The following is a 57,671-nucleotide window of genomic DNA, read 5'->3' as shown; positions in this document are numbered from 1 at the left end:
TGCATGGGGATGCCCAGGCGGCGCGCGGCGGCCTGCGCTTCCTTCAGCAGTTCGGGCGTACACGTATCCACCTGCGAGGGGCACAGCATGGCGCTCAGACGGCCGCTTGGATGATCGATGGCGCTATTCACTACGTCCAGCGCAGCTTCGAAAGATTTAACGGCGCTGGCCTCGTCCCAGGTGTATTCCACCGAGTGGCCGTCGGTGGTGCGCCATGCTGCGGAACGGAACATCGGGCCCAGCACGCCACGGATTCCGGTGCCGGCCACGACGTCGGCCCAACCTGGGCGCGGCAGCGACATGTCCACGAACGTGGTCACGCCCGACAGCAGCATTTCCGATATGGCGACCTGGTTGGAATATTGCGCGGTCTCGATGCCCATGCGGAAGACGGGCATGTACTCGTACAACGAGCTCTGGCCCAGCTTGTCGCTGCCCAACTCTTCGAGCAGGCCGCGGTTGCCGGGTTCCGACGACGGATGCGTATGCACGTTGACCAGACCCGGCATCGCCATCAGGCCATGGCCCGCGACGACGTTATCCGCCGGCCCGGCGTACCCGGTGCCCGCGTGGATGACGGTGTTGCCGCGCATCACCAGATCGGCGTTTTCGATGTAGACGTGCGAACCCAGTTCGGCATCCCACGCGACGAGCGTGGACAGGTTCTTGAAGTGGGTAATGCGGGCTTGATTGGTGTCGCTCACGGCAGGCTCTCAGTACAGCTTGAAGATGGGGAACGATGAAGAGGCGAAGCAGCCCCTGCGGCGCGGCACCGGCCGCGCCGCAGGGTCGTCGTTTACTTGAACGCGATGTCCAGACCCTTGTAGGCCGCAGCTCCGAAGATGCCATGCGCCTTCATCGGCTTCATGCGGGGGCCGCCCACGAGGTACATCGAGTCGTGATACAGCGGAATCCACGCAGCGCCGTCCGAGATCTTCGTCAATGCCTTGGACACGATGGCGTCGCCCGCGGCTGGGTCCAGCGCCTCGCTGCCTTCGGCCAGCCACTTGTCGGTCTCGGGGTCTTTCCAGTTCATGCGGTTGGGCGTGGGCACGCTGTTGGACAGGAAGTAGCTGTTCAGCGCTTCGCCCGTGCTCATGTAGCCAAAGCTCATGCTGAATTCATCAAATTCCTGCGTGGCCAGCTTGCCCCAGGCGGAGGTCGAATCGAACAGCTGCACGCGCAGGTCCACGCCCACTTTCTTCATGTCGCCTTGCACGGCTTCCATGATGTCTTTCCAGTAGCCGGTGATGCCGTAGTGCAGCAGCGACAACTTCTGGCCGTCTTTGTAGCGGTAGCCGTCAGGCCCCTTCTTCCAGCCGGCTTCGTCCAGCAGCTTGTTGGCCGCAGCCGGGTCGTAGCGGTAGGCGTCATTGCTGCCGGCGGGCGTTTTAGTAGCCAGCATGCTGGTCGCCGGTTGCGCTTCGCCGAAGGTGATGGCTTCGGTCAGCGCCTGGCGGTTGATCGCCAGATTGATGGCGCGGCGCACATTCACGTCGGTCAGCATGGGCTTGTCGATCTTGAAGCCCAGGAAGAACGTCCAGTAGAACGGGTCGGCGCGGCTCACGAACAGGCGCTTGTCGGCCTTCAGGTCTTTGATGGCCCATTGCGGCAGATAGCGCGACAAGTCGGCTTGCCCGCTTTGCAACGCCGTCAGGCGGGTGCTTTCTTCGGGCACGATCTTCCAGATGATCTTGTCGACCTTGGGCGTCGGGTCTTTGTAGATCGACGGGCCCCAGTTGTAGCCGGCATGCTTGGTCAGCACGACTTCGTTGCGCGGCGACCAGCTCTGGAAGCAATACGGGCCCGTGCCGTCAAAGGCTTTCACGCCGTAGTCCGGGCCCAGTTCCTTGACCTGATCGATGTTGATGACCGAGTGCATGTAGTGCGCCATCTGCTGCAAGAGCTCGTTGTAGGGCTTCTTCAGCTTGTAGACGACGGTGACGTCATCGGGCGCGGTGATGCTGTCGACGGGGCCGGCGCGCCAGCGCTCCAGGCCTTTGGTTTCCGGGTTCAGCCAACGCTCGTAGCTGGCCACCACGTCTTTGGCGGTCATCTTCTTGCCGCTGCAAAACGTCACGTTGTCGCGCAGCGCAAAGGTGTAGGTCAGGCCATCGGGCGACACCGTCCAGCTCTTGGCCAGCGCCGGCACCGGCGTCTTCATGTCGTAGTCCAGGCCGACCATGGTGTCGGCGGCCATGAACAGCACTTCAGCCGCGCCGCGCGCGGTGGTGCGATGCGGGTCGTATTTGTCGGTGTCCAGCTCGCGCAGGATCAGCACCGTCTTGTCAGTTTGGGCGACGGCGTGCGTCGGTGCGGCGAGCAGGCAGGTCAGCGCCAAGGGCGCAACGGCCAGGCCTTTGATGAACGTCATGGTGGTGGATTCCCCGTTGTGGTGTGTTGTGGCGTGATGTGGTTCTGGCGCGGATCAAAAGCACGGATCAAAAGCGCAACTTTGGGTCGAGCGCATCGCGCAAGCTGTCGCCCAGCAAGTTGAAGGCCAGCACGATGAAGAAGATCGTCATCGTGGGAATGGTGGAGATGTGCGGGAAGATCTGCAGAAACTTGCGGCCATCGGCGGCCATGCTGCCCAGCTCGGCAAACGGCGGCTGCGGACCCAGTCCCAGAAATGACAGCACCGAACCCAGCAGAATCGTGTGGCCCAGTTGCAGCGTCGCGTAGATCATCAGCATGGACGAGCAGTTCGGCAGCAGGTAGCGCGTGATCAGGTAGAAGTTGCCAAAGCCCATGGCATGGCCGGCTTCCATGTATTCCTGCTTCATCACCACCATGGCGGAGCCGCGTGCAATGCGCGCCATGCCTGGAATGGCCGACACGCCCAACGCCAGCACCATCGCCACGGTGCCAGGCCCCAGCAGCGCCGACAGGCTCAGGCCGAAGAGAATGGCGGGAAACGACAGCAGCACGTCCACGACGCGCATGATCACGCCTTCCAGCGGCCGGTAGTACGCCGCCAGGATGCCCAGGATGGCGCCGATACCCGACCCGCCAATCACCGCCAGCACGCTCAGCAGCAAGGTGGCGCGGATGCCGTAGATGATGCGCGACAGGATGTCGCGGCCCTGCACATCGGTGCCCAGCAGATACGTGATGCCGTCGGACGACACCCAGCCCGGCAGCTTGCGCGCGATGGACATGTTGGTGGAGTACGGATCATGCGGCGCAAGCCACGGCGCGAACAGCGCAGTCAGCAAGATGGCGATGACCGCCAGCAGCGATAGCAGCAGAATCGGATCGCGGCGCAGCCGGGCGCCGATGCGCGCCAGCGGCGTGGCCATGGCCTGGGGCGGCAAGGCGCCCATCGAAGAAGTCGAACCTGCGCTCATGATTTGTGTCCTCGCGGGTCCAGGTAGCCGTAAAGCAGATCCACGATCAGGTTGATGATGATGAAGCCCAGCGCCGTGACCAGAATCGCGCCTTGCGCCAGCGGAAAGTCGCCAGCGAAGATGGCGCCCACCGCCATGCGGCCCACGCCGGGCCAGGAATAGATCTGTTCGGTCACCACCGCGCCGCCCAGCAGGTTGCCCACTTGCAGGCCCACCAGCGTCACGATCGGCAGCAGCGCGTTGCGCAACGCATGGCGCAGCACCACGCGGGACTCGCCCGCCCCCTTGGCGCGCGCCGTGCGCACGTAATCACCGCTCAGCGTTTCGATCACGGCAGTGCGCGTGATGCGCGCAACCGGCCCGATCAGCACCGAGCCCAGCGTCAGCGCGGGTAACGCAATGGATTCCAGCCCGGCCAGCGTCCACAATGGGCCGTTGCGGCCGATGTAAGGCAGGATGCCAGCCCCGCCCACGTGCTGCACCAGCAGCAGGCCCACCCAGAACACAGGCAGCGACACGCCTACCACCGACAAGGTCATGACGAATCGATCGATCAACTTGCCGCGGCGATACGCCGCCAGCGTGCCCAGCAGGATCGCCAGCGGTATCGACCAGATCACGCTGGCCAGCATCAATTCAACGGTGGCCCCGATGGTGCTGCCGATTTCATCGATGACGGGTACGTTCGAAATCATCGAGCGGCCCAGGTCCAGATGCACCAGACGCCACATATAGCCGGTCAGCTGCACGGCGAGCGGCTTGTCCAGACCAAGCTCCTGGCGCACCTGCGCCAGTTCGTCGGCGGACGCGGTCGGGCCGGCGATAACGGCGGCGGGGTCGGCGGGCGCCACTTGCAGCAGCACGAAGCACACCACGATCACGCCCAGCAGCACGGGCAGGGAAATGTACAGACGGTTAAGCAGTTGCCGGATCATGCGACGCGAACTCCGGTCGCGGAATTCGGCCCGCCGTTGCAGCAGCCCGGCAGGGACTGTGCGGCGGCAGGGTGAACGGATCTCGGCATAAAGCAACCTCTCTTGGTGCGCCCCGGGGGCTTACGGTGGTCGAAGAATGCCAGTGCGCCCGAGCCGCGTGGACCCAGGGAAATCCACTATGAAGCGAATGGCGCACATCGCCGCTTCCGCATCGCAAACCCTTGATCTGCAATGTATTTATGCGCATTCGGAGCACCGCACAAAAGGGCATCCGATAACGGGGCGTTATGACGCCTGCGCAAAGATTGATAGCCGCGAACGGCCTGCCAGGGACCCGCCCGGGGACGCGCTGCTAGACTGCCTGCGGCCCTTTGATTGATTGACCCCTTTCAGGCAGTGATCCCATGCGCTTTATCGACACTGAACAGACCCGCAACGCGCTGTCCTTTGACGCCGTCATTCCCGCCTTGCGGGACGCGTTTCGCGACGGCGCCACCGTGCCGCCCCGCCACGTCCACGCCATCCAGTCCGGCACGGCGCATGGCACCACGCTGATCATGCCCGCATGGAGCGACCGCGGTTATTTCGGCGTGAAGATCATCAACATCTTTCCCGAGAACACGCATCAGGGCTTGCCGGGCCTGCACGCCACCTACAACCTGTACAGCGCCACCACCGGCGTGCCCATTGCCCAAGTCGACGGCGACATCGTCACCGTTTACCGCACGGCGGGCGCGGCGGCATTGGGCGCGGACTATCTGGCAAGACAGGATGCCCGCACGTTGTTGATCGTGGGGTCGGGCCGCATCGCGGGGCTGGTCGCGCAAGCCATGCGCACCGTGCGCCCGATTGAACGTGTGCTGGTGTGGAACGTGCGCGCAGCCGGCGCCGACGCGCTGGCGGCGAGCCTGCGCGAACAAGGCTTTGACGCCAACGCCACGACCGACCTGGAAGCCGCCGCGCGCCAGGCCGACATCATCAGCTGCGCCACGCTGTCCACCGTGCCGCTGATCCAGGGCGCGTGGCTGCGCCCCGGCGTACACCTGGATTTGATCGGCAGCTTCAAACCCGAAATGCGCGAAACTGACCCCGCCTGCTTTGACGGCACGACGGTGTACGTGGACACGGATGAAGCGCCGACCAAGTCCGGCGATCTGCTGTCCGCTTTCGATGCGGGCGTGCTGACGCTAGACGCGATTCAAGGAGATTTGCATCAGTTGACGACGGGACAACGTCCGGGCCGGCAACGTGATGACGAGATTACGGTGTTCAAGGCCGTGGGCAGCGCGCTGGAGGATTTGACGCTGGCGACGTTGGTGTATGAGGCGGTGAGCGACGCGGCTTGAGGGGAGACGCGCAGGTGAAGCGCGGGAGATGCATGGGTCAAATGCGATTTCTGTCCGGCTCGGCCAATTCCACCGGCAGATGCTCGCGCATGATTTCGATAAAGCGGCGTAGCCGCGCCGGCTGAAAGCGCGACGGCGCATACACCAGGAACACGGGCAAAGCGTCTGCGCGCCACTCGGGCGCCAGATGCACCAAGCGGCCCGCAGCCAAATCGTCCTGCATCGCCCAGGCCGATCCCAAGGCCACGCCCAGCCCCAGCACGGCCGACTTGCGCAACGCATGCAGCCCATCGGTGGATAAGCGCGGCTGAATGCCGAAGCGTTCCGTCGCTCCCGTCGTGCAATGCGTCAGGCTGACTTCGGTGCGATAGAACGTACGCAGCGCCAGCCACGGCAAGCGCGCCAGCTCGGCAGGTTCTTGCGGCACGGGCGCGCCCTGCAACAGATCGGGCGACGCGATCACGATGCGCGGCACCTCGCCCAACTTCACGGCAATGACTGACGGGTCCGTCACCGCGCCCACCCGAATCGCGCAATCCACGTTCTCGGCAATCAGGTCGGGCATGCGGTCATGCAGCAGCCATTCCACGCGCATGTTCGGATACTGCTTCAGATATCGCGCCAGCGGCTCCACGAATTGGTCCTGGCCGAACGCATGCGGGGCCACCACGCGCAACGTGCCGATGGGTTCATCGCCCGCGCCACGCACCTCGCTTTCAAAGGACTGCCACGTTGCGATCAGTTCCTTGGCGCGTTCGTAGCAGCGCTGCCCATCTTCGGTCAGGCGGATGGCATGCGTGGACCGTTGCAACAAGCGCACCCCAAAGGTGCGCTCCAACAATTGCAATCGGCGGCTGACGGTCGGCTGCGTGCCGCCCATCTGCGCGGCGGCGGCTGACAGGCTGCCGGCCTCGACGATACGCACGAAAGTTTCGATCAGCAGCATGCGGTCGGTGCCGGCTGCGGCGGTCAGGGCAGAGGTGGTCATACGCCTATCGTATAACGGATGTACCCCTAGGTTGGCTACCAAAACGCGGGCCGGAAGCCCAGAATTTGCCCCGTACTCGATCCCTCGGATAGCCCATCATGTCTTCCCAAACCTCTGCCTCCCATCCAGCCAGCACGCTATCCAGCGGCCTGGTTTTCCTGCTTGCCGTCGGCGCGGGCCTGTCGGTTGCGTCCCTGTATTACAGCCAGCCCATGCTGGGCGTGCTGGGCGTGGACATCCACGCCAGCGCTGAAACGCTGGGCTGGATTCCCACGCTGACGCAGCTGGGCTATGCCTTCGGCATCCTGATGCTGGCGCCGCTGGGTGACCGCCATGACCGCAAGCACATCATCCTGATCAAGGCCGCCGTGCTGAGCCTGGCGCTGCTGGCCGCCGCCGTGTCGCCGTCCATCGGCGTGCTGCTGGCGGCAAGTTTCGTCGTCGGCCTGTCGGCGACGCTGGCGCAAGACATCGTGCCCGCCGCCGCCCATCTGGCGCCCGTTGAACAACGCGGCAAGATCGTCGGCACGGTCATGACCGGCCTGCTGCTGGGCATTCTGCTGTCACGCGTGGTCAGCGGTTTTGTCGCCGAGCAATTTGGCTGGCGCGCCATGTTCGTGGCGGCCGCCGTCACCATCGTGGCGTTGGGCGCGGCGTTGTGGCGTGGCCTGCCGCGCTTCGTGCCGACCGCACAGTTGTCTTACGCGGCCTTGCTCGCGTCGCTTGCCACCCTGTGGCGCCAACACCCCGGCCTGCGCCGCGCCGCCACGGCGCAGGGCTTGCTGTCGCTGGGCTTCAGCGCGTTCTGGTCGACGTTGGCGGTGATGCTGCATGGCGCACCGTTTCACTTGGGTGCAGGCGCGGCGGGCGCGTTCGGTCTGGCGGGTGCAGCCGGCGCACTGGCCGCGCCGCTGGCTGGCCGCGTCGCCGACACCCGCGGCCCGCTGGCCGTGGCCAGCCTGGGCGCGGGGCTGACGATGGTGTCGTTTGCCGCGATGATCTTCCTGCCGATCCTGTCGCCGCATGCCGCGCTGTGGTTGATTGCGGGCAGCGCCATCGGCTTTGACCTGGGCATCCAGACCTCGCTGATCGCGCATCAGAGCATCGTCTACGGCATCGACCCCGCCGCGCGCAGCCGTCTTAACGCCATCCTGATGACGGGCGTGTTCATCGGCATGGCGGCAGGGGGTGCATTGGGCAGCCTGGCGCTGGCGCACTGGGGCTGGACGGGCGTCACCGTGGTAGCGGCAGGCGCGGCGGCCTTGGCGCTGGGCATGCGCGTATGGCCGGGCGCGCGCCGCAGCGTGGCGCTTACTCCGGCGCGTTGATCTCGTCGGCCGTGATGATCTCGGCCACCAGCACCACGCCGGGCCCGTCCAGGTAATACTCTTCCTGGGCGGGCGCGCGCAACTTCATATAGGCGTTCTCGCCGATCTGCATCGTATGCCCGGCGGCCAGCTCAGCGCCGCTGTCGCGCATGTAGCCCAGGATATTGTTGAAGATGTCCGAGTAGTACTCGCCTTCGTGGTGGCCCTGGGCCAGCGCGGCGAAGTCGGGCAGGCCGAATTGGTCTGCGCCATAGGTGCGCATCCACACGCCTTCCACGCCTTCGACTTCGTACTTCACGAAGCCGCAATACAGCATCGTCAACGGCAGCGTGCGCAAGAGGTCCAGGCTTTCTTCACCCAGCGATTCGCCATCGAACACGCCCGCCGGCAGCGACGTATGCGCGTGTTCGTTCATCACCGCCATCGCCTTGAAGCTCGTCAGCGCGCCTGCTACCGCGGCCAGCGCCACGTATTGCTCCAGCACGTCTTCTTCAAAGCCCGCGTAGTACAGGATGAGATGGCTGGCGTGCGCGCGAATTTCTTCCTTCACCGTGGCCGGGTAATGCGCCGGCGCCACGCACATTTCCAGCGCGTCCTTGGGATAGGGCGCGTTGAAACCCACCAGCCGCACCACATGCTTGCCCCAGCCGACCAGGCCCAGGAACTCCGGCATGTCCGGCGCAACTTCTGCGCGCGCATCGCTCATCGACGGGTGATAGCCGCGCAGGGCAGCCGCCAGCGTGTCTTCGGTCACGGCCAAGGGCGCAGCGAACAACACTTGCAGGCTCAGCGGGTTCTCGATGGCGGGGTTGGCCACCAGCGCACGTGCGTCGGCGGATTCTTCCTTGCGGCCAAAGAAGCGGGAAAAGATGCTCATGGGGTGTCTGGGGCGGTAAGAATAAAAACGGGGGCAGTATACGTTTGCCCTTTTCGCCCGAGACGCCCTTGTCTCCATTGGACACATCTCTCACCGTGGGGGTTATTCGGCGAATCCGTCCGGCCCCACGGCCTGCACCACGTAATCAATGAACGACTTGATGCGCGACGATATCGCCGTGTTGCGGTAATACACCGCATTGATCGGTTGCCTGACATCCTGCGTCTGCTTGACCAGCAGTTGCTGCAACGTGCCCGCCTTGCGGTCGCCACGCGTCATGAAATCCGACAGGCACACAACGCCGCCATCGTTTAACGCCAGCTGCCGCAAGGTTTCACCGCTGAAGGCGCGCACGGCGGGTTTCACATGCAGGGCCTGCCCATCGGCCTCCAGCAGCGGCCATTCATTCAGCGATTCCAGCTGCGAAAAACCCAGCAGCGTATGCGACGCCAGATCGGCCACGCGCTTCGGCGTGCCATGCGCCGCCAGATAGCCGGGGCTGGCCAGCACGCGCACGCGGCTGTGGCCCAACAGCACCGCATGCAGCGAAGAATCCTTCAGCCGTCCGATGCGTATCGCCAGATCCGTGCGGCGCTCAAGCAAGTCAATGTTGCCCTCGTTGCTGTTGAGCTCCAGCTCCACCTGCGGATAGCGCTTGCGGTAACCGGGCACCAGCGGCGCAATCACATGCAGCATGAAGGGCGACGCCGCATCCACACGCAGCAGGCCCGCCGGCTGATTGCGGCGCACGTTCATGAGTTCTTCGGTTTCTTCCACCGACGCGATGATGCGCCGCACCTGCTCCAGATAGGTCTTGCCTTCTTCGGTGAGCTCAAGCCGGCGTGTGGTGCGGCGCATCAGCGTCGTCTGCAGCTTCTCTTCCAGCCGGCTCATCGTGCGGCTGGTGGCGGAAATGGTCTGCCCCAGCACGTCGGCGGCAGCGGTGATGGACCCGCTGTCCACGACCGCAATAAAGACCTGCATTTCGTCGAGAGTGGTTTTCATATTTGACGTTATATCAAAAGTCTTTCGCCCATACCGGGCTTTTTCATCAAGTATCTCGCGGGCACACTAGCGTCATTCCCAGGCCGAAAGCGCCTGGACCCCCGAATCTTCTCCGGAGTTTTACATGAGCATTCCCGCATTTGGCGTTGGCACGTTTCGCTTGCAAGGCCAGGTCGTCATCGACTCGGTGCGCAACGCGCTGGACGTCGGCTACCGCGCGATCGACACCGCGCAAATCTACGAGAACGAGGCCGAAGTGGGCCAGGCCATCGCCGAGTCCGGCGTGGCGCGCGAAGACCTGTTCATCACCACCAAGATCTGGGTGCCGAACTATTCACAGGCCAAGCTTGCCGCGAGCCTGCGCGACAGCCTGACGAAACTGCGTACCGACTACGTCGACCTGACGCTCATCCATTGGCCCGCGCCCGGCAACGGCGTATCCGTCGACGAATTCATGACCGCGTTGGCCGACGCCAAGTCGCAAGGCCTGACCCGCCAGATCGGTATCTCGAACTTCCCCATCGCTGAAACCCGCGCCGCCATCGCCGCCGTGGGCCGCGACGCCATTGCCACCAACCAGATCGAACTCAGCCCCTATCTGCAGAACGCCGCGTTGACCGCGTTTCTGAAGGAACAAGGCATCCATGTAACGTCCTACATGACGCTCGCCTACGGCAAGGTGCTGAAAGACCCCGTCATCCAGCAGATCGCCAGCCGCCACAACGCCACGCCTGCGCAAGTGGCGCTGGCCTGGGCCTTGCAATTGGGGTATTCGGTGATCCCGTCGTCGACCAAGCGCGACAACCTGGCCAGCAATCTGCTCGCGCAGCAACTGCGGCTAACGAGCGAAGACATGGCGCAGATCGCTGCGCTGGAAAGGAACGGCCGCGAAGTCAGCCCGGACGGGTTGGCGGCGGTTTGGGATTAAGGGGCGCGGCCGCCGCGCGCCCCGGCCAAGCGTTTATCGGGGCTCTCCCGCATGATCGCCACAAACGCGTCGATCAACGGATTCGGATTATCCGGATGGCGGGCGGCGGCCAGTTCTGCGCGAAACGCGCCCGGCCCGCGAATACCGACGTAAGCCAGGATGTCCATGCGCATCCGCGCAAGCGAGGCCGGCACCACCGCGGCGCCAAAGCCCGCTTCGACCAAGGTCAGGATCGTGGGAATCATGCTTTCCTGCACGATGTTGGCGGGCTTGCCCGCCGCTTCGATCATTTGCCGCAACACCTGGCTGAAGTAACGCGAGCGGTCGCGTGCATAACCCACCAGCGGCAACTCCAGCACCTGCGCCATCGTTACCCAGCGCTTGGCCGCCAGCGGGTGATCGTTGCGCAATGCCAGCACCATCGGCTCGGCATACAGCGGCACCGGCGCCAGGTCGGCATCGGCGAAAGGCGGACGCAGTAACGCCAGGTCCAGCCGGCGCTGATGCAGCGCATCGGGCATGTCGCTGGAGTTCATTTCTTGCAAATCCAGCATCACGCCGGGATAGCGCTGGCGGAATGCAAACAGCGCTTGCGGCACGTTTGAGTACGCCGCACTCGGCGTCAAGCCAATGGTCAACTGGCCCGCATCGCCCCGCGCCGCCTGGCGCACATAGCGTAGCGTGGCCTCGTGTTCCACCGCCATCTTCTGGATGCGGCGTTGCAGTTCAGCGCCCGCCGACGTCAGCCTGACCGACCGGGTCGTGCGCTCAAGCAGCTGCACGCCCAATGCCTCTTCCAGCTTGCGCACGCTTTGGCTCAATGGCGGCTGGCTCAGGTGCAGCCGCTGCGCGGCGCGGCCAAAATGCAGCTCTTCGGCCACCACGGCAAAGACCTGAAGCAATCGGCTGTCGATCAGCATTTATTTTCCTGAAGAATCAATAACAAGAGAATAAGGTATTAGACAACCTAATCGCCGCTTCCTACTATGCGCTGACAAATCAACAGCAGGGGAATTCCCCTGACCATCAGGGGAGTGCCATGGGTACGACAACCGCAACCATCAAACTGCTGGCCGGCGCCTTTGCCGCCAGCCTGTCGCTGGCCTCGGCCAGCGCCCACGCGCAAGCCGCGTATCCCACGCAGGCAATCAAATTCATCGTGCCTTACGCCGCAGGCGGCAGTTCGGACACGCGCTCGCGCCAGTTGGCCCAGAAGCTGAGCGACTCACTCGGCGTACCCGTCGTGGTGGACAACAAGCCGGGCGCAAGCGGCAACATCGGCACCGGGCAAATCGCCACCGCCAAGCCCGACGGCTACACCATCGGCCTGGGCAACTTCGCGCCGCTGGCCGTCAACAAGGCGCTCTACACCATGCCTTTCGATCCGGCACGGGACCTGGCGCCCATCGCCCTGATTGAACGGGGGCCGATGGCGCTGGGCGTGAACGACAAGTCGCCCTACGCCAATCCGGCCGCGCTGATTGATGACGCCAAGCGCAATCCGGAAAAGCTGAACTACGCCTCTACCGGCGCGGGCAGCGCTTCGCACCTGAGCACCGAATTGTTCAAGGAGCAGGCCGGCATGAACGCCACCCACGTGCCGTACCGAGGCGGCGCGCCCGCGGTCAATGACTTGATCGCCGGCAATGTGGACTTCTACATCGAACTGCCCAGCCTGTTCCTACCGCATGCCACCGGCGCCACGCCGCGCATCAAGATGCTTGCCGTTGCGGCCGACAAGCGCGTGCCGGGCCTGCCCGATGTGCCGACGTTCAAGGAACTGGGCTTGCCAAACATGGTGGTATCGAACTGGTTCGGCGTGGTTGCGCCTGCCGGCACGCCGCCTGATGTGATCAAGACGCTGAACGAACACATCAACCGCGCGCTGCAAGACAAGCAGTACCGTGACGTCGTCGAATCACAAGGGGGTGAAGTTGCAGGCGGTACGCCCGAACAGTTCAGCGCCTTCATCGCCAGCGAAAGCGAGCGCTGGACGCAACTGATCCGCCACAAGCAGATCCAGGTTCAATGATGCGGAAAGCGCACGCCGCATGGTCTCGCAGCACGGAGCGGGACGACGCCATCCAAGCCTGGGCATGGCTGGCCGAGCCCAACGATGCGGCGCCCGCCACGGGTGCGCTGGCGGGCGTGGGATTCGGCGTCAAGGATGTGATTGACGTGGCCGGTATGCCCACCCGTTGCGGCTCGCCCGCCACGTCTTCCGACCCCGCGCGGTGGGACGCCAGCTGCGTCGCGCAGCTGCGCGCAGCCGGTGCGGTTCCCATCGGCAAGACGGTCACGGCGGAATTCGCGTACGTGTCACCCGGGCCCACCCGCAACCCTCACCGGGCCTCGCACACGCCCGGCGGCTCATCCAGCGGTTCGGCGGCCGCCGTCGCCGCTGGTATGGTCGATATCGCCTTGGGCACACAAACCGGCGGGTCCATGATCCGTCCGGCGGCGTTCTGCGGCGTGGTGGGCTTCAAGCCCACCTTCGGCCGCGTGCACCGGCAAGGGATGACGGTGCTGTGCGATTCGCTCGACACCATCGGCTGGTTCAGCCGCACGGTGGCGCAGTCTCAAACCGTGGCGTCGGTGTTGCTGCCTCAGGACGCGCCGCGGGTTGCGACCACGCGCGCGGCGCTGAGTGTTCCCTCGCTCGCGCCGCTGATTGTTCCCACGCGCGCGCCGCGCGTTGCCGTGCTCGTTTGTGACGGCATCGGAACGCTGGAATCCGCATCGCGGCAAGCGCTGGAAGACGAGGCAACGCGCTTGCGTCAGCAGGGCGCTACCCTCTTCACGCCCGGATACGACGCCGACCTGAAAGAACTTTTGCACTTGCACTCGCGAATCATGCACGCCGAACTGGCGCGCGCCATGCTGCCGGTTGCACACAGCCCGCAGGCGGACCAGTTATCGCCCGCTTTGCGGGATGCGGTGACGCTGGGCTTGGCGATTCCTTACGCGGAGTACGTGCAATGCCAGCAGACGCGCGACCGCCTGGCGCGGGAATGGCTGGAACGCTTTGCCGACGTCGACGTCATCCTCACGCCCAGCGCGCCCGGCCCCGCGCCCGAAGGCTTGCAGTCGACAGGGTCGTCGGTGTTCAACCGCGTCTGGTCGCTGCTGGGCTGGCCTGCGCTGCACGTGCCTACGGGCAAGACCGCCAGCGGCCTGCCCGTCGGCGTGCAATGGGTCGCACGCCCGGATCAGGATCACGCGTTGCTGGCATGGGCGGCAGACCGGCAAGCATTGCCGGCGCCAGCACCCTGATCGAAGCCACGCGCGGCTTGGATCAGCATCGCTTCGCTGCCCGCCGCGCCTAGCAGCTCCAAGCCGACCGGAATGCCGCCTGGCGTAAACCCGATCGGCACACTCAACGCCGGCAAGCCGGTTACGGCGGCCAGCAAGCCATTGCCGCCGCGTTGCGGCTCGCCCAATAGCACGGGCGCGCCGCGCACGCTGGGGTAGGCCAACATGTCCAGTGACCCCGATGCCAGCGCCGCCAAGACGTCCGCGCGAATCGCGTGCGCACGGTCAAGCGCGGCTTGACGTGCGCTGCCGTCCGCATCGCGCACGGCATTGCGCTCGCGCAAAATCGCCATGACTTCCGGGTGCGGATACGCGCCGTCCAGGATGTCGTCCAGGCTGCGCACCGGCAACCCGGCATCGCGCAGACAGTCTGCAAGCGCATCGCGGAACTCGTAGCCGGTGACATTCGCGGCCGCCAGCCGCGCATCATCCAACGCCATCGGCACGGGCTGAACGTGCGCGCCGTTCGCCTGCATGCGCGTCAAGGCGGCGCGCACGTGATCAGACACGTCGCACTCTTGCTCCGCGCCGCCGTAAAGCGCATCAAGCATGCCGATGCGCCACGGCGAACCGGCCCGAGGCGCGCTCGCCGTTCCCGCATCCGGCCCCGCCATCACTGACCACAAGACCGCCAGATCATCCGCGCACCGCGCCATCGGCCCTACGGTATCCAGCGTAGGCGACAGCGGCACCACGCCTGCGGTGCAGCAACGGCCCGCCGTCGGACGCAAGCCCCACACTTGGTTGAATGCGGCCGGGATGCGGATGGAACCGCTGGTGTCGCTGCCAATCGCCACCGCCGCAAAGCTTGAGGCCACCGCTACCGCGCTGCCGCCGCTGGACCCGCCCGGCACGCGCGCCGCGTCATACGCGTTGCGCGTCCGGCCAGACAAGGACGACACATTGGTGATGCCGCAAGCCAGCTCGTGCAGCGTGGTCTTGCCCAGCACGATGGCGCCGGCGTTACGCAAGCGCTGCACGACGTCCGCATCGTGCTCAGGCCGCCGTTGCGCCAAGGCCCGCGAGCCAGCGGTGGCGGGCATGCCCACGACGTCGATGTTGTCTTTGATCAGAACAGGAATGCCGTGCAGCGGGCCACGCCGCTGCCCCGCGCGCCGCTCTGCGTCGCGCAATGCGGCTTCGTCCGCGGCGTGCGGATTGATCGCCAGCACGGCATTGAGCGCAGGCCCGTGCGGGTCATAAGCGGCGATGCGCGCCAGATAGGCGCGCACCAGATCGGCCGCAGTCAAGCTGCCCGCCGCCATCGCCGCTTGCAACGCGGCGACTGGCTGCGCGAACACCGCGTCGCCATCGGGCAATGGCCCCGCCAGCAAGCCCGGCCGGTTCATCGGAAATGGCACGCCACCCATTGCTGACCCGTGGCCGATGCAACGGGCCGTTCGGTCAGCGCGGGCTGCGTCTCGCGGCAGATGGGCTGCGCCAGCGGGCAGCGCGTATGAAAGCGGCAACCGCTGGGCGGGTTCGCAGGGCTGGGCGGATCGCCTTGCAGCAGCTTTCGCTGCGCGGGCTTGTGCGGGTTGGGCACGGGCACGGCAGACAGCAGGATCTCGGTATAGGGATGCCGCGGCTGCGAGAACAGCGTATCGCGGTCAGCCACTTCAACAATGCGGCCCAGATACATCACGGCCACGCGGTGGCTGATGTGGCGCACCACGGCCAGGTCGTGCGCAACGAAGAGATAGGCGATGCCCATCTCTTGCTGCAAGTCCATCAGCAAGTTGATCACCTGCGCCTGCACCGACACATCCAACGCCGATACCGGTTCATCGCACACGATCAGCTTGGGCCGCAGCGCCAGCGCCCGCGCAATGCCCAGCCGCTGCCGCTGCCCGCCCGAAAATTCGTGCGGAAACTTCTTCATGGCTTCCGGACGCAGCCCGACCTTGCCGAACAGCCAGGCCAGCTCGTCCACGCGCGCACGGCCACCCGGCATCGGATAGTTGCGCAGCGGCTCACCCACGATATCGCCCGCGGTCATGCGCGGGTTCAACGACGCGTAGGGGTCTTGGAAAATGATCTGCATGTCGCGCCGCCGGTTGCGCATCTGCTCCGGCGTCAGCGCCAGGATCTCTTCGCCTTCCAGTTTGACCGAGCCGGATGTCGGCTGAATCAGCCGCAAGACGGATTTGCCGGTGGTCGTCTTGCCGCAGCCGGACTCACCAACCAGCGCCAGCGTTTCGCCTCGCGCCACATTGAACGACACGCCATCCACCGCCTGGATGACCTTGCGGCGCGGCTTGAACCAGCCGCCCGCGCCGGGGTAGTGCATCTTCAAGTCGCGGACTTCTAGCAAAGGCGAAGCCGGCGCCGGTTGTTGCGTCAGGGCGCTCATGCTTGCACTCCATTCAGGGCGGCAGGGTTGGCAGGGGACGACAGGGCTTGCAGAGCAGGCTGCGCCAGCACGCGCGCCACCTCATGGCAGGCCACCACATGATCCGCGCCGTGCGACGACAGCTCGGGCGCTTCGATCCGGCAGCGCTCGGTGGCGTAGGTGCAACGCGGCGCGAAACTACAGCCTTTGCCCAACTCGCTGGGCGCAGGCACCATGCCGGGAATCTCCGCCAGGCGCTGCGTGGACGCATTCATCGACGGCATCGACCCCATCAGCGCGCGTGTGTAGGGATGCAACGGCGTGTCGAACAATTCCGTCACCGAGGCTTCCTCGACCTTGCGCCCTGCGTACATCACCGCAACCCGGTCGCAGCATTCCGCCACCACGCCCAGGTCGTGCGTGATCAGCACGATGCCCATGCCCAGCGTCTTCTGCAAGTTGCGCAGCAGGTCGATGATCTGCGCCTGAATCGTCACATCCAGCGCGGTCGTGGGTTCATCCGCAATCAGCACTTCGGGGTTGCAGGCCAGCGCCAGCGCAATCATTACCCGTTGCCGCATGCCGCCCGACAACTGATACGGGTACTCATGCACCCGGCGTTCCGGCTCGGCGATCTGCACCAGGCGCAGCATCTCTTCGGCGCGCCGGTACGCGTCGCGGCGGCCCAGCTTCTGGTGCACCATCACCGTCTCGGCGATCTGCCGCCCCACGGTCAGCACCGGGTTCAGCGACGTCATCGGTTCCTGGAAGATCATCGAGATGCGGTTGCCTCGAATCTGGCGCATCTGCTTTTCCGTGAGGCTGAGCAGGTCGGTGCCGCGATAACGGATCTGTCCGCCGGCAAAGCGGCCCGGCGGCGTCGGCACCAGACGCAGAATCGACAGCGCCGTCACGCTCTTGCCGCAGCCGGACTCACCGACCACGCCTAGCGTGCGGCCGGCCTGGACTTGATACGACACACCGTCAACCGACCGGACGGTGCCGGAAACGGTATCGAAGTACGTGCGCAGATTATCAACTTCAAGCAGCACGTCGCCAGGGGCGACGGCGGTGGCGGGGGATAGGGCCATGGCGTCCTCCTAGCGTTGGTTGGTCAGGCGCGGGTCCAGCGCATCGCGCAGGCCGTCACCCATCAGGTTGATCGCCAGCACGGTGATGGCCAGCAGAATGCCCGGGTACAGGATGGTGTAGAACGCCACGGCCACATAGTTGCGCGCGTCGGCCATCATGTTGCCCCAGCTGGGCACCTGCGCCGGCACGCCGACGCCCAGGAACGACAAGACCGCTTCGGTCAGCACGGCGGTGGCCGCGATGAACGTGGCCTGCACCACCAGCGGCGTCACCATGTTCGGCAACACATGCCGGCGCAGGATCACCGGCAGACGCGTGCCGATGGCGTGCGCCGCTTCCACGTACAGCTGTTCGCGCAGCGTCAGCGCCAGCGAACGCACCAGCCGCACCACACGCGGCACCTGCGGAATCGCAATGGCGATGATCACCGTCGTAAGGCTGGCGCGTATCACCGCCATCAAGGCGATGGCCAGCAGGATGTCGGGGATGGCCATCATGCCGTCCATGATGCGCATGATGATGGCGTCGGCCCAGCGCACAAAGCCGGCCAAGAGCCCCAGCACCACGCCCAACAGCGTGGCCACCAGCGCCACCACAATCGCCACCACAAGCGACACGCGCCCGCCCCACACGACGCGGCTGAACACATCGCGGCCCATCGCGTCGGTGCCGAAATAGTGCTGCGCCGACGGCGGCTTCAAGCGCTGCAAGGGGTTGATCGTAATGGGGTTGTGCGTGGCGATCCACGGCGCGGCAATCGACAGGCCCGCCACGATCAGCAGCAGCACCAAGCCAATGATCAGCGTCGGATGCTTGCGCACCCAGCGCCAGCGCCGGCCGCTGGCCGTCAAGGCCTCGTGCAGCAGAATGGGCGCTGCGGGCGCGGGGGCCGCAGCGTTGGAAAGGGAATTATCAGACATGGTGTTCTCCCGCGGCGGGTCAATAGCGGATACGCGGATCGAACAGCCGGTAGCTGAGGTCGATCAACAGATTGATCAGCACGTAGGCGCCGGCCGAAATCAGCAGCACGCTCTGGATCACCGGATAGTCATGATGCTGAACGGCGTCGATCACCAGCCGGCCAATACCCGGAATGGCGAACACGGTTTCGGTCACGACCACGCCGCCAATCAGCAGCGCGATGCCCACGCCCACCGTTGTCGCAATGGGAATGGCGGCATTGCGCAACGCGTGCTCCAGCACCGGCAGCACCGCCAGGCCTTTGGCGCGCGCGGTGCGGATGTAGTCTTCGTGCAGCACTTCAACGACCGTCGCCCGCGTCATGCGGGTGATGAGCGCGATGTACACCAATGCCAGATTGATGCACGGCAAGGTCAGGTTGCGCAGCCACGGCCCGATGCCTTGGGACAAACTGACGTAGCCCTGCACCGGCAGCCACTGCAACTTGACGGCAAAGCCGTAGATCAGCAGGTAGCCCACCAGAAACACCGGCAACGAAAACGCCAGCACCGCGAACAGCATGACCAGGCGGTCGATCCAGGTGCCGGCGCGGTAGGCCGCCAGCACGCCCAGCGGCACCGCCACCAGAATCGACACCAGCATCGTGATGGCGGCAATCGACAACGTGGGTTCCACCCGCTGCGACAACAGCTGCGTCACCGGCACCTGAGTGAAGATGGAGGTGCCAAGATCGCCCTGCATCAGTTTGGCCGCCCACAGGCCAAACTGGCGCCACAGTGGCTCGTCCAGGCCCAGCGCCGTGTGCAGCTTGGCGATGTCCTCGGCAGTGGCGAAGTCGCCGGCAATCAACGCCGCCGGGTCGCCGGGCGACAGGTGGATGAGCAGGAACACGATCACTGCCACCACCGCCATGACAGGCACGATGGCCAGCACGCGCCGAATGATGTAACCCATAGTTGTCTCGCGTATCGGTAACGGCGGCGGACTACTTGTCCAGCACCCAAAGGTTCGGCAAGCTCCAGATCTTGTCCGCGTGCTTCAGGCTGTTATGCGCGGCGAAAGCGCGCGAATACTGGCCGATGGAAATCACGGGGAAGACTTCGTAGACGCGTTCCTGGAACTGATCCAGCACGCGCTTGCGCTCGTCCGAACTGGTGGCGGAAATCCACCGCTCGCGCAGCTCATCCAGCTTCTTGTCGCACGGCCAGCCCGGCAGGCTGTTGCCGCACACCGCGCCCAGATACGTGTTGCTGATGGGCGAGTCCACGTTGAACTCGGAGGCCGCCGACAGGAAGATGTTCCAGCCGCCCTTGTCCAGCGTTTCTTTGCGGGCGCGGCGGGCGGTCAGCGTGGCCCAGTCCATCGACTGAATGTCCAGGTTGACGCCGATGTCCTGCAAGGCCTGAATGGCGACCAGCGTGGCGGAATTCAGATAGGCCAGATCGGTCGGCAACAGAATCGCCAGCTTCTCGCCCTTGTAGCCCGCTTCGGCCAGCAGCTTCTTGGCCAGCGCCGGGTCGGGTTTGGCGTAAGGCGCCGCGCCGGCCGTGCTGTCGTTGGGGCCGCCGCAGATGAAGACCGTGGCGCAGTACTTCATGCGCAAGTCGTCCGGGTAGCCCATGGCGGCCGTGAACTTGTCTTGATCCACCAGATGCGCAATGGCTTGGCGCGCCTTCGGGTTGTCAAACGGCGGCATGGATTGGTTCAGGATGATGTAGCCCTGAGCGCGTTCCAACACGCCGATCTTCACGTTCTTGTTGGCGCGCAATGCGTCGATGTAATCGGCGGGCGCCTGCTCGATCATGTCGACTTCGCCGTTGGTCAGTGCGGCCGTTGCGCTGTTGGAGTCGGGCAGCACGCGCCATTCCACGCGGCCAATGTGCGGCGTCTTGTCGCCTGCGAGTCCGTCTGCGGGCGCCTTGGGGCCGATGTAGTGCGGGTTCTTTTCGAACACGATCTTGCTGCCCGGCACCCATTCATCGCGCTTGAACACGTAAGGGCCAGAGCCCACCACTTCGGTCAACGGGCGGGTCGCCGGCTGCGACGCCAGGCGCTTGGGCAGGATGAACGCGGGGTAGCTGGACACCTTCGCCAAGCCGTCCAGCACCATGTCGAAGGGCTGGGTCAGTGTCAGCTTGAAACGCGTGTCGTCCAGCGCTTCCCATTTGCCGCCAGCGCGCGTGATGGCCTGCCCGATGTTGTCGCGGGCCGACCAGCGTTCCAGCGACGCAATGACATCCGCCGTGGTCAGCGGCTGACCATCGCTGAATTTCAAGCCAGGCAGAAGCGTGAACGTCCACGTCTTCTTGTCGTCGCTGGCCTCGTACTTCTCAACCATCTGCGGCTGCGGCTTGCTGTGCGTATCCATCGCGAACAGCGTGTCGTAGACCATGTAGCCGAAGTTGCGCGTGATGTAGGCGGTGGTGAAGGTGGGGTCCAGCACCTTCAGATCGGCGTGTGGCACGATGCGCAACGTCTTGGGCGACGTATTGGCTTGCGCGTGCGCGGTCGCCGCACCCAGGGTGCAGGCCAGCGCCAGCGTCGTCGTCGAGAACAGGCAAAGCAGGCGGTTTTTCATCGCACTAGGCTCCCATCAAATTGGTGGATTCGCCGGCGGCTTCGCGCCGGCAGGATCTTAAAGCGGCCACTTCGGCAGCCGGATGTTGCGATACGTCAGCGTCTTCCAATCCGGCGTCGCAACGCCTTTGCCGCCCACATAGATGATGTGGCGCGCCACTTTGGAGAACGACGCGTGGAAGTGCTGCGCCGACTTGACCACGATGATCTTCTTGGCCGCCAGATCGCATTCCAGCTGCGTGAAAAGATCCATATTGATGGCCTGGTTGCGCACGGAAGTCAGCACGATCTGGATGCCCTGCGCCTCGACCAGCACGCAGTCGCCCATCGGCGCGGGCGCGCCAGACAGGCCGGTCATCACCATTTCGGGCTGCACGGCAAGCACCGTGCAACGCAGGTCGACGGGGTCACCCGATAGCGGGCCGACCTTGCCGCCGATGCGCAGGGCCAGCTCGGCGCCCACGCCCGCATCGAACGCGATGCGCGCGGCAACCGGGTCCCACATGGGCCCCAGCGCCGCATTCGTGATGCCGCGCTCAAGCATGCGGCGCAACACGAAGGTGGCGTCGCCCGGCGCGCCGCTGCCCGGGTTATCGGGCCGGTCGGCCAACACCACCGGGCCGCCATCGAACGCCAGCGCTTCGTCCAGCGCTTCATCCACGCTGCGGTAAGGCACCATCAGTTGTTCACGCATGCCGATCAGTTCGTCGGCAAGCGTGCGCGCAAGCGTTTGCGCCGCGGCCGCATCACCGTCGGCATAGACCAGCACCTTGGTGCCCATCTCGGGCACGTCACCGGTGGCGAAGCCTTGCGCGGCCGAGATCGACAGAATGCCGTCGCGCCCTTCCAGCGCCTTGATGCGGCTGACAAAGCCACGCGCCGGTTCGCGCGTGGTGTGCATGGGCACGATCATCTGGCAGTCGACCAGCGCCGCCACAGGCCGGGTGCGGCGGGCGTGCGCGTCCAGGCACAAGGCCAGCAGGTCTTCTGCGCGTTCGCGGATGTCGGTGTGCGGATATTCCTTGAACAGCACCAGCACCGTCGCCTGTTCCACCATCAGCGGCGTCAGGTGCGCGTGCGGGTCCAGCTCGGCGCCCACGATGACGTTCGGGCCAACCAGCTCGCGCACACGGCGAAGCATGTCGCCTTCGCAGTCGTCGTAGCCATCGGCCACCATGGCGCCATGCAAGCCCAGCAGCACCATGTCCACGGGCAGCGCGGCGCGCAGGTCCGACAGAATTTGGTCGCGCAAGGTTTCGTAGGCGGCGCGCGTCGTGTTGCCCCCCGGTTGTGCCGAAGCGACCAACCCTTCCACCAGCGTCCAGCCGGCTTCGCGGCCCTGCAAACGCGCCACATAGAGCGGCGCGCCTGCGAAGGTGACGGAATCGGGGTGCGTGCCCGCCGGGTAGTAGTCGCGCTCTTGAAAGGCGGCAAGACTGGTGGGCATGGGCGCGAAGGTGTTGGTCTCGGTGCCAAGACCGGCGCTGAAGACCTTCATGGCTGCGCTCCCGGACAGGCTGGCGCAAGCGCCGCGGCACGCGCGGCGATCCGGTAAGACGTCATCATTTCCCCTTGTATAGGCCGGTTATCCGTCATCGCCTGCCTGGTCAACAAGGTGGCGCTGCGTTCCGTATGCGGATCATCGGCGGCCGGGCACCCGCGGCACAAATAGCTAACGTGCGGCTATGGATAACCCAAGGTTATGGTGTGCGCGTTTTTCGGGAAAAAAGCGGGGGAAATGCCCCAGAGATGCGCGTGCGCTAGGGAAAACGATAGGGCGGCAACGCGTCGCCACACACATATCGCAAGGTTATGGATAGCGCGTGTTTTGGAATTTGCTCAGCCACACACACGCGGCTCAGAATCGTGCCCTACCTGAACCTACGAGGCGAGTCATGCGGGTATGCGTAATTGGGGCGGGCGTGGTCGGCGTTACGACGGCGCACCTGTTATCGCGGGCGGGCCACGAGGTCACGCTGGTGGACGAACGCGCGGAGCCGGCGCTGGGCAGCAGCTTCGCCAACGGCGGGCAGCTCAGCTATAGCTATGTGGCGCCGCTTGCCGGCCCGGGCGCATTGGCGGACATGCCGGGCTGGTTGTTCCGGCGCGATTCGCCGCTGCGATTGCGCTATCGCTTCGACCCGTCGCAATGGTTCTGGCTGGCGGGATTTTTGCGGGCGTGCCGCGCATCGGTGTCGCGCGCATCCACCGCGCAATTGCTATCGCTGTCTTATCTCAGCCGCGACACCTTGCACGCCTTGCTGGCGGAAGCGCCCATGGATTTCGGCTTGTCCCGAACCGGCAAGCTCATCGTGTTTCGGGACGCCGTGCAGCTGGAGAAGGCCGCCGCGCTGGTGCGCTACCAGGCCGAGCACGGCACGGACCAGCGCGTGCTCTCGCGCGACGAGACGCTGGCGGCCGAGCCCGCCCTTGCCGGCATGGGCGCGCGTATTGCGGGCGCCGTCTATACCCCCAGCGAAGAGACGGCCGACTGCCATCGCTTTACCGGTGCGCTATTCCAGCGGCTGCACAGCGCGGGGAACGTAAGCGTCCACATGAACACCCGCGTGCAAGGCTTGCGGCGCGAACGCGGCCGCATCGTCGCCGCACAAACACCGGCGGGTGACGTGCAGGCGGATGCGTTCGTTGTGGCCTCCGGCATCGGCAGCCGGCCGCTGCTGGCGGCGTTGGGCCAGCGCGTGCCGCTCTACCCGCTCAAGGGCTACAGCCTGAGCGTGCCGATCACCGCCGACACCGCCGATATCCCGGCCATCAGCGTCACCGACTACGAACGGCGCATCGTTTACGCGCGCCTGGGCAATGTGCTGCGCATCGCAGCCATGGTGGACATCGGCGCCAAGCACGCGGACGTTGACGCATCGCGGCTGGCGACGTTGCGGCGACAGGTCGGTGAAGCGTTTCCCCGGCTGGACCTGACGCGCGCGTTAGCTTGGGCGGGCGTGCGCCCCGCCACGCCAACCAGCAAGCCGCTTATTGGCAAGAGCCGCGCCGCCAGCAACTTGTGGCTGAACATCGGCCAAGGCGCGTTGGGCTTCACGCTGGCCTGCGGCAGCGCGGCCTTGTTGACCGCGCAAATGAGCGGCAGCGCCTTGCCCATCGACGCCGCGCCGTTTCAACCCTGAACGGGCGCCGCGCGCGCCTTGGAGCCGTCTCATGCGTATCTTCACCGGCGCACTCGCCACTGAAACCAATACCTTTTCGCCGTTGCCAACCGGCTTGGCCGCCTTCACGTCGCGCGAGTATCTGCCTGCCGGCACGCACCCCGATCACATGACGTTCTACGGCGGCCCCTTGTGGGTCGCGCGCCAACGCGCGGATGAATATGGATGGACCGTCATCGAAGGCTTGGTGGCCTCGGCGCAGCCGGGCGGCACCACCACACGCGCCGCCTATGAAACCCTGCGCGACGAGCTGCTTGCCGACCTGCGCGCCGCGCTGCCAGTGGACATGGTGCTGCTGGGCCTGCACGGCGCCATGGTGGCCGATGGCTACGACGACTGCGAAGGCGACATCCTGCAACGCGTGCGTGCGCTGGTCGGCCCCGATGTCATCGTGGGCGCCGAGCTGGACCCGCACGCGCACCTGACGCCGCTGATGGTGGAGCAGGCGACGGTGCTGGTGCTGTTCAAGGAATATCCGCACATCGACGTCTACGAGCGCGCCTGTGAACTCGTGGACCTGTGCCACGCTGCGCACTTGCGCCAGCAGCGTCCGGCGCCTGCCCTGGTCGATTGCGACATGGTCGTGCCCATGCACACCACGCGCGAGCCGGCACGCAGCTTCGTCAGCCGCATCAAAGCGCTGGAAGGGCGCGACGGCATTCTGTCCATCTCGGTGGCGCAGGGGTTCGCCACGGGCGATGTGCCAGAGATGGGCACGAAGGTGCTGGTCTATGCCGACGGCGATGCGGCCCGCGCGCAGACGCTTGCGCGCACGCTTGCCGACGAACTGATCGGCATGCGTGAACAACTGATGGTGCCTTACCGCAGCGTAGATGAAGCGCTGGACGAAGCGCTTGCGTTCGATGGCGGACCCATTGTGCTGGCCGACCGCTCCGATAACCCGGGCAGCGGCGCCGCCGGCGACTCCACTTATCTCCTGGCGCGCATGCGAGAGCGCGGCATCCGCAACGCCGCGCTCGGCCCGATGTGGGACCCGGTTGCCGCGCGCATCGCGTTCGATGCGGGCGTGGGTGCCGAGCTGGATCTGCGCATCGGCGGAAAGGTGGGCCCGCTGTCAGGCACGCCCGTCGACGCGCGCTGCCGCGTGGTGGCCACGCACGCCAACATGATGATGACCGGCAACTCCAATACGCAAATCGCGTTGGGTGATTGCGCGCTGGTCGACGCGGACGGCATCCTGATCGCGCTGGTGTCGCTGCGCACGCAGGCCTATCACACCGACCTCTTCACCCAGCTGGGTTGCGATCTGACCGCGCAACGGCTCATCGTCGTGAAATCGGCGCATCATTTCTACGCCCGCTATGCGCCCCTGGCGCGCGCCGTGGTGTACGTGGCCGCGCCGGGTTCCGCCAGCCCGGACTGGCGCAGCCTGCCTTACCGCAAGATCCGCCTGCCGAAATGGCCCATCGCCTAGGGCGCGCCTGGCGGTCTCCTTTCGATTTGGAATGACCGCGTCATCCATTGGTATTAACGGCGTCACGTGTTCACCATTCGTTGACGCCAGTTGGCATACAGTGCTTCATCATGAACCGTTCCCGGGCGAATTCGCCCGCCCCGGACAGGAGCCATCCTGAAATGACTGAAGCGCCAGCCACCGATCCGCCCCGGTTCCACTGCCGCCTTATCGCCGCCGCGCTGCTGACCGGGCTGCTTGCCGGCCTGGGCGGCATGTTGCTCGGCATGCTGTTGCACGCGGTCCAGCACGTGGCCTATGGCTACAGCCTGGATCACATCATCAGCCACGAGACCTTCCTGGAAGGCGTCCAGGCCGCCAGCGGCGAGCGGCGCTTGGGTGTCTTGATGCTATGCGGGCTGATCGCGGGCGGCGGATGGTGGCTGATCTACCGCTACGGACGGCCGCTGGTCAGCGTGACGCAGGCCGTGCAAGACCCCGCCCTGCGCATGCCCGCCATGACGACCCTGGCGCACGCCACACTGCAAATCATCACCGTAGCGCTGGGCTCACCGTTGGGCCGCGAAGTCGCTCCGCGAGAAGTGGGCGCGCTGGCCGCCAGCCGGCTTGCAGCGTGGCTGCGGCTGCCGCCCGAACAACACCGGATGATCGTCGCCTGCGGCGCGGGCGCGGGGCTGGCTGCGGTCTACAACGTGCCGTTGGGCGCGGCGCTTTTCGTGCTGGAAGTGTTGCTGGGCACCTTCGCATGGCCCGCCGCCATGCTGGCGTTGGTAACCTGCTGCATCGGCGCCGTGGTGGCGTGGGCGGGCTTGGGCAACGACATCCAATACCTCGTTCCCGACATGTCAGTCAGCGCCAGCCTGATCGTCTGGTCCGTCGTGACAGGGCCGCTGTTTGGCTGCGCCGCGTATGGCTTTGTGCGGCTGACCACCGCCGCCCGCCGCCGCGCCGCACGCGGATGGCGGCTGCCCGTGACGGCTTTGTTGAATTTCACCATGATCGGCGGGCTGGCGATGCTTCTGCCTGCGTTGCTGGGCAACGGCAAAGGGCCGGCGCAACTGGGCTTCAGCAGCGAGCTGACGATAGGCATGGCGGCGATTTTGCTGGTGCTGAAGGTGGCCATCACCACCAGTTCGCTGCGCGCAGGTGCGTCCGGCGGGCTGCTGACGCCAGGCATCGCCATCGGCGCCTTGATGGCCGTTGTGCTGGGCGGGCTGTGGAGCCTGGCCTGGCCTGACGGGCCGCCTGGCGCCTATGCCGTCGTTGGCGCGGCGGCATTTCTGGCGTCGTCCATGAGCATGCCGCTGACGGCCATCGTGCTGATTCTCGAATTCACGCGTGTAGATCAGGGTTTTTTGGTGCCGATGATCCTGGCTGTGGCAGGCTCTGCGGTAACCCATCGTTTTTGCACGGCCCGCGCCGCCCGCAGCGCCGATGCCGCCCGCGCACCGCGGCCTGAATCCGCTTGAATCCGCTTGAATCCGCTTGAATCCGCTTGATCCCGATTTATCCCGCCTTATCCCGCTGACCCGGCACGCAACACCTCCCGACCCGAGATTTTCATGAAGTCACGCAACCTTACCGGCATCCAACGCTACGACGCCCCCGCAGGCGGTTGGGGCGCGCTGAAAGCCACCGCCCAAGCCGTGGCGGACCAGATGCGCATTGCCGAAGCGCCTGTTTTGCTTCTACGCACCAACAAGCCCGACGGCTTCGATTGCCCCGGCTGCGCCTGGCCCGACAAGGCTCACACGTCCACCTTCCAGTTCTGTGAAAACGGGGCCAAGGCGGTGACGTGGGAAGCCACCAAGAAGCGCGTCACGCCCGACTTCTTCGCCGCGCACACCGTCACCGAATTGCTGACCTGGAGCGACCACGACCYGGAAGACGCCGGCCGCCTGACGCATCCGATGATTTACGACGCCGCCAGCGACACGTACCAAGCCATCGAATGGGACGCCGCCTTCGCTCGCATCGGCCGCACGCTGGCCAGCCTGCCTGACCCGGATTCGGTTGAGTTCTATACCTCGGGCCGCGCGTCGAACGAAGCCGCGTTCCTGTTCAGCGCCTTCGCGCGCGAGCTTGGCACCAACAACTTTCCCGATTGCTCGAACATGTGCCACGAGGCCACCAGCGTCGGCCTGCCGCAAGCCATCGGCATCGGCAAAGGCACGGTGTCGCTGGACGACTTCGACACCTGCGACCTGATCATCTCGATGGGCCACAACCCCGGCACCAACCACCCGCGCATGATGGGCACCTTGCATGAATGCGCCCGCCGCGGCGTGCCCATCATCGTGTTCAACCCCTTGCGCGAACGTGCGCTGGAACGCTTCGCCGATCCTCAAAACCCCATTGAAATGGGCACCATGGGGTCAACGCGCATCGCCTCCACGTACTACCAGGTGAAGGTCGGCGGCGACGCGGCCGCGCTCAAGGGCATCATGAAAGCGCTGGTGGACGCAGACCGCGCCACGCCCGGCGTCCTGGACCACGCCTTCATCGCCGAACACACCCACGGCTTTGACGCCTACGTAGAAGACCTGGACGACACCGCCTGGTCCGACATCGAACAGGCCAGCGGCCTGACGCGCGCCGAGCTGGAGCTCGTCGCCGCCGCCTACGCCAAGTCGAACGCCACCATCGTCACCTACGGCATGGGCATCACCCAGCACGCGCGCGGCACGCAGAACGTGCAGCAGATTGCGGCGCTGCTGCTGATGCGCGGCAACTTCGGCAAGCCCGGCGCCGGCATCTGCCCATTGCGCGGGCATTCGAATGTGCAAGGCAATCGCACCGTCGGCATCACCGAAAAGATCGACCCCGTGATGTTCGACAACTTCGAAAAGACTTTCGGCTTCCGGCCGCCCGAGCGCCACGGGCATGACGCCGTTGACGCCATGAAGGCGATGGTCGACGGCGCTGCGAAGGCGCTGATCTGCCTGGGCGGCAACCTGGCGATGGCGCTGTCCGACACCAGCCAATGCGCGGCCGGCATGCGCCGCCTGGATCTGGCGGTGCACATGAACACGAAGCTGAACCGGTCGCACCTGCTGATTGGCCGCGATTCGATCATCCTGCCCGTGCTGGGCCGCACGGAAAGCGATGTGCAGGCCAGTGGTGCGCAGTCCATCACCGTCGAAGATTCGATGTCGATGGTGCATGCCTCGCGCGGCAAGCTGGCGCCAGCGTCCGAGCACCTGCGCTCGGAACCCGCCATCATCGCCGGCATCGCAGCCGCTACGCTGCCCGGCAGCCGCATCGCCTGGCATTACCTGGTTGAAGACTACAACCGCATCCGCGACCTGATCGAAAAGGTCTACCCGGACTTTCACGGCTACAACGAACGCATCCTGAAACCCGGCGGCTTCCGCCTGTCATTGCCGCCCACCGAACGCATCTGGAAGACCGCATCCGGGCGCGCCGAATTCCTGCCGTTCAAAGGCTTGCAGGAAGACGTTGCCGCCACCGCCCCCGGCAGCCTGAAACTGACCACGCTGCGCAGCCACGACCAATACAACACCACCATCTATGGCCTGGACGACCGCTACCGCGGCGTGTTCGGCCGCCGCGACGTGCTGTTCATGAATCCGTCCGACCTGAAGCTGCACGGCCTGGAACCCGGCGACGAAGTCGACATCCACACCAGCCTGCCCGGCGAATCCCACCGCCACCTGCGCCTGACCGCCATTGAATACGACATCGCCGCGGGGTCCGTCGGCGCGTACTACCCGGAAGCCAATGATCTGTGCCCACTGGATTATCAGGACAAGCAAAGCGGCACGCCCAGCTATAAGTCGATTCCGGTGGTGATTCGGAAAGCTACTTAAGCTCCAGCGTCGCCCCAATCACCCGCATCGTCGGCATCAGCTGGCGCCATGCGTCTTTGGGGATGGACGCCGGGCGTTTCAGCTCTGCGGCGGCGGGGTCGTTCAGCAGGTCGCCCTTGCAGGCGAAGACGATGCTGTTGGTCATGTCGTCGTCGACCACTTCGAACATCGCGGAGCCGAACGATTCGCGCACGCGGTCCAGGTACTCGTGGTGCATGGGGTGGTTGACGTGGAAGTTGATCACCAGGATGCCGTCGTCGCGCAGCGCGCGGTAGCAGTCGGCGTAGAACGCTTCGGAGCAGAGCGCGTCGGGGATGCCGCCCACGCCGTAGCCGTCCAGGAAGATCACGTCGGCGTGGTCCGACACGTCGCGCATGTGATCGGCCGCGTCGGCCTGGATCACCTGAAAGCGCTCGCTGTCGCGCGGCACCATGAAGGTGTCGCGCAGGGCGATGACGGCGGGGTCGATCTCGACCACTTCAATCTGGGTGGTGGCCAGATACCGATGGCAGAACTTGGGCAACGAGCCGCCGCCCAGGCCCACCATCAGGATGCGGGCGGGTTCGGGCTTGAACAGCACGAAGCCCATCATCATCCGCGTGTATTCGATTTCCAGCGCATCCGGGTTCAGCACAGACATGCTGCTCTGAATTTCCTTCTGCGTGAAATGCAGCGTGCGGCGCGTGCCGGCATTCTGGACGAAGGGCCGGTGGATGGCCGCCGGCTCGTCAGGTTGCGATGCGTCGGCGGGAAAAGAAGAGTCGGACATGGGCAGGGCAGAGGGTGAAAACAGGCACAAGATACCATCCGCATGGCAGACGGCACCCGCTTGCCGCCTGCGCCCAGCCGCCTACAGGAACGATTTGCCTTGCTTTAGCACCTGGTCGCACGCCTGACGGGTGATTTCTTTCTTCAGGCCGCTTCCGCTCAGGTCGAGCGACTTGCCATCGCTGCCCTTCAAAATGCCTTGCACACCCGAGCTGTAACCGGTGTCGGATTCGGCCTTGCTGGCGCCGCCTGGCAGCTTGTCCATCAACTTGTCTTTCACAGCCTGCGCGTCGCCGCCGCTCAGGTAATTGTTCTTGATGCAGTACTGCAATACGCCGGCTGCGTTGCCTGCGCTGCCCGCGCTGAGCGATGACAGGGACGAGGCGCTGCCGCCCAGGCCCTCCATCTGTCCCTTCACGGAATCGAGCAGTTGCGCGTGCGCCCCTGCCGCGACGCATTGCGCTGCAACCAGTGCTGCCGCACTAATGAAATGCCTGACTTGGATGCGCATGATGTGCTCCCAGAAGCGGCCCGCAGGGCGGACCCGTCCGGAAAACTATAGGAGATCCGGCGCACGAATCCCGATCGCCGTAGCAATTGAATTCGCAACGTCACGCCTTGGCAACAACGCGCAATTCCGTACACACGTTAAGTATTTATATCGCCTGCCGTTAACGGGATATACCCCTGCATGTCACCGGCCACACACGCCCGTGACTCGACGAAAACCATAATTATTCGCGCCTCAGGCGCGTTGAAGGCGGGCGATATGACCTCTAGTCTACGGACCGACGATTCCATCTGGGGCGCAGCAGCCCTGGCCAACGACACACGCGCCGCCATCAAGGAAGACGCCAAAAAGGAAGGGGCCAAAAAAGAAGCGGCCATCGCGGCCGACGCCAAGGAAAAGGACGACGCGGCCAAGACGGACATGCCCTCCGTTCGCGTGTCGATCAGCGGCGACGCGCTTGAACGCGCTGCAAAAGCCCGAAAAGCCCAAATGGCCGACGCCGGCCAGTCAGCGGCTGCAGGCCCATCTGGCAGTGACATGGCGCGCGGCCGCATCGCCGAAATCAAGCAACGCATCAAGATGCTGAAAATGTTGCTGGCGATGATGGGGCCGGAAGCCGCCAAGGGCATCATCCAGGAACTGCGCCAACTGGCCGGACAACTGGCCCAAGCGGCGGCGACCCTATCGCAAGGCTCGGGAGGCGGGGCATCCGTGGGGCCAATGACAGCGCCCGTGGTGCATAGTGCGAGCGCAGCGCCAAGCGCGGCCATGCCCGCGGCAGCCACGGCTGGCATCACCAGCGCCGCGGCCGCATCGACGACCGAGGCGCCCGCCGCCGGTCTTGCTACGACTTCCGCTGCGGCCCCTCAACCGCAGGCGGAAGCCCCCGCATCGAATGCCGTCGCATCGAATGCCGTCGCGTCGAATGCCGTCGCAACGAATACCGCGGCATCAAACCCCGCATCGAACGCCGCCGCATCGAATGCCCCAGCATCGAATGCCCCAGCATCAAGTACCCCAGCATCAAATACCGCAGCGTCTCGCGCATTGACGGCTTATGCAGGCGGAGCGGCCACGGCCGAAGACCGCGCAGCCGACGCCGCCGAAACTGCCTCGGCGTCCGGCGAAGACAGTGAACGCATCGACGCCAGCTCACCCGCTGACGAACGCCAGCGCGACGCCCGGCAGCGTCAAGCCGATGCGCGCCTGGTGAAGGAAGTCATGCAAGAGCTGAAAGCCTTGCTGGCCGCCGCTGAAAAGGCGTTGCGTGAAGATGAGAATGCCGACGGCAATCGGGTCGCCGAGCTGAAAGACAAGCTGGCGCAGGCCGAGCAATCCGCGCGATCGCAGGACACGGACGGCATCGGATCGCCGGCGGATGACGCCAAGCCGCTTAGCGCCCGGCCAGACAGGAAGGCGACGAAAGAGGCATAGAACGGACTCCTGCACACGCCACAGGCGACTCATCACACCGGATGGTTGATTCGTCATCTTGATCTTGTCCAGCGCGCGGCGAACGGCGATTTTCTTAATCTGTCCCGATTCCACACGCCCGCGCCGCCATGTCCGTCCCGCAAGCCCCCTCGCGCCATCGGCTCCGGCCGTCCCGACTTGCCTTGCTGGTGCTGCAAGCCGGCATGTCGACGGCGTATTTGTTCGGGCGCCCGGCCCAGGCCCAAATCCAGACCCAGCCCGCGTTGGTATATGTCTTTCGCGGTGCGGACGGCACCTGCTGCACCAGCGGCGACTACCCGGACAACGGCTTTGACGGCCAATGGGGCCAGCGCGACTTTCTCCAGCAGGACCGCAACGTCAACATCACCGCAACCGCAGTTGGGCAAACCGGCATTCTGATCGACGTCAGCGGCGGCAAGGGCGGTGATGGCCGCGACGCGCCGTCCAACTTCAACCATTGGGGCGGCAATGGCGGCGGCGGGCGCATCATCGACTACACGCTATCGGCCAGCTCGGTCTCGGCCGCGGGCCGTGGCATCAGCCTGACCTCGGCCGGCGGCAACGGCGGTCTGTACGCCAATGCCGACGGGCGCGCCGGCCATTTCGGCAATGGCGGCGATGGCCATCTGGCGCGCATCACACTCAACAACACCACCGTCACCGGCACGGGCTTCGGCGTGGCGGTGCAATCCTGGGGCGGGTCTGGCACCGACAGCGCCATCGTTGGCGGGTTTGGCGGCGCGAATGATTCGGGCCGAGGCGGCAACGCCGGCGACGCCACCGCAATCTTGCAAGGCACGACATCGATCACGGCGCGCGGACCCGGCCCGGACGACGTCAGCGCAGGCGTGGGGCTGATCTCGCTTGGCGGCAATGGAGGTGCGGCGGAACATTCCGGCGACTTCGGCGGCCACAGCAACGCCGGGCGCGGCGGCGATGCAGGGGCCGTGACGTTCACGTCATCGGCAAACAGTGCGGTGACGGCGCTGGGCGACGGCATGTATGGCGTGATTGCGCGATCCATCGGCGGCAATGCGTCGCAGCGCAATGACACTGATACCAAGGCAGCGGCAGGCGGCAACGCGGGCCTGGTCACCATCACCAACGGCGGCAAGATCACCACCACCGGCAACCGCGCAATCGGTATCTATGCGCTGAGCCAAGGCGGCAATGGCGGCAACGGCGGCGATGGTTCCTGGGCCGACGGACACAACGGCGCTGCGGGCGGCAACCCCGGCGCCATCACGATCACCAACACCGGCGCCATCACCACAGGCGCCGCCAACACCGTCGGCGCAAAGGGCATCGTCGCCAGCGTCCTGGGCGGTGAAGGCGGGCCGGGCGGGTCCAGCGGCGCCTTCGGCTCAGGCGGCAATGGTGGCGCGGGTGCGATGGCCGGCCAGGCCATCACGCTAACCAACGCGGGCGTCATCAGCACCTTGGGCAACGATGCCGCGGGCGTGCTGGTGAACAGCGCGGGCGGTGGCGGCGGACTGGCGCAGGCCAGCAACGGCTTCATCGCGGTCGGCGGCGGACATGGCGGCATGGGCGGTGCGGGTGGAGGCGTCGCCATGACGCACACCGGCAGCATCGATACCTCGGGCGACAACAGCGCCGCCGTGACGCTGCAAAGCATAGGCGGCGGCGGTGGCGCGGGCGGTGACGCCAACGCCACCGGCGTCATCGCCACCGTCGCCATCGGCGGCACGGGCGGCGCGGCGGGTAACGGCGGGCTGGTGCAGTTTTCATCGCAGGGCAAGATCTTGACGCGGGCGGGCAATGCGCCCGGCGTCGTCTTGCAAAGCATCGGCGGCGGCGGCGGCACGGCCGGGTCGGCCAACGCGGTGGGCGTGGGCATGGGGCTGAACGTCACCGTGGCCACAGGCGGCAAGGGCGGCAGCGGCGGCTCGGGCAGCACCGTGTCGTTCACGCAGGCCAGCACCGGCACGATCTCAACACTGGGTCCGCACAGCAATGGCGTGCTGGCCCAGAGCATTGGCGGCGGCGGCGGCAACGGCGGGCTGGCCAATTCGCGCACCGTCACCATCGCACCCCCCACGGGCGACAACCCCAGCGGCACGGTCACGCTCGCCATCACCAATGGCGGGGCGGGACAGGGCGCGGGCAACGGCGGCAACGTCACACTCACCAACGACGGCAGCATCCGCACGGCCTCGGCGCAAAGCCATGGCATCGTCGCGCAGAGCGTGGGCGGCGGCGGCGGCAATGGCGGCGGCGTGCTGGCCCCGGTCAAGACGCCGACGATCGGCAACTCGCTGGTGTCGTTGGACCTGAGCATCCGGCACGGCGCGCAAGGCGGCCAAGGCGGTGGTGGCGCAAGCGTGCAGGCCGCCAATTCCAGCAGCGGCATCATCGCCACCGCGGGCACAGGCGCTGCGGGCATCGTGGCGCAGAGCATTGGCGGGGGTGGCGGCAACGGCGGCATCGTTCAAGCGCTGGACGCCAATGCCTTCAACGCCATCGTCGGCTCACCGGCGGCGCTGCCCGGCTTGCTGCAACAGGCCGTGAAGTGGCTGGAAGCGGCCCCGCAGATGCAGATCAGCAAAGCCATCAGCCTGTCCACCAGCGTCACAACCGGCGGCCAAGGCGGTGGAGGCGGCAGCGCCAGCGCCTTCAATGTGCGCAATGACGGCGCCATCACCACGCAAGGCGACCATGCTCCCGGCATCCTCGCGCAAAGCATCGGCGGCGGTGGCGGCAACGCCGGATTGATCGATTCCACAGGCGCGTCGAGCCTGCTGTCGAGCATCGACGCGCTGATCAAGGCAGCGGAATCCGGCGCGCAGAATCTGTTCACCGTCGCCCTGCCGCAAACCAGCATCACCCATCAAACGGGCGGCAGCGGCGGCACGGGCGGCGCGGGCGGGGGATCAGCAAGCGATCCCGCCATCGTGATCAATACCGGCACCCTCGCCACGCAAGGCGATGGATCGGCCGGCATCGTGGCGCAGAGCATCGGCGGCGGCGGCGGCCGCAGCACGGCAAGCGGCCAGGACTTGCAAGACGTCGTCACCGCGGCGGCCGGGAATCAAAGCGCCGCGATCATCGACAAGATCACGCAAGTCATCAACCTCCTCGGCACCAAGGGCGGGTCCGTGCTGGGCTCATTGATTCATGTGCAAAACGGCGGCTCCGATGGCGCAAGCGGCTCGGGCGGAGCCGTCACCGTGGACGCCAGCGCGTCGACCAGCCGCATCAACACACAGGGCTTGCAAGCGCCCGGCATCCTGGCCCAAAGCATCGGCGGCGGCGGCGGCGTGTCGGTGCTGGACCAGCCGATGTATCTATGGAGCGCGTTCACCACCACCACGACGCTGGGCGCCACCGGCGCACAACGCAATGCAGAATTCACTTTGGGCGGCCAGGCCAGCGTCATCCATGGCGGTGCGCTCACTACGCAGGCAGGCGGCGCGGCCGGCATCATGGCGCAGAGCGTGGGCGGCGGCGGCGGGTTGACGACCTTAAGCCTGCGCAACACCAGCCTGGCCAACATTTCACAAACCGCCTCCGTGGGGGTCACCTTGGGTGGTGACTACACGTTCAGCAACTCCGCGGCATTCAATAGCGCGCTGCTGTCGGGTGGCGCGGTCAGCGTGGCGAACAACACCGGCCTCATCACAACGCAGGGCTGGCTGTCGCCGGGCATCTTCGCGCAAAGTGTGGGCGGCGGCGGCGGTGCGGCCATCGTGTCGACCAGCGCGTCACTGGGCAGCGTCGATATGCAGCTGGGCAGCCTCCAGACCGTCGCCACGCCCTTTTCCACGCTGACGGGTAGCGGCGGCAACGTCACCGTCTCGAACTCGGGCGGCAGCATCGTCACGAACGGCGCGCTGTCGTTCGGCGTGCTGGCGCAAAGCGTGGGCGGCGGTGGCGGGTATGCCTCGCTGGATAACACCGCGCGGCCAGCGGCCAACCCCATGACCATCACGTTCGGATCGAATGGCAGTATGCAGGGCGCGGGCGGCGTTGTGACCGTCACGCAGGACGTGGGCGGCCGCATTGTCACCGCTGGCGCCAACGCGCATGCCATCGTCGCGCAGAGCATCGGCGGTGGCGGCGGCATCGCCGGCTTGGCGCTCCAGCCCAATCTGACCACCTTGAAAGCCGTGACGGCCCCCACCCAGGACGGCGACGGCAACGCCGTCAACCTGTCGTTGTCGGGCGTGATCTCGACGTCGGGCAATGGCGCGGCGGGCGTGCTGGCGCAAAGCATCGGCGGCGGTGGCGGCCTGACGGGCGACCAGTCGTCCGCCAGCTACTCCACCCGCATCATCCAAAGCGCCGGCTTGACGGGCGGCACGGGCAACTCGGCAGGGGTCAATGTGGCCATTGGCACGGGCGGCACCGTGCAAACCTCAGGCGCAAATGCGCCCGCTATTCTTGCCATGAGCGTGGGCGGCGGCGGCGTCTTCAAGGACGGCACGCTTTACCAATACGGCACCCCCAACAACGCGCTGGCCTACGGCGGCCCCGTCACGATCAGCCTGGGCGAAGCGGCCCAGGTTGTCGCCACGGGCGCGGGCTCGCCCGCCATCGTCGCCCTGAGCAACGGCGCCAATGGCGGCGGGCGGGCCGTGTCGATCAGCCTGGGCACGCGCGCACTCGTCAGCGCGAACGCCACCTCCGGCACGGGCATTCTTGCCGTGGCGCCCTTGGCCACCACCACCATTACCAACGCCGGCACCATTCAAGCCAAAACCGCGATTGAGGTGTCGGGCCAGGCGCTCGTCAACAACACCGGCACCGTGGCCGGCGATGTGCAGCTGGGCAACGGCAGCACGTTCAACAACAACGCGGGTGGCAACCTGTACACCGGTTCGCAGTTCGTGGGCGATCTGAACAACGCCGGTATCCTCAACCCGGCAGGCCCCGGTGCGTACGCCGCCACCCGGTTAACGGGCGTGCTGAACCACACCGGCACCTATCGGCCCGACCTGGATTTCGGCAACCATCACAGCGACTTCATCTCGGTGTCTGGCCCATCCACGTTCGGGGGCATCATCCAACCCGTGCTGCATAACCCCGTGAAGAATGTGTGGATGGGCATCGCGCATTTCGACGCCGAGCAATCGCAGATTCCCGCCACCTCTAGCGACAGCCCCTTGTTCAGTTATGCGCTGAAGAACAACGGCGCAGGCGGATGGCGCGATCCGCTGATTTCGGTGGACGCCAATTTCACGCCCTCGGCATTGCCCGTCAGCGCAGACCACCGGAGCATCGCGAATTCCTTGCAAAGCCTGTGGAACCAGGGCGACTCACGCAGCGCAGCGCTGTTCGACAAGTTCACGGGCGTGCAAACCGCCGGCCAATACCGCGATGCGCTCAATGGCGTGGCCCACGATGGGCAATTCGCCCGCGCGGCAAACCAGATACATGAGTCCTATGCATCCATGGGCCGCATGATGAGCTGCCCGGGCTTTGTCGGCGAAAGCACGATACTGCGTGAAGGCAATTGCGTCTGGTCGCGGCTGGACACCAACTGGACGCAACGCAAGAGCACGTCGGATGACCAGGGCTATCGCATCCGCCAGACCGCGCTGACCCTCGGCGCGCAGCGCGAAATCGTCAACAACTGGTTCCTGGGCGGCTCGCTGGCCTATGCCGCCGGCAAGACGACGTCTTCGAATGACTTGACCGGCAACAGCGACACATTCTCGGGTGGTTTGGCGCTGAAGTACAACCGCGCGCCGTGGCAGATTGCCGTGGCCGTTCATGGCGGTGTTGAGAAAAGCAGAATGTCGCGCAGCACGCTGGATGGTGTGGCCAAAAGCAAACCTGATGCGTCCTTCCTGGCCGCGCGCTTGCGCACCGCGTATGAATTCAGCCAGCCCACCTGGTATCTGCGGCCTTATGTGGATCTGGACGTGAACCACATCCGCCAGGACGGCTATCAGGAAAGCGGGGCGGGCCTCTTTAACCTGAAGGTGCGCGGCAACGACACCACGTCGTTCATGGTGTCGCCCATGATCGAACTGGGCGGCCGGAAAGACCTGGCTAACGGCTCCACCTTGCGTTCGTATGTGGCCGGCGGCATGAGCTTTCTGAACGGTGGCGATGTGGTCACGACGATGCAGCTAAGCAGCTTCAACGCCACGCCGTTCTCGCTGAAGTCGGGCATGCCGCGCACCTACGGCAATCTATCGGCGGGCCTGGAAGTCGTGAGCCCCAAGGGCATGGAGTTGAAGACGGAATACGCCTTGCGCGGCAACGGACAGTACCGCGACCAATCGCTGACGCTGCGCGCCGCCTACCGCTTTTGAAGGGGCGGTGGCGGCGCTTGAGATTACTTGCGCGACCAATGCCCCATGCCGGCATCGTCATAGAACTTGATGTCGAATCCGCTGGCCTTGCCCTGATCCATCTTGAACACAATGGACGCCAGCGAATCCACCAGCTCGGCTTCGCCGACCGGGGCGAACGCGAAGGTATCGCCGTCCCAGTGCTTGACGGGAAAGCGCATTCCTTTGGGTCCCAGCACCAGGCTCAACCCGCCATTGGCTTCCTGGATTTCCGCAGGACCGTAATAGGGGTTGTCGAAATGGCCGGTGTATTGCGACAGCGCGCCGGCAGGCTTGCCGTTCGCCGGTTTGGCCTGCGCGGAAAGATCGGCTTGTGGCGCAAAGAAGGCCTGCATGGCGCCGTTGTACGCGGCGAACCAATCGCGCGTGGGCTTGCCATACAGCGCCGTGTCGATGAAGGTTGCCGCCACCGACTCTGCTGCACCCACGGGCGCGCCGTTGGTCAGCACCACGATGCCGATGCCCGCCGACGGCACGATCCGGAACGTCGTGCCCGTGCCCATCAGGAACGCGCCGGAATGCCCCATCGACGGGCGTCCGCCCAGCTCGGTATTGACGTTGAAGCCATAACCGTAAAAGCCCGAACGCGCGTCCAGGTTGCGCGCGCGCGCACTGAACGACTGCGGCGACAAGGCCGGCAGCAGCGCGCCCGGCGCGATCATCCGCTTGCCCTGGAATTCACCATCGGCCAGCAATAGCTTCAACCATTGCGCCATGTCTCCCACGGTGGACGACACCCCGCCCGCGGGCGCCTGCTGATCCGCATTGCGCTGGCCCAGCGGCACGAACGCGCCCTTCTGATATCCATGCAGCACGGCGCGATTCGTGCGCGCCATGAAGTCGTCGTAGCGATAGCTGGTGGACGTCATGCCCAGCGGCTTGAACAGCACGTCTTGCGCCAGGCTTTCCCAGGGGCGGCCCACGGCCTTGGCCACCGCTTCTGCGCCGATCGTCGTGCTGAAGTTTGCGTAGTGATACGACGTGCGAAACGCGTCCAGCGGCAGCAGCCGCAAGCGGGCCATGACGTCACCGCGCGTATAGCCCAAGTCTTCCAGGTCGTCGCCCGCCGTGCCAGGCAAACCCGAGCGATGCGCGAAGAAGTCGCCGATGGTGCCGTGCGCTGACACATAAGCGTTGCTGAGCTTGAAGTCCGGCAGATAGCGGGCCACGGGGTCGTCCCACGCCACCACGCCTTGCGACACTTCCATCGCCGCCACAGTGGCCGATAGCGACTTTGAAATCGACGCAATCTGGAACACAGTGCCGGCATCCACCGGCGCGTTCTTGCCCACTTCACGCGTGCCGTAACCCTGGGTCAGCACCGTCTTGCCGTCCATCACCACGGCCACCGCCATGCCCGGCACATGGCTGCGCTTCATGATGTCTGCCACCACGCGCGGCAGATCCTTCACGGCTTGTTCGCGGCTGCCCTTGGGGATGGCGACGACGTCGGCGGGCGGGCTGGCATGCGATTCAACGGGAATCGGCTGCGCCCACGCTGACGCGGCGCCGCTCAGGGCCAACACGCACAGGCCTGCAATGAAGTTGGTTTTGCTAGTCATGGTGACCTCAGAATCCCGCTTGATAAGCGATGCGAAAAACACCTTGGTTGATGCGGATGGCCTGATCGCGCTGATGCGTCACGCCGGCCTGCACGATGAACCCGACCGGCGTGACGTAGGTGATGGCGCCGGACAACGCCCAGTCCCAATCGTTCTGCAAGCCGTACGGCGCCAGCCTGCCGTCGCTGCCCGATAATTTGCGCGCGGCAGCGGTGGCGGTCAATTGCCAGCGGTCGCGCGACAGCGATACTGACGTCACGCCATTGCCGTTGCGCACGGGCGCGCCGCGAAAGGCGCTGGAAAACGTGGCTTCGTTAAACCAGCTGAGCGCCCACGCATTGGCAAGCGGCGCGTCGTATCGAAGCCGGGCAGAGACGGTGTTGGCGCTTTCGCCCATGCCCGGGTCCACATGCAGGCGGCCGGCGTCCACGCCGCCCGACCAGCGTTCCAGCCCCGGCAGATCACGAAAGTCATAAGACAGGATGAACGACTTCAGTTGGTCGCTGAATGCCGGCGGCTGATCTTGGCGAATGAAACCATCGTTCAGACTGAAGCGCTGGTTCAACGCGGTGTCATCACGCTTGAACAACACCGCCGCCACCGAATGCGTGCCGTTGCCGCCGGTGGCCAAGGTGTAGCGGCCGCCCAATCCGATGGAACCGCGAAACTCCGAGTTCTCGTTAAAGCCGCTGTACAGGCCATCGATGACATGCCACGCGTCGCCAAAGCCCAAGTCCATCTTGCCGCCGTACAAGGCATAGCGGTCGGCGGTATAGGCCGCGAACAGGTTGTCCAGGTTCACGCCCAGGTCCGAGAACGCGTTGTCTTTGGTCTCATTGTTCGACGAGTTGAGCGTTGCCTTGGTGCGGATCGAAAACCGTTGCGTCAGCTGCATCACCAGTGCGGCTTCCGCCGTGGGCTGCACGCTGCTCCAGTGCGACCGCGGAATCTGTCCGTTGTCATCCTTGATGCCGAAAAACCCGGTGTAGCCCGTCATCAGCAGAAAACGGCCGTTCAGCTGCGGATACGTGCCTGCGTCTTCGCCCAGCTGGCTGTACGGCGTGAGGAAAATCTCGGTCTTGAAGATGTCGGGCCCGCCTTGCCCAGGCACTTCTTGCGCAGGCACTTCTTGCGCATACACCTCTTGCGCAGGCACTTCTTGCGCAAACACCTCTTGCGCAAAAACGCCATGCATCACCACTGCCGCCACAAGCCCGTGGCATACCGATAATCCAATGCGCTTGCCCATCGCCAAGCACCCGCCAGACCCGATCACCGCGCCAGCTCAGCCGCCAATTCGCGCACCTGGGAATGGATGTTTTCGAACATCGCGAAGTTCACGCGGCTGGCCACCACGAAGACGCCCAGGTCGCGATTCGGCGACAACACCGCATAGCTCATGAAGCCGCCCAGGCCGCCGCTCTTGCCCAACAGCAAGGGCGTGCCGTTGCGCGGCAGTGACACCACCCAGCCCAAGCCCATGCCATCGGCGCTAGTCACTTCGGTTCCCACCACGGATTTCAAGCCGTCATACGGCAGCCACATGACATGGTCCAGCGCGAAGGCTTCCTTGGCCTGGCGCGCGCCGTCCAGGTGCCAGCGCATCCAGCGCGCCATGTCGGCCGCCGTGGAATAGATGCCCGCGCTGGCGTACATCACGTCCGGCACCGGCGCGTTCGGGTCCGGTTTGCCAAACGGGTCCAGCCCCGTCATCAAGCGCTTCTTCTGCGCATCGTTCAACACATTGGTGGTGTCCGTCAGGCCCGCGGGCTGCGTGACTTCGCGGGCCAGCACCGTTGAATAATCCGCGCCGCCCGCCTTGGCCAATGCATCGCCCAGCAAGCCGAATCCCAGGTTCGAATAAAGCGTGGTGGTGCCCGGCGCGTAGGCCGGCTTGTTGCTGCCGATCCATTTCCAGTAGTACGCGCGGTCAAACGCGGCGTAGGGGTTGTCGGACGGCTTGGCGTTCGGGTCCGGCAATTCGCGCGGCAAGCCTGCGGAATGCGTGGCCAGATCCAACAGCGTGATGGGCCGCCCGTTAGCTTCGACGCGGGCATTGTCGGGCGCGTACTTGGCCAGCGGGTCGGTCAGCTTGACCTTGCCCTTGGCGGCCAGCGACGCCAGCACATCGGCGGCGAACACCTTGGACACCGACGCAATTCTGAAGATGGAATTCGCGTCCGGCTCAACGCCATTGCCCGGCGCTGTCTCACCATAGCCTTGGATGACCACCTCATCGCCCCGCACCACCGCGATGATGACGGCCGGCGCACCCGAGTTCAGAAACAGCTGCATGCCGGCCATGGACACGGCATCTTGCAACGCCAGGTCAGTCGCGCGCGCCGGGGCCACGCCCAACGCGCACGCCGCCGTCAAAGCCAGGGAAGTCAAACGTGTGAAAGCGCGAGTCGCCAGCATGCCAATTCTCTCAAGGGTCGCCCGGGGGATGGGAGTTGCGGGAAGGATCACCGCAAGCGAGATCATCCCAAAACCTTGGAAATTGACCACCTTGCCAGGACGAAACAACATTCCCGCATGACGAATGACATAGGCGCGGGGCGCGGCGGCCCCGGCTGGCGGGTCAGATCCCCATGCGTTCGCGCAGCGGCTTGCGGTACGAGCGCGACACGGGCCATGCGCCCTCAACCGAGCGCATCCTGATCAGCCACTTGTCGACGCTGCGGCGGTCAACGTCCATGACATGCAACGCATTGGCAATGGCGGTGCGGTGTACGCGGAAGAAGATCTTTTCGGGCAGCAAGGTCGACCACATCCCGAGGGCGCGGGAGTCCAGCACCATCGAGCCGTCTTCCAGCCAGATCTCGCTGTAGTTTCCTGCCGACCGCACGCCAACGATGGTCTCCGGCTGCACGCCCCGCACCACGCCGCGCATGTTCAGATAGACCACCGACATCGAGCTCTCGTGCATCGCTGTGCGGTTGTGATCCAGGCTGTTGGAATACTTGGCCTGACCGATCAGGTTGGCGCATTGATACAGCGCGTTGACCTCGGCGGCCGACCAGCTGCGGTGCCGGGCGGTGGTGTCGAAACCGATGATGCCGTACAGCTTCTTGTCATGAAACACCGGCACGCTCAGCACGCTTTTGTTGCCCTGGCGCACGAACTCGGCCTGGATGATCCGCGCCGTGCGCGGCAGGTCGTGCACATCATGAATGGCCACGGCGTAGCCCTTCACCATGAACCGGTGCAGCCACGCAATCAGCGTGGTCGGCACATCTTGAAGTTCGGCAACAAACGGCTGCGTCTGGCCGCGGCACCATTCATGGGTATTGCGGAATCGCAGCATGTCGGGCCGGTACTCGATCAGCCACGAACGATCCACATCGGACGTCTCGCCCATGAAGGCCAACTGTTCGGATATCGCATCATCGGCCGGGCGCTTGAGCAGGCTCATCGCGCAACGGTAGACCCAGTCGGGCGAACGGTCTGACGGGCGATCCGGTTCAGTGCCGGCGGCACCGTCGAAAGCGGTGTGAGTCTGATACTGGACGGCGTCCTTCACTGCGTTTCCCCTGGCGGCCGAATCGTGTGTCGTCCCTGTGTTGCTGTGCAACACGCCAAGCGGCGATTTTCACTCTGGGAAGGGGAAATGACAAGCGCGGGAAACGGCGGCTGGGCCTCCTGAGTTACTTGCCGCAGCCCGAGCCCACGCGCGACGTCGGCAACGGCGTATCGCCACCCGTATTCCCCGCGAATTGGCGGATCTTTTCCGCCAATTCCGGCGTGGGCCGCTCGTAGCCGTAGCAGTACGGCGGCGTCGGCGCCGATTCGGGGCGGTAGTCTTCCAGCACCGGCTTCGCGTCGCCCAGATAAAGATTGTCTTTCAGACGCAGGAACGCCTTGTAGTCGCGCGTGTAGCCATGCTGCGCCTTCAGTTTTTCGTAAGCGCCGCGATCGGATTCGCCGTTGTCCAGCGCGCTGCGTTTGGCGGCGATGGGAATGTAGTGGCAGTAGTTGACGTTGATGCCTTCCACCGTGGGAAAGAACGCCGGCTCCACGCACTTGCGCTGGGTGGTGTTGTTGAAGATGTTTCCTTCCACAAAGGCTTTGGCCTCCAGGCTGAAGCTCATGCCGTAGAAGTCCCAGTTCTCCAACAGGTTGTTGAACAGGTGGAACGTGCCGAACTGCCCGCGAGGGTTGCGCTGCACGGTGTTGAAGAAATAGTTGTGGTGCAGCGTCACGCGCGCAATCGAATCACGGTCGTAGTTTTCGAACAGATTTTTCGATGTGATGTTGTTCAGCAGCATGACCTTGTTCGAGTTATGGAACTTGGTCCATGAAATCGTCACGTCGGTCGAGCCGTTCTTCACGTTGAGCAAGCGGTCAGACATGCGCGACAGGTCCATGTGGTCGACCCACACGTCGCGGCTGCCGTTGGCCACGTTCACGGCTTGCGTCAGCCGGTTCAGACGGCCGTCGATGGTCAGGTGCGTCAGGATGACGTTCTGGCTGCCGTACACGCCCAGCCCGTCGTCAATCAACGTGACCTGCTTGCCGCGACCGTCGATCGTTACGTTCGACGGCACGCGCAGCTGCTTGTCCAGCACGATGGTCATGTCCGACGCAAAGCGTATCCACGTTGGCCCCTTCTTCGCTTGGGCGAGCGCGGCGCGCAGCGTGCCTGGGCCGGAATCCTGGTCGGACGTGACCTCGATGAATTTTCCGCCCAAGCCGCCCGTGGCCTTGGCGCCATAGCCTTCGCGTTGGGACAGCAGCGACGAAACGAGCGGGCAGTGTTCATCCGGGCTGGCGCACGATTCACTCGCGGCCGCCACGCCGCCTTGCAACAGGGCCACGGCAAGCAGCCACTGGATTGGCCGACGCACTGTCCACCGGCTCGTTTTCATTGCTGTCTTCATCAAGGCTTGATTCCTATTGCTGCGCGGAGCGATCCGCAGACTGCACATGGCGCCAGATGCCCCCGCTCAGGCGCAGATTTTCGGGGGGGCCGGCCACGTGTTCGCGCAGCCGTTCAAAATACGCCTGCTGCCAGCGCTTGGCATAGGCGTCGGCGTCTTCACCGGGGTTGGCGGCGGGCAGCATCTCCAGCGTGTAAGCCACGTGGCCGTTCTCCCATCGCGGCGCGTAGAACACCGACGGCACGCCAAGACGATGCGCCAGGTGCGATGCGAAGCTGGAATACGTGACTTCCTGCCCTTCGAAGGTCGTGCGCGGTGCGGCGGGATTTGCCGCGCCGTCAATCGCCAGACACAGCACGTAGCCCGAATTGATGGCGCGCATGCAGGCCTTGGCGACCTGCGCTTCGGTCTGGTCGGCGGTGGAGATCAGCGCCGTGGAATAGCTGCTCTGGGCGATGCTGGGCGCGGTGGCCAGCCAGCGCGACGGGATGCCCAGCAGCTCCAACGCCATCAGGCCCGCGTACATGGGGCCGACGTGCGCGGTGGCCACCACCACCCCTTTGCCGGCCGCCAGCAGCGGCGCAAAGAAGCGTTCGCCGGTATCAAGTTCGCCCAACAGCTGCATGGATTCTTCGACGTCATCCTCGCGGCATTCCAGCCAGTCGAACAACAGGTGATCGATCATGTGGCCCCAGCGCGCGCGGCGTTCCCATTCTGCGCGGTCCACATTCGTGTCACCGCGCATCGACCACGCCCAATCCAGACGCGCCTGCGGAATCGGGGCGGTATCCAGCCGCGCTTCCATCTGGGCCATGGCTTCCTGGAAGGTCTTCGGCAGGTTCGCGCTGCGGGTGGCGACGTATTTTTCGTACAGGGTTTCGGCGTCGCCCTTGCGGCCGGCCTGCGACAGCGCGCCGATGGCGGCGCGCTGCCACATCAGCTTGTCGGGCGACTTTTCCACAAGCTTCAACATCTGGTCGGCGGCTTCGTCGTACTGCAACGTATAGCGCAGCGCGCGGGCATACAGCGCGCGCGTCTGTTCCAGGTCCGGCGCCAACTCCATGGCCTGCGCAAGCGGCGCCGCGGCTTCTTTGTAGCGGCCAGCACGCAACAGCGTTTCGCCATACAGCGTGAGCAGCCTGACGTCCGCAGGCGCGGCGCTCAGGCCCGCTTCGAAATGCGTCAGCGCGTGCACCTTGCGATCCTCTTCAGAGGCGCGCCGAAGGTGCGCGAGGCCCAGCGAGGCGCGCAATGCCGCGCAATCGTGGTTTGCGCTTAAGGCCGCATTGCCCAGTTGGATGGCGGCTTCCGCGCGGTCGTCTTCCAGCAAGGCGCGCACGGCCATCGTTGCTACGCGTTCGTTGGGCAGCTGGTTCGAATCCAGGCTTGCCGCAATGCCCGCCGCCTCGGCCACGTCGCCGTTGCGCACGAACGCCATCATCCAGGCATACGCTTCAGCAGGATCGTCTTTGGCCATGCCGACGGTTGCGCGCGCGACCTCGGCGGCATCCGCCACCCGCCCGGCCTGCACGCGCAATTGAATGCGCGCGGCATGCAGCGAGGCGTTGGCGGGCTCGATGCCGGCGGCGGCATCGGCCTCGGCAATGGCGCGGTCCCACTGCTTGCTGCGGCCCAACAGGCTGGCCAGCAAGCGGCGGTCATCAGCGCGTGTCGGGTAAGCCACCGTCAGCTTTTCAAGCGCGGCGATAGCGGGTTCGAAGCGCGCTTCGCGCATCCACGGCGCCACCATCAAACGGCGCACATCGCGCCAGCCGTCATGGGCTTCGGCCAGCGCCGGGTCCAGCCGGGCCATCTCGCGGGCGGGGTCGCCCGCCGCGTAAATGTCCTTGATGACCTCGCGCAGCCGCGCGGTGGCGTCGGCCGCAGCGCGACGGGTATCAATTGCCGTATCAACCATGACGCAGCCCCCTCAACAATGCCATCGCAACGCGCGAGATGAACATCAACACAAAGCCCAGCGCCAGCGCTTGCAGCAGCAGAACCATCGTGCGCGGGCTGCTCGGACGGTCGGTGGGCACCGGCTGAGCAATGATGGACAGGTAACGTTGCAAGCGCAGCGCGTCCGTCATGGCCTGCTGGTACGACTGCTGCGCCAAGGTCAGGTTCGAATCCGCAAACGCCTGGGCATTTCGCAGCGACTCATACGATTTCAGCTGCTTGGCTTCGGCATTGCCGTCGCCGCTTAGACGGCGGCGCACCGACGAAATCCGCTTTTGCAGCGCCAGCACCTGCATTTCTGCCGGCTTGAGCATGAAGTGGTCTTTGTTGCCCAGCGCGCGAATCTTGTCCAGATTGATCTGCGCGCTGCTGAGCTCGGCCTCCAGCGTGCTGGACAGATTCAACAGCATCGCCACCGTCGCCGTGGGGTCGATGTTGCCGTGCGTTGTCCGCCATGACATCAGCGCGTCGCGGGCGGCAAGCGCCTTTTGTTCCGCCAGCTTCACCGCCTCTTCGCTGACCTTCAACTTATCGGCCACGCCTTTCTCGTTCATCGAGCTGACGAACTCTTCGGCCAGGCTGATCAGCGCCTTGGACAGCGTTGCCGCATCTTCCGGCGAGAACGCGCTGACGCGCAGCACGTCAATCTGCTCCAACGCATTGAACGACACATGCACCGACGACTGATAGGCGCGGTACAGATCGTCTTCGCTGGAGTCTTCGGAAAGATGGTTGAACGGGTCCACGCCCGCATGGATCAGGTATTGGCGCAGGCCGACTTTCTTGTCCAGCTGCTGCATGGCGTCGCGGGATTTCAGGAAGTCGCTGACGGCCCAGCCGTCGACAAAGCCGCCCAGCATGCCGCCCATGTTGCCGGTGGTGAGCAGGCTGGCCGCGCCGCCGCCACCGCCTTGCTGGCCAGAGCCCGATTGCACGAAGAACCGCGATTCCGCTTCATAACGCGGTGTGGCGATGGCAAGCACATACACCAGCGCCAGCGCCACCGGCACGATGACGATGAACGCGTTGATCCAACGGTGGCGGCGTCGCTCGCGCAGCGCCGCCTGCCGTTCGCGACGGCGGCGTTCGATCTCGGAGCCGCCCTCAGATCCCGAGCTGGCTGTCTTCGAAGCCGCCTCCGAAGACGTCATCGCCGGTGCCGGAGTCGCTTCGTGATCGTCGCGGGGGGTATTTGCTGAGGCATTGGTCGAGGTCGTCTTCGATGCTGAGAGCGCTTCGTTCATAAATCAAGCCTTTTAGGCAATAGTCCGCCATCTGGTTCTGGCGGTAGCTAGAGAGAATTAGGGTTCGGCCGATCAGCCGCTCTTCGAACAGCGCCAGCCATAGCCGGGTGAAACGGCAGGGTTCGAAAGGGATGGCCCCTTCGATCACGTAGACATCGAACGCCGGCGCCAGCGCCAGGGCGAACGAGAATTCCTGCCGTACGTAGAGCGGCCAATGCTCCATGGGCTTGGCCAGGCATTTGGGATCGCTGATCAGGTCTGCGACCAGTTCGAACGTGGCATCCACATCGATTTCGTACATCTCGCAGACGAAGTCGATCACGGCAATGCCGCTGGCCTTGCCGCGGATAAAGCCTTGCCGGCCGATCGCCCACGAGACGTTGCCGTCATGTTTGACAAAGCCCTGGCGCGGCGGACGCAGGCAGCACAGCACGTCGACGATCTGGCGATGCATTTCCGGCGAATGCGACAGCAGCGCGTAGCGCCCCACCGGAATGTCGAGCGTGGCGTTAGCCAGCAGCGGCTGCCGGCTTCCAAAGGCATAGGGTTCGTCAGTGACGCCGTTCAGATGGATCATCTGCTTGCCTCACATCGGTTGGACATTGGGGCGCGCAAGACGCTCGGCCGCCAAGGCAACCACCATCATGAACACCAATGCCGTCAGGAAATAGCCCAGGCTGGCGTCGTGCGAATCGTAGGCGGCGAAGTACGCCGAACGCAGCAGCTGCATGCCGTGGGCAAAGGGCGACCACAGAATCCAGGGCCGCAAGTGTTCGGGCAATTGCTCCGACACAAAGAACACGCTGGAGAAGATCTGTAGACCCCGCTCGATCACGGGCGCCAGGCGCAGGAAGAAATGCCAGAAGGTGGCGATCGACCCGAACAGCACGCCCATGGCGGAGCCGCAGCATCCCATCAGCACCACGAACAGAATGAACCCCGCCCAGCTTTCGGGAAGCGTGATGAGCCCCAACGCGTGGCCGGCGCTGATCAATACCGCGAACACCACGAGGTACACCGACACGTAGATCAGCGCCTGCACCATCGCGCACATCAGCGGCGTGACGCCCTGAAAGTTCAGCAAGCCTCGGGCCGACACGTACGCGGTGCTGCTTCGGAAAACGATCTGCCGGAACATGATCCATGTGGTGGCCCCCAACAGCGAAAACGTTTGCACGTCCATGCCAAGAATGAAGTGCGTCCCCATCAGGATGTACAGCGACGAGATCAGCGTCAGCAGCACCACCGGGCCAACCAAGGCCCACAGCAGCGCAATCCGGCTTTCGCCATGAATCACCCGCAGCTGATACACGAACAACGCCATCAGCGTGCGCCCGACGGGCCGCCCACGCGCGGCATTGCCCGGGTGATGCCCTTCATGCAAGGCTTGCAGGCGTTCACGCAGAATCGCAAGATCACCGGCCTCGCCTTGCGGCAGCTCGATTTCCAGCGCGATGTCGTTGCGTGACGCATGACGGCGCGCATCGCGCGCTTCGTCCTGCTTGCGCCGTTCCACGCGCCGCGCATGCGCCGCCGCCAGCCGCTCGTCTTCAGCGATCAGCTTGGGCGGCATGTAGCCCGGCGTGAACACGTCGACGCCCGCGCGGATGTCCTGCTCCAGCAGGCGCACGATCAGACGCAGCCGCCGCCGGGAAAAATCGGCGAGCGTCTCATCGACCTTGCTGCGCGCAATCTCTGCGTCCAGCTCGGCCTGCACGGCCTCGTACACTGCGCGGCGGGCGGCCACGGAATCGTGCGGCTCGCCTTGCAGGCGCGCCAGCAACGGCTTCAGCAACACGCCCGGCTTGGCTTGTGCTTCAAAGAGCGCGGCCGGGTCCAGGCGCCAGGCATCGACCCCCGAACCCACCGCGTAGTTACTGTCCTTGCGGCGGTTACGCCACCCCTTGATCCGGTCCTCGTTACTCATCGACACGCTATTGCACGCCGGACGAACTCGAACCCGAATCGCTATCGATGGCTCGCGTGGCGCTGAAGCCGGCGCTCATCGTGACGCGGAAGGCCGACAAGACCTTCTGCACCTGTGTGAACGGCGCGTCCGAGATATAGATGGCCTGGCCTTCATGGACCGTAAATTCGCGGGCCAGCGCCACCTGCTCGGGACGCGTCAGATCAAACTGATACACCACCGGCAGCAGGTCCGCCTTGCCTTCCACCCCGGCCTTCGCGGGCGTGAACAGGAACACGGAACGCGGGTCGGCCAGCTTGTCGTCCAGGCCACGGGAATCGGCCAGTGCATCCAGCACCGAGTAGTTGCGCTTGCTGATCGCCACACGGCCTTGGTTACCCGCAGCGCCCAACACGGTCAGGTATTCACGCGAGTCATAGGCGGTGATGACATCGCCCGGCCGCAGCATGATGTCGTTGTTCTGGTTGCGATAGATATCCGACAACCGCACCGACGCCACCTGATTGTCGCGGCGCAGGCTGATCACGAGCTGTTCGGGATTCGTCTGCACCGGCGCGGCCTGCGCCAGCGCGCTGCTCAGGCGTTGCGCGGTCTGCGTGATGGGATACATGCCGGGCTTGGTCAGGTTGCCCTGCACCGTCACCATCTGCCCGCGCGCATCGGCTGCGCGCGTGACGCTCACATCCGCGCCCACGACAAGCTTGGCCAGCCGCTGCACGATGGCGTCATGCAATTGCGAGAGCGTCGAATCCGCGGCGCGGAATTTCCCCAGGATCGGGAACGAGACATACCCTGTCCGGTCGATTTCCTGATTGCCCAGGTCGCTGACGCCGGACGGGTCCGCCGCGAATACGCCCAGGCCACCGCGTTCCCACACTTTGACGTTGATGCCGTCGCCCGGCACCAGGCGGTCGAATCCTGCCTGCGTAAGATCCCGGTACGGCACCGGAAAGTCAGACACCTCTGGCACCTGGCTCGCGCGCGCAAGCTCGCGCGAGGCGGGCATCACGACGACATCCTTGTCATCGTGAGCCCCCGTCATTTCGCTCAACATCGGACCGGAACGCGGCAGCTGGCATCCCGAAAGTGAAAGAGCGGCCAACACCAGCAGGGCGAAGGCCGCGTTGCGCCGCAGGCCGAAAGCCGGGACGTTCATGTGCATAAAAACCTTAAATCTGTAGGACCTCGGGAAGACCAGCCGTGTGTCAGGCAAGCATGCGCTGCATGGGCTGGAAGTCGATGCGTTCCTCGTTTTCCGAGACGGGCAGGACGGGCACGCACAGGCTCAGGAACTTGCTCAGCATCGCGTCGAGCGAAAACAGGTCTTGTGCCCGGGTACGGCTCTGCGCCTTCAATGACTCGTTGCTGCGCACCCGATCAACCATCGACTCAACCTTGTCGCAAGCTTCGGTCAGGTCCGGATGTTCGACATCGCTGAGCAGATGGCCTGTTTCGTTTTCCACGAAGCACTCTCCGGCGCCGCCAGCGGGTGTCGAGATCACCGGAACGCCCAACAGCTGCGCTTCGATCAACACGTTTGGCAAGCCCTCATAGCGCGACAGCAGCAGGCTGGCGTCCATCTGCGAATACCAGTAGCCCACGTGGTTGGACAGGCCCACCAGCAACAGGCGATCGGTCACGCGCAGTTCTTCCGCCAGCGCCACGATGTTGTCGTGCAGGCGTCCGTCGCCCACGATGACAAAGCGCGCCTGAGGCCGCCGCTTCAGATACATCGCGGCAAGCTTGATCCAGAGCTGCGGCCGCTTGTCCGGTTCCAGCCGGAACACGCCGCCAATCGTTTCAGTGGCGTCGGTGGTGGCTTCCTTGAAGGACTCCCACTTTTGCTCGTCGGCGCTGGATGCATTGGTCGCCAGGTCGGGCACGCCGTTGTACAGCACGTGAAAGCGCACGACGGGAATGCCCAGCCACTGCGCGTACGCCTCGGCGGCCGTGCGGCTGTTGCTGACGAAGTACACGCCCGGCACTTGCGCCAAGGCCTGGAACAGCTCGGGATACTCTTCGCGGAAGCGGTCTTTGCGGATGTTGGGCGGCAATCCGCGAAACACCAGGTGGATGGTCGGCACACCCGCAAGCAACGCGGCCAGCGCGCCGAACAGGCACGTGCCGTCTTGCCACAGGCTGACGACGTCAAACGGGTTGGCGCGCAGCACCGGCGCAAGCCGCGTCACGCCGTAGTGCACGGGCGGGGGCAGCTGTTCCAGCATGCGGCCCAGGCGGCCGTCGGGCACCGATTGATGCGCCACCGAAATGGCGGGCAGCTTGTTGATCTCGGTGACCGGAATCTGCGCCTGCACCAGCACCGGCAAAAAGAAGTCGAGCCCTTGCTTCTTTTTCGTCGAACCCGCCGGCTCGGTGTGCTGCTTGACCATGACTTCGACCTTCTCGGGCCGCATCACCACGTCCGGCAGCTGCCGATCCGGCTGCTCCGCCATGCGCGTCAATTCGCCGGCAAGGCGCGTCAGCTGGCGCTCGGCGCCGCCGGGGCCCAGGCTGCCCGTCACCAGGGCGACGGACACGGGCTTTTCTGGCGGCTGCTCGGCGATCTTGCGGTTGCGAAAGTGCAGGATGGCGTGCTTCATCGACACGATCCGCACGTCCTTTCCCGCCAGGCCGCCTTCGGGCTCAAGGCCCTTGAAGAAGGCGTAGTCGGTGGCCAGCGCGTTGGCCAGCTCCGCCGCCTTGCTGCCCGGCGCCAGGTGCGCGGCCACGGGGCGGATCGCTTCATACGCGTCCGCCAGCAAGCCGCGCTTGCGCAGCCGTTTGGCGAATTCAACGCGGATATTGCGATCCGTGTGTTCCAGAATCAAGCGCCGGAACAACTGGTCCGACTGCTCGTGTGCGCGGATGTCGCTAAGCAACTTGGCGCGGGCGAACAGCCGCGACGGGTTCTCCGACGTTGCCGGCAGATGGCGGTCGACCAAGGACAAGGCCTCGTCGACATGCCGTTCCTTGACCAGCCGCGTCGCGCAGTAGCGCACGATAAGAAGGTCGTCCGGGCACTCTTGCAGCAGGGTTGCCCACTGCTCGGCCATGCCCTCGTTCAAGCCTGCCGATTCCTTCAGCCGAAGCAACAGGAAGCGGACCTTCGAGTCTTGCAGATGGTCGCGCGCCAACGCTTCGGCGCGCGCCAGGTTTTCTTGTGCGACCTGGACCCGCACCGACGCCGTGACGATCTCCTCCAACTGGGCATGCACCCATTGAAGATCGGACGCAACGTCCGCCCGTTCGGTAGTCAGTGGTGGGTTCATGCTGCCTTCCTTCGATTGGCTTTTTCGATCCACACCAAGCAGCGATCGATGTAGTGATCGAACTGCGTGGGGTTATCGGACAGTTCGCGAAGGCGGCGCCAGTACGGCAAAGCCTGTTCGAAACGATGCAGACGCATGGCGCCGACGGCGGCCAGGCGCAGGCCGATGGCGTCGGTGGGAACCAGTTGCAGGATGCGTTCGCCCAGCGCCAGGCGCTCGGTGGTGCTGGCCGGGTCCAACGCGCGCGCCTCGGCATACAGCACGGCGATGATGCGGCGCTTTTCGTGATCGACTTCCGTCATCTGCGGCCACGATTGGGCAACGCGTTCCAACAGGTTCCAGGCGGCGCGGTGATCGCCTGCCGCGAGGATTTCGCGAGCGCCGCGAATGGCGCGCGGGCCCAGCCTGCCCAGTTGGCGTTCGGCTTCATCCTTGGCGTTCTGGTCGGCCGAGGCGTTGGCCAGCACGGCCTGGTAGGCGTCGATGGCTTCGCCGAACCAGCCACCGTTGAAGGCCACGCGGGCAAAGTACAGCTGCGTGCTCAACGGTGCGGCCTTGTCGGCGGCGGCTTGTTCCAGATGGCGCATGGCGGTCTGCTTGTCGCCCAGCGCATCGGCCGCGCGGCCACGCATTGCGTCCAGTTCGGGGAAATCAACCTGCGTATCCAACGCGATGTCGGTCAGGTCGATCACTTCCTTGTGATTGCCGGCCAGCAGCGCGGCGCGTACGCCAAGGCGCATCGCTCGTTCGAACGCACGCTGCGCGCGCAGGGCGGTCAGGGCGTCGGGGTTGAGCAGGCGGTGCGCGCAGATGCGTTCGGCGGCATCGCGCAGGCGTCCTTCTTCCAGCGCGCGGGTGCCGTCCTCGGCCCATGCGGCCGACTGCGATTGCAACCAGGCGCTGATGTCTTCGTGTTGGCTCTTGGCCAGGCCGCAAGACACGGCCAGCGCGGCGGCGGCCATGATGCAACCGCGCCACGAGGCTTCCTTGACCAGTTCCAGCGCGTCCACGTCTTCCAACGCGGGGGATTCCGACGCCAGGGCGCGCAGGCCGGCGCGGTCGCCCGCCAGCAGCCGGTCGCGCCACAGCACCGCAAAGCCCCGGCCGTACGTCGGGATGGCTTCGCGCACTTCATTGACCCAGCGGATGACGGCGTCCATGTCGCCGCTGGTTTGCAACAGCGACAACACGGTGTCGGCCGCTTCCAGCGCGGTGGCGTCGGTGGGCGGCGAAATGCGGAACAGCTGCTTCCAGTTGCCCAGCGACTCGTCCACGTGACCCAACTGGCCGGCGGAGGCCGCGGCGATGCGGACGATTTCGGGCGTTTCGATTTCGTCGCCCAGCAAGCCGGCCGCAAGCGAGTACGCCAGATCGTGGCGGCCCAGCTTGAAGTGGTTGCGCATCAGGATCTGTTCCGCCTTGCTGCCGGAAGCCAGAGCGCCGTCCGCGCTGCCCAAGAGCTCAAGCGAACCTTCGTAGTCGCCCAGTTCTGCCTGGATGCGTGCGAACAGCAGCATGTGCTCGGGCAGGCCGGGGTGGCGGCGCAGCACGTCGCGCACGCGGCGCGAGGCTTCGCGCAGGTCGCCCGAATCCCAGATCTTTTCGATGCGCTCGGCGCTGTCGTCGGCGCCCAGCTTGGGCACGGACACCTGCGTGGTCGATGCGCTCATGCGCGGGCGCATGTAGTTCTTGAACCACTCGTGGCACAGGCGTTCGGCAAAGACCTGCGTGTAGTGCGTCAAATCCAGCCCGCCGTTTTCCATGGCGTCGGCCTGGCCGATCTTGCTCATGAGCGGCGTCGGGTCATAGCACGGCACGCCGATGCGCTGCGCGCTTGCGGCCACGGCGGCGATCAGCTGCGCGCGTTGGTCGATCGGCACGTTGTCCGGCGTCAGTGCGTTGACATGCGTGACGAACACGACCTTGTCATGACCCAGCAGCGCGACCAGCTCGCGCATTTCGGCTTCGATTTCTTCGTCGGTCTGATCGCGCTTGACGATGCGCGACAGCAGGTCCTGGTCATCGCGCGACAGGCTTTTGAACACGGCGTCCTGGTCCAGCTGCACACGGCGTTCGGCAAGCCGGTCGGTGCTGGCCAGCTGCCAGAACATCCGGGTGCGCGCGCGGTCGGCGAAGAACTCGCTGAAATAGCGAACCAGATAGTTGGACTGAATGGGATGGCCGTCGATGGTCAGCAGCTTGCGCGAAGACAGCTCGACCATGTACAGGTCGGCCGGCTTGTGCGTGCCGCGGCGCGCTTGCTCGCCATTCGAAGGGCGGAAGATCAGGCGCTGCACGTCGGCCGGAATGTCCATCTGGCCAAACATGAAACGCGCCTGCTGTAGCGCCTCGGCGCTGGTGTGCACAAAGCCGTAGTTGCGCCCCAGTTGCAGCTTGATCGGGTAGCGTCCCACGGCGTCACGCAGGGGCGTATGAATTCGGCAGGTGCCGATCGGAGCGATAGTAAATGCAGTCATCCAGGGTCTCTCCTGTAGTGATGGATAGCGAGCCTGAACTTAAAGAGTCCAGTACAAGAGGTCGGGGGCAAGGCGCTTGCTGTCCAGCACCGACTTCAGGTCGCACACCATGCCTCCGCTGTTGACCAAGCCGGGGAGGTCTTCCCAGATGGTCTCCATGGTTTCGCGGTGAGGGACCGCGAGAATCAGCACGTCCATGCCACCGAATGCTTCGCGAGGGACGAGCTTGATGCCGTATTCGTGTTCCATCTGTTCGGGGTCGACCATCGGATCGCACGCAACCGGCGTGATGCCGTAGCTGCCCAGCGCCTGGTACAGGTCGACAACCTTCGAGTTACGGATGTCGGGCACGTTTTCCTTGAACGTCATCCCCAGGATGCCGACGCGCGTGGACGCGTTCAGGCGGCCGTTGCGGGCCAGCGTCTGCACGATGCGCTGTGCAACATGGTTCGCCATGCCGTCATTGATGCGGCGGCCGGACAGGATGACTTCCGGGTGATAGCCCAGTTCCTGGGCTTTGGACGTCAGGTAGTACGGGTCGACGCCGATGCAGTGTCCGCCCACCAGGCCGGGCGAGAACTTCAGGAAGTTCCACTTGGTACCGGCGGCGTTCAGGACTTCCGAGGTGCGGATGCCGACCAGATCGCAGATCTTCGACATCTCGTTCATCAGCGCGATGTTGATGTCGCGCTGGGTGTTTTCCAGCACCTTCGCCGCTTCGGCCACCTTGATGGACGAGGCGCGGTGCACGCCGGCGTCGATGATCTTCTCGTACACGCCGGCAATGATCTCCAGCGATGCTTCATCCTGGCCGGACACGATCTTCACGATCTTCTCCAGCGGATGCTCGCGGTCGCCCGGGTTGATCCGTTCGGGGCTGTAACCCAGCTTGAAATCGACGCCGCAGCGCAGGCCGGACACCTTTTCGAGTTCGGGGCCGCAGATTTCCTCGGTAGCGCCGGGGTGGACGGTGGATTCAAACACCACGATGGAACCCGGACGCAGCACAGGGCCAATCGATTGGCATGCGCGCACCAGCAGGGAAAAATCGGGGTTGTTCTTTTCGTCGACCGGCGTGGGAACGGCGACCACGAAAAAGTCGCAGCCTTCCAGTTCCGAAATCTGGTCGGTAAAGGTCATGGCAGAGGCACGCAGGGCGTCGTCGTCAATCTCGCCGGTCCAGTCATGTCCCTCTTTCAGTCGTGCGATTCTCCGCTTATCTACATCAAAGCCGATGACATCAAAGCGCTTGGAAAATGCGACGGCTACGGGCAGGCCGACATATCCAAGGCCACACACTGCGATTCTCTTTACCACGGGGGCCTCACTGTTTTCGTCGTGTCGTGGACACTAGAAATCGACGCCCGAAGACACGTAAATCGATTCAAAATCGATATACGACTGTCCCCATTGGGCGGACTTATTGCTTAAGAAATGTTTCGTCTCGAAACCTACACATACGTGTCGGATGACGAGCCAACGAATCGTAGATGGGCCAGACAGCAATATTCTTTCTAAAAATTATTATTGCTGTGGAAATGAGTCAGGGTTTCCGTAATAAACCCCGGGAATTCCCTCAAATAATTACATTCATTACACAAACCGCAACACAGAATGGCCGGGCAATTGTTAATGAATATTAAAAAGGGTATTTCTTATTCTTGTTTAACCATACTGAAAAACATAATGCTTGTTCAGCGGGTATTTATTAATAGCCTAAAGCAATTATTCCGTAATGCAAAATCGTTGTGTACAAGCCCGTCATAATCCGCTGAATAATGCCCCTGAAAATCGCCGTCTTCAAAGCACTTGGCCCACCGCATGCGGTGGGCCAAGTGCTTGATATAAAAGACGAACAGCGGTG

The 57,671-nt window shown here is 64.8% G+C and carries 41 protein-coding genes (1 of these 41 running past the window's edge); 11 read left to right on the top strand and 30 right to left on the bottom strand.

All coding sequences use genetic code 11. The features are described from left to right. The 4 genes from AC1DB0_RS09180 to AC1DB0_RS09165 form a co-directional block, all read right to left on the bottom strand. On the bottom strand, positions 1 to 704 hold the start of the coding sequence (locus AC1DB0_RS09180) for an amidohydrolase family protein (protein WP_476757389.1). 751 nt of this gene lie to the left of the window's left edge; 704 of the gene's 1,455 nt are visible here — the first part of the coding sequence; the start codon lies at positions 702 to 704; its stop codon lies off the left edge, out of view. Between the two features lie 92 nt (positions 705 to 796). Then, the gene (locus tag AC1DB0_RS09175; RefSeq protein WP_054421121.1) at positions 797 to 2,374 is read right to left on the bottom strand and encodes an ABC transporter substrate-binding protein; all 1,578 of its coding nucleotides are present in this window, start codon (positions 2,372 to 2,374) and stop codon (positions 797 to 799) included. A gap of 67 nt (positions 2,375 to 2,441) precedes the next feature. Beyond that, entirely contained in the window at positions 2,442 to 3,347 is a 906-nt protein-coding gene (locus tag AC1DB0_RS09170) for an ABC transporter permease (protein ID WP_245636246.1), read from the bottom strand. After that, on the bottom strand, positions 3,344 to 4,282 hold the full coding sequence (locus AC1DB0_RS09165) for an ABC transporter permease (protein ID WP_054421119.1): 939 nt from the start codon (positions 4,280 to 4,282) through the stop codon (positions 3,344 to 3,346). Before AC1DB0_RS09165 ends, AC1DB0_RS09170 begins: the two co-directional genes overlap by 4 nt. 404 nt (positions 4,283 to 4,686) lie before the next feature. On the opposite strand from AC1DB0_RS09165, the gene lhpI reads away from it, so the two are divergent. After that, positions 4,687 to 5,628: a bifunctional Delta(1)-pyrroline-2-carboxylate/Delta(1)-piperideine-2-carboxylate reductase gene (gene lhpI, locus AC1DB0_RS09160; RefSeq protein ID WP_476757388.1), complete on the top strand. Its 942-nt coding sequence runs from the start codon at positions 4,687 to 4,689 to the stop codon at positions 5,626 to 5,628. 37 nt (positions 5,629 to 5,665) lie between these two features. On the opposite strand, the gene AC1DB0_RS09155 is transcribed toward lhpI, so the two are convergent. Beyond that, on the bottom strand, positions 5,666 to 6,616 hold the full coding sequence (locus AC1DB0_RS09155; protein ID WP_476757387.1) for a LysR family transcriptional regulator: 951 nt from the start codon (positions 6,614 to 6,616) through the stop codon (positions 5,666 to 5,668). Positions 6,617 to 6,714: 98 nt separating this feature from the next. Between AC1DB0_RS09155 and AC1DB0_RS09150 the strand changes: the two genes are divergently transcribed. After that, complete coding sequence (locus tag AC1DB0_RS09150) at positions 6,715 to 7,944, top strand: MFS transporter (RefSeq protein ID WP_476757386.1); 1,230 nt, start codon at positions 6,715 to 6,717, stop codon at positions 7,942 to 7,944. Here AC1DB0_RS09150 and AC1DB0_RS09145 read toward each other — a convergent pair. Then, positions 7,928 to 8,821, bottom strand: coding sequence for a DUF4261 domain-containing protein (locus AC1DB0_RS09145; RefSeq protein WP_054421115.1), 894 nt, complete (start codon positions 8,819 to 8,821; stop codon positions 7,928 to 7,930). The two genes, AC1DB0_RS09150 and AC1DB0_RS09145, sit on opposite strands and share 17 nt — an antisense overlap. Positions 8,822 to 8,923: 102 nt before the next feature. After that, entirely contained in the window at positions 8,924 to 9,826 is a 903-nt protein-coding gene (locus AC1DB0_RS09140) for a LysR substrate-binding domain-containing protein (RefSeq protein WP_054421114.1), read from the bottom strand. 124 nt (positions 9,827 to 9,950) lie between these two features. Between AC1DB0_RS09140 and dkgB the strand changes: the two genes are divergently transcribed. Then, positions 9,951 to 10,754 carry a 2,5-didehydrogluconate reductase DkgB gene (gene dkgB / locus AC1DB0_RS09135; RefSeq protein ID WP_175170639.1) on the top strand — a complete coding sequence of 268 codons (804 nt, stop codon included), beginning with the start codon at positions 9,951 to 9,953 and terminating at the stop codon, positions 10,752 to 10,754. Here the strand turns inward: dkgB and AC1DB0_RS09130 are convergent. After that, positions 10,751 to 11,674: a LysR family transcriptional regulator gene (locus AC1DB0_RS09130; protein ID WP_476757385.1), complete on the bottom strand. Its 924-nt coding sequence runs from the start codon at positions 11,672 to 11,674 to the stop codon at positions 10,751 to 10,753. The two genes, dkgB and AC1DB0_RS09130, sit on opposite strands and share 4 nt — an antisense overlap. Before the next feature lie 119 nt (positions 11,675 to 11,793). On the opposite strand from AC1DB0_RS09130, the gene AC1DB0_RS09125 reads away from it, so the two are divergent. Both AC1DB0_RS09125 and AC1DB0_RS09120 read left to right on the top strand, forming a co-directional pair. After that, the gene (locus AC1DB0_RS09125; RefSeq protein WP_054421108.1) at positions 11,794 to 12,786 is read left to right on the top strand and encodes a Bug family tripartite tricarboxylate transporter substrate binding protein; all 993 of its coding nucleotides are present in this window, start codon (positions 11,794 to 11,796) and stop codon (positions 12,784 to 12,786) included. After that, positions 12,783 to 14,027: an amidase gene (locus AC1DB0_RS09120; protein WP_476757384.1), complete on the top strand. Its 1,245-nt coding sequence runs from the start codon at positions 12,783 to 12,785 to the stop codon at positions 14,025 to 14,027. Before AC1DB0_RS09125 ends, AC1DB0_RS09120 begins: the two co-directional genes overlap by 4 nt. Here the strand turns inward: AC1DB0_RS09120 and AC1DB0_RS09115 are convergent. From AC1DB0_RS09115 to AC1DB0_RS09085, 7 genes are read right to left on the bottom strand one after another with little or no spacing between them, the layout of a single operon-like run. Further along, complete coding sequence (locus tag AC1DB0_RS09115) at positions 13,970 to 15,427, bottom strand: amidase (protein ID WP_476757383.1); 1,458 nt, start codon at positions 15,425 to 15,427, stop codon at positions 13,970 to 13,972. The genes AC1DB0_RS09120 and AC1DB0_RS09115 overlap by 58 nt on opposite strands. Next, positions 15,412 to 16,419, bottom strand: coding sequence for an ABC transporter ATP-binding protein (locus AC1DB0_RS09110; RefSeq protein ID WP_054421106.1), 1,008 nt, complete (start codon positions 16,417 to 16,419; stop codon positions 15,412 to 15,414). The genes AC1DB0_RS09115 and AC1DB0_RS09110 overlap by 16 nt, the downstream gene beginning before the upstream one ends. Continuing rightward, positions 16,416 to 17,489: an ABC transporter ATP-binding protein gene (locus tag AC1DB0_RS09105; RefSeq protein ID WP_342066289.1), complete on the bottom strand. Its 1,074-nt coding sequence runs from the start codon at positions 17,487 to 17,489 to the stop codon at positions 16,416 to 16,418. Before AC1DB0_RS09105 ends, AC1DB0_RS09110 begins: the two co-directional genes overlap by 4 nt. Positions 17,490 to 17,498: 9 nt before the next feature. After that, positions 17,499 to 18,410, bottom strand: coding sequence for an ABC transporter permease (locus tag AC1DB0_RS09100; RefSeq protein ID WP_054421104.1), 912 nt, complete (start codon positions 18,408 to 18,410; stop codon positions 17,499 to 17,501). Positions 18,411 to 18,429: 19 nt separating this feature from the next. Beyond that, positions 18,430 to 19,365 (bottom strand): ABC transporter permease, encoded by a 936-nt coding sequence (locus tag AC1DB0_RS09095; protein ID WP_054421103.1) that lies wholly within the window; start codon positions 19,363 to 19,365, stop codon positions 18,430 to 18,432. A gap of 31 nt (positions 19,366 to 19,396) precedes the next feature. Further along, complete coding sequence (locus AC1DB0_RS09090) at positions 19,397 to 20,989, bottom strand: ABC transporter substrate-binding protein (RefSeq protein WP_476757382.1); 1,593 nt, start codon at positions 20,987 to 20,989, stop codon at positions 19,397 to 19,399. Between the two features lie 57 nt (positions 20,990 to 21,046). Continuing rightward, complete coding sequence (locus tag AC1DB0_RS09085; RefSeq protein ID WP_447576929.1) at positions 21,047 to 22,486, bottom strand: M81 family metallopeptidase; 1,440 nt, start codon at positions 22,484 to 22,486, stop codon at positions 21,047 to 21,049. Between the two features lie 397 nt (positions 22,487 to 22,883). Between AC1DB0_RS09085 and AC1DB0_RS09080 the strand changes: the two genes are divergently transcribed. From AC1DB0_RS09080 to AC1DB0_RS09065, 4 genes are all read left to right on the top strand, one after another. Then, a complete protein-coding gene (locus tag AC1DB0_RS09080) occupies positions 22,884 to 24,131 on the top strand; it encodes a D-amino acid dehydrogenase (RefSeq protein WP_447980821.1) in 1,248 nt (415 codons plus the stop codon). 31 nt (positions 24,132 to 24,162) lie between these two features. Next, the gene (locus AC1DB0_RS09075; RefSeq protein ID WP_476757381.1) at positions 24,163 to 25,605 is read left to right on the top strand and encodes a M81 family metallopeptidase; all 1,443 of its coding nucleotides are present in this window, start codon (positions 24,163 to 24,165) and stop codon (positions 25,603 to 25,605) included. 161 nt (positions 25,606 to 25,766) lie between these two features. Then, positions 25,767 to 27,074 (top strand): chloride channel protein, encoded by a 1,308-nt coding sequence (locus AC1DB0_RS09070; RefSeq protein ID WP_476757380.1) that lies wholly within the window; start codon positions 25,767 to 25,769, stop codon positions 27,072 to 27,074. 93 nt (positions 27,075 to 27,167) lie between these two features. Then, positions 27,168 to 29,435, top strand: coding sequence for an FdhF/YdeP family oxidoreductase (locus tag AC1DB0_RS09065; RefSeq protein ID WP_476758647.1), 2,268 nt, complete (start codon positions 27,168 to 27,170; stop codon positions 29,433 to 29,435). Here the strand turns inward: AC1DB0_RS09065 and AC1DB0_RS09060 are convergent. Both AC1DB0_RS09060 and AC1DB0_RS09055 read right to left on the bottom strand, forming a co-directional pair. Further along, positions 29,428 to 30,204, bottom strand: a complete 777-nt coding sequence (locus AC1DB0_RS09060; RefSeq protein ID WP_346552484.1) for a fused MFS/spermidine synthase — start codon at positions 30,202 to 30,204, stop codon at positions 29,428 to 29,430. The two genes, AC1DB0_RS09065 and AC1DB0_RS09060, sit on opposite strands and share 8 nt — an antisense overlap. An 81-nt stretch (positions 30,205 to 30,285) precedes the next feature. Further along, on the bottom strand, positions 30,286 to 30,714 hold the full coding sequence (locus AC1DB0_RS09055; RefSeq protein ID WP_476757378.1) for a YjjA family protein: 429 nt from the start codon (positions 30,712 to 30,714) through the stop codon (positions 30,286 to 30,288). Positions 30,715 to 30,972: 258 nt separating this feature from the next. On the opposite strand from AC1DB0_RS09055, the gene AC1DB0_RS09050 reads away from it, so the two are divergent. After that, positions 30,973 to 32,148 carry a hypothetical protein gene (locus AC1DB0_RS09050; protein ID WP_476757377.1) on the top strand — a complete coding sequence of 392 codons (1,176 nt, stop codon included), beginning with the start codon at positions 30,973 to 30,975 and terminating at the stop codon, positions 32,146 to 32,148. Between the two features lie 128 nt (positions 32,149 to 32,276). Continuing rightward, a complete protein-coding gene (locus AC1DB0_RS09045; RefSeq protein ID WP_476757376.1) occupies positions 32,277 to 38,450 on the top strand; it encodes an autotransporter outer membrane beta-barrel domain-containing protein in 6,174 nt (2,057 codons plus the stop codon). A 23-nt stretch (positions 38,451 to 38,473) separates the two neighbouring features. Here AC1DB0_RS09045 and AC1DB0_RS09040 read toward each other — a convergent pair whose 3' ends face one another. The 13 genes from AC1DB0_RS09040 to AC1DB0_RS08980 form a co-directional block, all read right to left on the bottom strand. Then, positions 38,474 to 40,051, bottom strand: a complete 1,578-nt coding sequence (locus AC1DB0_RS09040) for a serine hydrolase (protein WP_476757375.1) — start codon at positions 40,049 to 40,051, stop codon at positions 38,474 to 38,476. A 7-nt stretch (positions 40,052 to 40,058) separates the two neighbouring features. Next, positions 40,059 to 41,300: a hypothetical protein gene (locus AC1DB0_RS09035; RefSeq protein WP_476758646.1), complete on the bottom strand. Its 1,242-nt coding sequence runs from the start codon at positions 41,298 to 41,300 to the stop codon at positions 40,059 to 40,061. A 23-nt stretch (positions 41,301 to 41,323) separates the two neighbouring features. Next, a complete protein-coding gene (gene ampH / locus AC1DB0_RS09030) occupies positions 41,324 to 42,469 on the bottom strand; it encodes a D-alanyl-D-alanine-carboxypeptidase/endopeptidase AmpH (protein WP_476757373.1) in 1,146 nt (381 codons plus the stop codon). Positions 42,470 to 42,632: 163 nt separating this feature from the next. Continuing rightward, positions 42,633 to 43,574: a GAF domain-containing DNA-binding protein gene (locus AC1DB0_RS09025; protein ID WP_254600636.1), complete on the bottom strand. Its 942-nt coding sequence runs from the start codon at positions 43,572 to 43,574 to the stop codon at positions 42,633 to 42,635. A 124-nt stretch (positions 43,575 to 43,698) separates the two neighbouring features. Beyond that, on the bottom strand, positions 43,699 to 44,931 hold the full coding sequence (locus AC1DB0_RS09020; RefSeq protein ID WP_054421089.1) for a pectate lyase family protein: 1,233 nt from the start codon (positions 44,929 to 44,931) through the stop codon (positions 43,699 to 43,701). A 13-nt stretch (positions 44,932 to 44,944) separates the two neighbouring features. Further along, the gene (locus AC1DB0_RS09015; RefSeq protein WP_476757372.1) at positions 44,945 to 46,849 is read right to left on the bottom strand and encodes a Vi polysaccharide transport protein VexE; all 1,905 of its coding nucleotides are present in this window, start codon (positions 46,847 to 46,849) and stop codon (positions 44,945 to 44,947) included. Continuing rightward, a complete protein-coding gene (locus tag AC1DB0_RS09010; RefSeq protein WP_156336331.1) occupies positions 46,842 to 48,041 on the bottom strand; it encodes a KpsE/RkpR family capsule polysaccharide export protein in 1,200 nt (399 codons plus the stop codon). Before AC1DB0_RS09010 ends, AC1DB0_RS09015 begins: the two co-directional genes overlap by 8 nt. Then, positions 47,995 to 48,711, bottom strand: coding sequence for a P-loop NTPase family protein (locus AC1DB0_RS09005; RefSeq protein ID WP_054421087.1), 717 nt, complete (start codon positions 48,709 to 48,711; stop codon positions 47,995 to 47,997). The genes AC1DB0_RS09010 and AC1DB0_RS09005 overlap by 47 nt, the downstream gene beginning before the upstream one ends. Positions 48,712 to 48,720: 9 nt before the next feature. Further along, positions 48,721 to 50,061: an ABC transporter permease gene (locus AC1DB0_RS09000; protein WP_054421086.1), complete on the bottom strand. Its 1,341-nt coding sequence runs from the start codon at positions 50,059 to 50,061 to the stop codon at positions 48,721 to 48,723. Between the two features lie 7 nt (positions 50,062 to 50,068). Next, complete coding sequence (locus AC1DB0_RS08995) at positions 50,069 to 51,223, bottom strand: polysaccharide biosynthesis/export family protein (protein WP_054421085.1); 1,155 nt, start codon at positions 51,221 to 51,223, stop codon at positions 50,069 to 50,071. 43 nt (positions 51,224 to 51,266) lie between these two features. Continuing rightward, entirely contained in the window at positions 51,267 to 53,330 is a 2,064-nt protein-coding gene (locus AC1DB0_RS08990) for a glycosyltransferase (RefSeq protein ID WP_447576917.1), read from the bottom strand. After that, positions 53,327 to 55,807, bottom strand: coding sequence for a hypothetical protein (locus AC1DB0_RS08985; RefSeq protein WP_476757371.1), 2,481 nt, complete (start codon positions 55,805 to 55,807; stop codon positions 53,327 to 53,329). The genes AC1DB0_RS08990 and AC1DB0_RS08985 overlap by 4 nt, the downstream gene beginning before the upstream one ends. A gap of 39 nt (positions 55,808 to 55,846) precedes the next feature. Next, positions 55,847 to 57,106 (bottom strand): nucleotide sugar dehydrogenase, encoded by a 1,260-nt coding sequence (locus AC1DB0_RS08980; RefSeq protein ID WP_082386902.1) that lies wholly within the window; start codon positions 57,104 to 57,106, stop codon positions 55,847 to 55,849. Between the last annotated feature and the right edge of the window lie 565 nt (positions 57,107 to 57,671).

The sequence above is a fragment of the Achromobacter sp. 10T422 genome (assembly GCF_056394065.1).
This window is presented reverse-complemented; position numbering and strand designations above follow the sequence as displayed.

Coding starts and splice junctions, on each gene's coding strand:
- AC1DB0_RS09150 (WP_476757386.1), top strand. CDS start 6,715: ATGTCTTCCCAAACCTCTGCCTCCCATCCAGCCAGCACGCTATCCAGC.
- AC1DB0_RS09075 (WP_476757381.1), top strand. CDS start 24,163: ATGCGTATCTTCACCGGCGCACTCGCCACTGAAACCAATACCTTTTCG.
- AC1DB0_RS09170 (WP_245636246.1), bottom strand. CDS start 3,347: ATGAGCGCAGGTTCGACTTCTTCGATGGGCGCCTTGCCGCCCCAGGCC.
- AC1DB0_RS09090 (WP_476757382.1), bottom strand. CDS start 20,989: ATGAAAAACCGCCTGCTTTGCCTGTTCTCGACGACGACGCTGGCGCTG.
- ampH (WP_476757373.1), bottom strand. CDS start 42,469: ATGCTGGCGACTCGCGCTTTCACACGTTTGACTTCCCTGGCTTTGACG.
- AC1DB0_RS09070 (WP_476757380.1), top strand. CDS start 25,767: ATGACTGAAGCGCCAGCCACCGATCCGCCCCGGTTCCACTGCCGCCTT.
- AC1DB0_RS09015 (WP_476757372.1), bottom strand. CDS start 46,849: ATGGTTGATACGGCAATTGATACCCGTCGCGCTGCGGCCGACGCCACC.
- AC1DB0_RS09110 (WP_054421106.1), bottom strand. CDS start 16,419: ATGAGCGCCCTGACGCAACAACCGGCGCCGGCTTCGCCTTTGCTAGAA.
- AC1DB0_RS08985 (WP_476757371.1), bottom strand. CDS start 55,807: ATGACTGCATTTACTATCGCTCCGATCGGCACCTGCCGAATTCATACG.
- AC1DB0_RS09125 (WP_054421108.1), top strand. CDS start 11,794: ATGGGTACGACAACCGCAACCATCAAACTGCTGGCCGGCGCCTTTGCC.
- AC1DB0_RS09140 (WP_054421114.1), bottom strand. CDS start 9,826: ATGAAAACCACTCTCGACGAAATGCAGGTCTTTATTGCGGTCGTGGAC.
- AC1DB0_RS09105 (WP_342066289.1), bottom strand. CDS start 17,489: ATGGCCCTATCCCCCGCCACCGCCGTCGCCCCTGGCGACGTGCTGCTT.
- AC1DB0_RS09165 (WP_054421119.1), bottom strand. CDS start 4,282: ATGATCCGGCAACTGCTTAACCGTCTGTACATTTCCCTGCCCGTGCTG.
- AC1DB0_RS09045 (WP_476757376.1), top strand. CDS start 32,277: ATGTCCGTCCCGCAAGCCCCCTCGCGCCATCGGCTCCGGCCGTCCCGA.
- AC1DB0_RS09175 (WP_054421121.1), bottom strand. CDS start 2,374: ATGACGTTCATCAAAGGCCTGGCCGTTGCGCCCTTGGCGCTGACCTGC.
- AC1DB0_RS09000 (WP_054421086.1), bottom strand. CDS start 50,061: ATGAGTAACGAGGACCGGATCAAGGGGTGGCGTAACCGCCGCAAGGAC.
- AC1DB0_RS09010 (WP_156336331.1), bottom strand. CDS start 48,041: ATGACGTCTTCGGAGGCGGCTTCGAAGACAGCCAGCTCGGGATCTGAG.
- AC1DB0_RS09100 (WP_054421104.1), bottom strand. CDS start 18,410: ATGTCTGATAATTCCCTTTCCAACGCTGCGGCCCCCGCGCCCGCAGCG.
- AC1DB0_RS09080 (WP_447980821.1), top strand. CDS start 22,884: ATGCGGGTATGCGTAATTGGGGCGGGCGTGGTCGGCGTTACGACGGCG.
- AC1DB0_RS09085 (WP_447576929.1), bottom strand. CDS start 22,486: ATGAAGGTCTTCAGCGCCGGTCTTGGCACCGAGACCAACACCTTCGCG.
- AC1DB0_RS09095 (WP_054421103.1), bottom strand. CDS start 19,365: ATGGGTTACATCATTCGGCGCGTGCTGGCCATCGTGCCTGTCATGGCG.
- AC1DB0_RS09120 (WP_476757384.1), top strand. CDS start 12,783: ATGATGCGGAAAGCGCACGCCGCATGGTCTCGCAGCACGGAGCGGGAC.
- AC1DB0_RS09050 (WP_476757377.1), top strand. CDS start 30,973: ATGACCTCTAGTCTACGGACCGACGATTCCATCTGGGGCGCAGCAGCC.
- AC1DB0_RS09055 (WP_476757378.1), bottom strand. CDS start 30,714: ATGCGCATCCAAGTCAGGCATTTCATTAGTGCGGCAGCACTGGTTGCA.
- AC1DB0_RS09130 (WP_476757385.1), bottom strand. CDS start 11,674: ATGCTGATCGACAGCCGATTGCTTCAGGTCTTTGCCGTGGTGGCCGAA.
- AC1DB0_RS09020 (WP_054421089.1), bottom strand. CDS start 44,931: ATGAAGACAGCAATGAAAACGAGCCGGTGGACAGTGCGTCGGCCAATC.
- AC1DB0_RS09155 (WP_476757387.1), bottom strand. CDS start 6,616: ATGACCACCTCTGCCCTGACCGCCGCAGCCGGCACCGACCGCATGCTG.
- AC1DB0_RS09145 (WP_054421115.1), bottom strand. CDS start 8,821: ATGAGCATCTTTTCCCGCTTCTTTGGCCGCAAGGAAGAATCCGCCGAC.
- AC1DB0_RS09005 (WP_054421087.1), bottom strand. CDS start 48,711: ATGATCCATCTGAACGGCGTCACTGACGAACCCTATGCCTTTGGAAGC.
- AC1DB0_RS09060 (WP_346552484.1), bottom strand. CDS start 30,204: ATGTCCGACTCTTCTTTTCCCGCCGACGCATCGCAACCTGACGAGCCG.
- AC1DB0_RS09035 (WP_476758646.1), bottom strand. CDS start 41,300: ATGGGCAAGCGCATTGGATTATCGGTATGCCACGGGCTTGTGGCGGCA.
- AC1DB0_RS08990 (WP_447576917.1), bottom strand. CDS start 53,330: ATGAACCCACCACTGACTACCGAACGGGCGGACGTTGCGTCCGATCTT.
- dkgB (WP_175170639.1), top strand. CDS start 9,951: ATGAGCATTCCCGCATTTGGCGTTGGCACGTTTCGCTTGCAAGGCCAG.
- AC1DB0_RS08995 (WP_054421085.1), bottom strand. CDS start 51,223: ATGCACATGAACGTCCCGGCTTTCGGCCTGCGGCGCAACGCGGCCTTC.
- lhpI (WP_476757388.1), top strand. CDS start 4,687: ATGCGCTTTATCGACACTGAACAGACCCGCAACGCGCTGTCCTTTGAC.
- AC1DB0_RS09040 (WP_476757375.1), bottom strand. CDS start 40,051: ATGACTAGCAAAACCAACTTCATTGCAGGCCTGTGCGTGTTGGCCCTG.